This is a genomic window from Paenibacillus sp. 3LSP (assembly GCF_032465655.1).
Lineage (GTDB): Bacteria > Bacillota > Bacilli > Paenibacillales > Paenibacillaceae > Fontibacillus > Fontibacillus barengoltzii.
On sequence record NZ_JAWDJI010000244.1, the window covers coordinates 1 to 57,671 of the forward strand.

The 57,671-nt window shown below is 52.3% G+C and carries 51 protein-coding genes, 2 pseudogenes and 1 riboswitch (1 of these 54 running past the window's edge); of the genes and pseudogenes, 14 read left to right on the forward strand and 39 right to left on the reverse strand.

Annotated features, from left to right (window positions below; translation table 11 throughout):
• Positions 1-260: 260 nt before the first annotated feature.
• A complete protein-coding gene (locus RW092_RS21450) occupies positions 261-530 on the reverse strand; it encodes a hypothetical protein (RefSeq protein ID WP_016312223.1) in 270 nt (89 codons plus the stop codon).
• Positions 531-727: 197 nt separating this feature from the next.
• Between RW092_RS21450 and RW092_RS21455 the strand changes: the two genes are divergently transcribed.
• A complete protein-coding gene (locus tag RW092_RS21455) occupies positions 728-1,957 on the forward strand; it encodes an aminopeptidase (protein ID WP_316011238.1) in 1,230 nt (409 codons plus the stop codon).
• Between the two features lie 87 nt (positions 1,958-2,044).
• Here RW092_RS21455 and RW092_RS21460 read toward each other — a convergent pair whose 3' ends face one another.
• From RW092_RS21460 to RW092_RS21525, 14 genes are all read right to left on the reverse strand, one after another.
• Positions 2,045-3,289, reverse strand: coding sequence for an MFS transporter (locus RW092_RS21460; protein ID WP_016312225.1), 1,245 nt, complete (start codon positions 3,287-3,289; stop codon positions 2,045-2,047).
• Between the two features lie 68 nt (positions 3,290-3,357).
• Entirely contained in the window at positions 3,358-3,636 is a 279-nt protein-coding gene (locus RW092_RS21465) for an ArsR/SmtB family transcription factor (RefSeq protein ID WP_016312226.1), read from the reverse strand.
• Positions 3,637-3,815: 179 nt separating this feature from the next.
• Positions 3,816-4,580, reverse strand: a complete 765-nt coding sequence (locus RW092_RS21470; RefSeq protein ID WP_316011239.1) for a MerR family transcriptional regulator — start codon at positions 4,578-4,580, stop codon at positions 3,816-3,818.
• Between the two features lie 73 nt (positions 4,581-4,653).
• The gene (locus tag RW092_RS21475; protein WP_316011240.1) at positions 4,654-5,727 is read right to left on the reverse strand and encodes a Gfo/Idh/MocA family protein; all 1,074 of its coding nucleotides are present in this window, start codon (positions 5,725-5,727) and stop codon (positions 4,654-4,656) included.
• A gap of 28 nt (positions 5,728-5,755) precedes the next feature.
• Positions 5,756-6,862, reverse strand: a complete 1,107-nt coding sequence (locus RW092_RS21480; protein ID WP_316011241.1) for a Gfo/Idh/MocA family protein — start codon at positions 6,860-6,862, stop codon at positions 5,756-5,758.
• 22 nt (positions 6,863-6,884) lie between these two features.
• Positions 6,885-8,504, reverse strand: a complete 1,620-nt coding sequence (locus RW092_RS21485) for a response regulator transcription factor (RefSeq protein ID WP_085279665.1) — start codon at positions 8,502-8,504, stop codon at positions 6,885-6,887.
• Between the two features lie 63 nt (positions 8,505-8,567).
• Complete coding sequence (locus tag RW092_RS21490) at positions 8,568-10,370, reverse strand: cache domain-containing sensor histidine kinase (RefSeq protein WP_028538865.1); 1,803 nt, start codon at positions 10,368-10,370, stop codon at positions 8,568-8,570.
• A gap of 96 nt (positions 10,371-10,466) precedes the next feature.
• The gene (locus RW092_RS21495) at positions 10,467-11,309 is read right to left on the reverse strand and encodes a carbohydrate ABC transporter permease (protein ID WP_028538864.1); all 843 of its coding nucleotides are present in this window, start codon (positions 11,307-11,309) and stop codon (positions 10,467-10,469) included.
• Positions 11,306-12,268 carry a carbohydrate ABC transporter permease gene (locus RW092_RS21500; protein ID WP_028538863.1) on the reverse strand — a complete coding sequence of 321 codons (963 nt, stop codon included), beginning with the start codon at positions 12,266-12,268 and terminating at the stop codon, positions 11,306-11,308. Before RW092_RS21500 ends, RW092_RS21495 begins: the two co-directional genes overlap by 4 nt.
• Before the next feature lie 117 nt (positions 12,269-12,385).
• Positions 12,386-14,461 carry an alpha-glucuronidase family glycosyl hydrolase gene (locus RW092_RS21505; RefSeq protein WP_316011242.1) on the reverse strand — a complete coding sequence of 692 codons (2,076 nt, stop codon included), beginning with the start codon at positions 14,459-14,461 and terminating at the stop codon, positions 12,386-12,388.
• A 14-nt stretch (positions 14,462-14,475) separates the two neighbouring features.
• Positions 14,476-15,252, reverse strand: coding sequence for a Nif3-like dinuclear metal center hexameric protein (locus RW092_RS21510; protein WP_316011243.1), 777 nt, complete (start codon positions 15,250-15,252; stop codon positions 14,476-14,478).
• 76 nt (positions 15,253-15,328) lie between these two features.
• A complete protein-coding gene (locus RW092_RS21515) occupies positions 15,329-16,645 on the reverse strand; it encodes an ABC transporter substrate-binding protein (protein ID WP_028538860.1) in 1,317 nt (438 codons plus the stop codon).
• A 142-nt stretch (positions 16,646-16,787) separates the two neighbouring features.
• The gene (gene glsA / locus RW092_RS21520) at positions 16,788-17,729 is read right to left on the reverse strand and encodes a glutaminase A (RefSeq protein ID WP_127575437.1); all 942 of its coding nucleotides are present in this window, start codon (positions 17,727-17,729) and stop codon (positions 16,788-16,790) included.
• 58 nt (positions 17,730-17,787) lie between these two features.
• Complete coding sequence (locus tag RW092_RS21525; RefSeq protein ID WP_316011244.1) at positions 17,788-18,078, reverse strand: alpha/beta-type small acid-soluble spore protein; 291 nt, start codon at positions 18,076-18,078, stop codon at positions 17,788-17,790.
• 148 nt (positions 18,079-18,226) lie between these two features.
• Here RW092_RS21525 and RW092_RS21530 point away from each other — a divergent pair, with 148 nt between their 5' ends.
• Complete coding sequence (locus RW092_RS21530; RefSeq protein ID WP_016312239.1) at positions 18,227-19,099, forward strand: YitT family protein; 873 nt, start codon at positions 18,227-18,229, stop codon at positions 19,097-19,099.
• Positions 19,100-19,102: 3 nt separating this feature from the next.
• On the opposite strand, the gene RW092_RS21535 is transcribed toward RW092_RS21530, so the two are convergent.
• Positions 19,103-20,149 carry an ABC transporter substrate-binding protein gene (locus tag RW092_RS21535; protein WP_316011245.1) on the reverse strand — a complete coding sequence of 349 codons (1,047 nt, stop codon included), beginning with the start codon at positions 20,147-20,149 and terminating at the stop codon, positions 19,103-19,105.
• A 202-nt stretch (positions 20,150-20,351) separates the two neighbouring features.
• On the opposite strand from RW092_RS21535, the gene RW092_RS21540 reads away from it, so the two are divergent.
• On the forward strand, positions 20,352-21,332 hold the full coding sequence (locus tag RW092_RS21540) for a FecCD family ABC transporter permease (RefSeq protein WP_085170185.1): 981 nt from the start codon (positions 20,352-20,354) through the stop codon (positions 21,330-21,332).
• Complete coding sequence (locus RW092_RS21545) at positions 21,332-22,381, forward strand: FecCD family ABC transporter permease (protein ID WP_316011246.1); 1,050 nt, start codon at positions 21,332-21,334, stop codon at positions 22,379-22,381. Before RW092_RS21540 ends, RW092_RS21545 begins: the two co-directional genes overlap by 1 nt.
• A gap of 300 nt (positions 22,382-22,681) precedes the next feature.
• On the opposite strand, the gene RW092_RS21550 is transcribed toward RW092_RS21545, so the two are convergent.
• From RW092_RS21550 to RW092_RS21580, 7 genes and pseudogenes are all read right to left on the reverse strand, one after another.
• A complete protein-coding gene (locus RW092_RS21550) occupies positions 22,682-23,467 on the reverse strand; it encodes an ABC transporter permease (protein ID WP_016312243.1) in 786 nt (261 codons plus the stop codon).
• Between the two features lie 7 nt (positions 23,468-23,474).
• The gene (locus RW092_RS21555; protein WP_016312244.1) at positions 23,475-24,278 is read right to left on the reverse strand and encodes an ABC transporter permease; all 804 of its coding nucleotides are present in this window, start codon (positions 24,276-24,278) and stop codon (positions 23,475-23,477) included.
• Positions 24,271-25,329 (reverse strand): ABC transporter ATP-binding protein, encoded by a 1,059-nt coding sequence (locus tag RW092_RS21560; protein WP_316011247.1) that lies wholly within the window; start codon positions 25,327-25,329, stop codon positions 24,271-24,273. Before RW092_RS21560 ends, RW092_RS21555 begins: the two co-directional genes overlap by 8 nt.
• Positions 25,330-25,564: 235 nt before the next feature.
• Positions 25,565-25,935: pseudogene (locus RW092_RS21565) on the reverse strand (DNA-binding response regulator); the annotation flags it as partial.
• Entirely contained in the window at positions 25,898-26,332 is a 435-nt protein-coding gene (locus tag RW092_RS21570; RefSeq protein ID WP_316011248.1) for a hypothetical protein, read from the reverse strand. The gene RW092_RS21570 and the pseudogene RW092_RS21565, both read right to left, overlap by 38 nt.
• Positions 26,333-26,570: 238 nt before the next feature.
• Complete coding sequence (locus tag RW092_RS21575; RefSeq protein ID WP_316011249.1) at positions 26,571-27,572, reverse strand: glycerophosphodiester phosphodiesterase family protein; 1,002 nt, start codon at positions 27,570-27,572, stop codon at positions 26,571-26,573.
• 31 nt (positions 27,573-27,603) lie between these two features.
• Complete coding sequence (locus RW092_RS21580) at positions 27,604-28,290, reverse strand: FHA domain-containing protein (protein WP_028538845.1); 687 nt, start codon at positions 28,288-28,290, stop codon at positions 27,604-27,606.
• Positions 28,291-28,491: 201 nt separating this feature from the next.
• Here RW092_RS21580 and RW092_RS21585 point away from each other — a divergent pair, with 201 nt between their 5' ends.
• Positions 28,492-31,821, forward strand: a complete 3,330-nt coding sequence (locus RW092_RS21585) for a DEAD/DEAH box helicase (RefSeq protein ID WP_316011250.1) — start codon at positions 28,492-28,494, stop codon at positions 31,819-31,821.
• A gap of 65 nt (positions 31,822-31,886) precedes the next feature.
• Here RW092_RS21585 and RW092_RS21590 read toward each other — a convergent pair whose 3' ends face one another.
• Entirely contained in the window at positions 31,887-32,279 is a 393-nt protein-coding gene (locus RW092_RS21590) for a discoidin domain-containing protein (protein WP_410055564.1), read from the reverse strand.
• A gap of 30 nt (positions 32,280-32,309) precedes the next feature.
• Positions 32,310-33,464: pseudogene (locus RW092_RS21595) on the reverse strand (family 8 glycosyl hydrolase); the annotation flags it as partial.
• Between the two features lie 309 nt (positions 33,465-33,773).
• Here RW092_RS21595 and RW092_RS21600 point away from each other — a divergent pair.
• Positions 33,774-33,950, forward strand: a complete 177-nt coding sequence (locus RW092_RS21600) for a hypothetical protein (protein WP_016312251.1) — start codon at positions 33,774-33,776, stop codon at positions 33,948-33,950.
• 153 nt (positions 33,951-34,103) lie between these two features.
• Positions 34,104-34,961 carry an SDR family oxidoreductase gene (locus tag RW092_RS21605; RefSeq protein ID WP_316011251.1) on the forward strand — a complete coding sequence of 286 codons (858 nt, stop codon included), beginning with the start codon at positions 34,104-34,106 and terminating at the stop codon, positions 34,959-34,961.
• Positions 34,962-34,968: 7 nt separating this feature from the next.
• Here RW092_RS21605 and RW092_RS21610 read toward each other — a convergent pair whose 3' ends face one another.
• Positions 34,969-36,234, reverse strand: coding sequence for an MFS transporter (locus RW092_RS21610; protein WP_316011252.1), 1,266 nt, complete (start codon positions 36,232-36,234; stop codon positions 34,969-34,971).
• 26 nt (positions 36,235-36,260) lie between these two features.
• Complete coding sequence (locus RW092_RS21615; protein ID WP_316011253.1) at positions 36,261-36,716, reverse strand: MarR family winged helix-turn-helix transcriptional regulator; 456 nt, start codon at positions 36,714-36,716, stop codon at positions 36,261-36,263.
• A gap of 166 nt (positions 36,717-36,882) precedes the next feature.
• Between RW092_RS21615 and RW092_RS21620 the strand changes: the two genes are divergently transcribed.
• Positions 36,883-37,659, forward strand: a complete 777-nt coding sequence (locus RW092_RS21620; RefSeq protein ID WP_085279027.1) for a YheC/YheD family protein — start codon at positions 36,883-36,885, stop codon at positions 37,657-37,659.
• A 63-nt stretch (positions 37,660-37,722) separates the two neighbouring features.
• On the opposite strand, the gene RW092_RS21625 is transcribed toward RW092_RS21620, so the two are convergent.
• From RW092_RS21625 to RW092_RS21655, 7 genes are all read right to left on the reverse strand, one after another.
• A complete protein-coding gene (locus tag RW092_RS21625; protein ID WP_316011254.1) occupies positions 37,723-38,796 on the reverse strand; it encodes a glycosyltransferase family 4 protein in 1,074 nt (357 codons plus the stop codon).
• An 82-nt stretch (positions 38,797-38,878) separates the two neighbouring features.
• Positions 38,879-39,295 (reverse strand): PaaI family thioesterase, encoded by a 417-nt coding sequence (locus RW092_RS21630; RefSeq protein WP_316011255.1) that lies wholly within the window; start codon positions 39,293-39,295, stop codon positions 38,879-38,881.
• A 74-nt stretch (positions 39,296-39,369) separates the two neighbouring features.
• Positions 39,370-41,064 carry a long-chain-fatty-acid--CoA ligase gene (locus tag RW092_RS21635; RefSeq protein WP_127575447.1) on the reverse strand — a complete coding sequence of 565 codons (1,695 nt, stop codon included), beginning with the start codon at positions 41,062-41,064 and terminating at the stop codon, positions 39,370-39,372.
• A gap of 26 nt (positions 41,065-41,090) precedes the next feature.
• Positions 41,091-42,875 carry an acyl-CoA dehydrogenase family protein gene (locus RW092_RS21640; protein ID WP_316011256.1) on the reverse strand — a complete coding sequence of 595 codons (1,785 nt, stop codon included), beginning with the start codon at positions 42,873-42,875 and terminating at the stop codon, positions 41,091-41,093.
• A 27-nt stretch (positions 42,876-42,902) separates the two neighbouring features.
• Positions 42,903-44,084, reverse strand: a complete 1,182-nt coding sequence (locus RW092_RS21645) for an acetyl-CoA C-acyltransferase (protein ID WP_316011257.1) — start codon at positions 44,082-44,084, stop codon at positions 42,903-42,905.
• A 22-nt stretch (positions 44,085-44,106) separates the two neighbouring features.
• Positions 44,107-46,503, reverse strand: coding sequence for a 3-hydroxyacyl-CoA dehydrogenase/enoyl-CoA hydratase family protein (locus RW092_RS21650; RefSeq protein ID WP_016312261.1), 2,397 nt, complete (start codon positions 46,501-46,503; stop codon positions 44,107-44,109).
• Positions 46,504-46,540: 37 nt separating this feature from the next.
• Entirely contained in the window at positions 46,541-48,718 is a 2,178-nt protein-coding gene (locus tag RW092_RS21655; RefSeq protein WP_316011258.1) for a (Fe-S)-binding protein, read from the reverse strand.
• Positions 48,719-49,047: 329 nt separating this feature from the next.
• Here RW092_RS21655 and fadR point away from each other — a divergent pair, with 329 nt between their 5' ends.
• The 3 genes from fadR (at position 49,048) to RW092_RS21670 (ending at position 51,684) form a co-directional block, all read left to right on the forward strand.
• A complete protein-coding gene (gene fadR / locus RW092_RS21660) occupies positions 49,048-49,632 on the forward strand; it encodes a fatty acid metabolism transcriptional regulator FadR (RefSeq protein ID WP_028538832.1) in 585 nt (194 codons plus the stop codon).
• 272 nt (positions 49,633-49,904) lie between these two features.
• Complete coding sequence (locus RW092_RS21665; RefSeq protein ID WP_316011259.1) at positions 49,905-50,672, forward strand: electron transfer flavoprotein subunit beta/FixA family protein; 768 nt, start codon at positions 49,905-49,907, stop codon at positions 50,670-50,672.
• A 19-nt stretch (positions 50,673-50,691) separates the two neighbouring features.
• Positions 50,692-51,684: an electron transfer flavoprotein subunit alpha/FixB family protein gene (locus tag RW092_RS21670; RefSeq protein WP_316011260.1), complete on the forward strand. Its 993-nt coding sequence runs from the start codon at positions 50,692-50,694 to the stop codon at positions 51,682-51,684.
• 53 nt (positions 51,685-51,737) lie between these two features.
• Here RW092_RS21670 and RW092_RS21675 read toward each other — a convergent pair whose 3' ends face one another.
• Positions 51,738-51,920, reverse strand: coding sequence for a hypothetical protein (locus tag RW092_RS21675; protein WP_127575448.1), 183 nt, complete (start codon positions 51,918-51,920; stop codon positions 51,738-51,740).
• Between the two features lie 140 nt (positions 51,921-52,060).
• Here RW092_RS21675 and RW092_RS21680 point away from each other — a divergent pair, with 140 nt between their 5' ends.
• Complete coding sequence (locus RW092_RS21680; protein ID WP_232228327.1) at positions 52,061-53,887, forward strand: ABC transporter substrate-binding protein; 1,827 nt, start codon at positions 52,061-52,063, stop codon at positions 53,885-53,887.
• Positions 53,888-53,936: 49 nt separating this feature from the next.
• On the opposite strand, the gene RW092_RS21685 is transcribed toward RW092_RS21680, so the two are convergent.
• From RW092_RS21685 to RW092_RS21695, 3 genes are all read right to left on the reverse strand, one after another.
• Positions 53,937-54,533, reverse strand: coding sequence for a nitroreductase family protein (locus RW092_RS21685; protein ID WP_085279018.1), 597 nt, complete (start codon positions 54,531-54,533; stop codon positions 53,937-53,939).
• Positions 54,534-54,635: 102 nt separating this feature from the next.
• Complete coding sequence (locus RW092_RS21690) at positions 54,636-54,953, reverse strand: DMT family transporter (protein ID WP_028538826.1); 318 nt, start codon at positions 54,951-54,953, stop codon at positions 54,636-54,638.
• 3 nt (positions 54,954-54,956) lie between these two features.
• Positions 54,957-55,298 carry a DMT family transporter gene (locus RW092_RS21695; RefSeq protein WP_016312270.1) on the reverse strand — a complete coding sequence of 114 codons (342 nt, stop codon included), beginning with the start codon at positions 55,296-55,298 and terminating at the stop codon, positions 54,957-54,959.
• Positions 55,299-55,355: 57 nt separating this feature from the next.
• Positions 55,356-55,464, reverse strand: a riboswitch (guanidine-I (ykkC/yxkD leader).
• A gap of 178 nt (positions 55,465-55,642) precedes the next feature.
• Between RW092_RS21695 and namA the strand changes: the two genes are divergently transcribed.
• Complete coding sequence (gene namA / locus RW092_RS21700; protein ID WP_316011261.1) at positions 55,643-56,653, forward strand: NADPH dehydrogenase NamA; 1,011 nt, start codon at positions 55,643-55,645, stop codon at positions 56,651-56,653.
• A 187-nt stretch (positions 56,654-56,840) separates the two neighbouring features.
• Positions 56,841-57,038, forward strand: coding sequence for a hypothetical protein (locus RW092_RS21705; protein ID WP_316011262.1), 198 nt, complete (start codon positions 56,841-56,843; stop codon positions 57,036-57,038).
• A 208-nt stretch (positions 57,039-57,246) separates the two neighbouring features.
• Here the strand turns inward: RW092_RS21705 and fba are convergent, their stop codons facing one another.
• Positions 57,247-57,671, reverse strand: the final stretch of a protein-coding gene (gene fba / locus RW092_RS21710) for a class II fructose-1,6-bisphosphate aldolase (RefSeq protein WP_009226822.1). It continues 430 nt past the right edge of the window; only the last 425 of its 855 coding nucleotides appear in the window; its start codon lies off the right edge, out of view; it ends in the stop codon at positions 57,247-57,249.

Here is a 57,671-nt window from a genome sequence, read left to right on the forward strand (position 1 = left end):
CCGGTGGCCATCTCCAGGAGAGTATAATCTGATTTTGAATCCGTCACATTAGAACGATTTAGCAAATATCACGGATTCAGGCTGTCTCCAATATAAAAGTCATCTATCGTGGCGTGTCATATTCCCCAATACAAATAAAGGCCCTTCTACAAGGGCCATGGATCGTGAACTTAACAACACGGAAAAAATGTTAATTCATCTTGTGAAGGATGGCAGAATCAACCTCATTTTAAATGAATCACACCCCCTTCAAACTTCATTTATGATTCAAGTTGGTTTTCCACTTCTGCCAGTGCGGCTTGATCCTCGGCCAAGTCCTCTTTGGCCCGCTCGATCGGCTCCGGGTTCATTCGGCCTTCGGCTTGGGCAATGGCGTTTTCTGCTTTTTCAATCGCGTTGCGGGCACCCTCCACCGTCTCTTCACGGGGATGCGATTGCGCTTGGGTTACCGCACGATGCGCTTTTTTGACCGACTGCTGTGCCAGTGAAATCGGATTTTGCGATTGCATGCTGGAAAATGGATTTTCCATGTTCAGTTCCTCCTCAAGCAATGATGAGGTTAGGATGTGAAACTCAAGCTCAAAACATGCACATTCCAGAATATCCACCCGCCGTATGAACCTCTGCACGTTTCGGTGTTTATTTTTTCACTCCCCATCAGTTCGTGCTACAATAAGTCTGGTTTGAAAATTTATCGGAAATACGAACATATTGGAGGAATACAGTGATGGAAGCTTTCAAGGCTCTTCTCGAAAAATACGCCGAATTGGTCATCCGCGTTGGCGTCAACATCCAACCCGGTCAAAACCTGATGCTGACTGCACCGCTGGAAACGGTGGATTTCACCCGCCTGCTGGTGGCTAAAGCCTACGATGCCGGAGCCAGATACGTCCACGTCGATTGGGAGGACGAGCAAATTACCCGCATTCGTTATGAGCATGCAACGGACGAATCCTTGGCCTACTACCCGCAGTGGCTCGCTGATATGGCGGAACAGTTCGGTGAGGAAGGCGGCGCGATCCTTCGCATTAAGGTGCCGGATCCGGAGCTGTTCCGTGGCATCCCTTCCTCCAGAGTGTCTACCGCAGTTAAAGCAGCGGCGAAAGCGCGGGAGAAGCATTCCGCCCAAACCCGCAACAACCGAATCACCTGGTCGCTGATCAAAGCCCCTACGAGGGCATGGGCCGATAAAGTGTTTGCCGATCTGCCTGAAGAACTGCGAATCCCGGCGATGTGGGAAGCCGTGTTCCAAATGAATCGCGTTGACCGTGAGGATCCGATCGCGGCTTGGCGCGAGCATATCCAACACTTAAAAGAACGGCAAGAGCATATGAATGCCAAACGATATAAAAAGCTGCATTACCGCGCGCCGGGCACCGATCTCCACGTCGAGTTGCCGGAAGGCCATCTATGGCTGGGCGGAGGAGACTACAATGCAGCCGGAAACTATTTTGTCGCCAATATGCCAACGGAGGAAATCTACTCGATGCCGCACCGTACTGGTGTCAACGGGACCGTCGCCAGCACGATGCCGCTGAACCTGAACGGCCAGCTTGTCGAAGGCTTAACCTTGACGTTCAAGGAGGGCAAAGTCGTAAGTTTCGACGCCAAATCCGGTCGTGAGCATATGGAGAACCTGCTTCAAACTGACGAGGGGGCCAATTACTTAGGTGAAGTCGCCCTGGTACCGTATGATTCGCCGATCTCGAAGCTAAACCGCATCTTTTATAACACCGGAATTGACGAGAACGCTTCTTGCCATTTCGCATTGGGCAGCGCCTATCCCGTGAATATCGAGAACGGTGCTAATTTAAGCAAAGAAGAACTGCTCGCTAGAGGTGCCAACGTCAGCCTAACCCATGTTGACTTTATGATCGGCTCCGCGGAGCTGAACATTGACGGCGAGCTGGCCGACGGAACGATCGAACCTATATTCCGCAACGGGAACTGGGTATAATCCTTCCCTCAAGGCAAAAACACGCTCCAAAACTTATCAGCGGCCCCAAGCGGCCTGGCCCAATTGGGTCAGGCCATGCGGGGGACGTTACGCCTGTCCGCTTACCTGCGGGCAACCGCCTTCCTTCGCTGCCACTTTGACCTCTTGGATATGCACTTCTGACGAATAACGTTGTACAGATTTTGGATTGCTCCGCAGACGTGCCAACCCCCAAACTCCAATCAGCGCTACCGCCACACCAATCGCTCCAAACCAGGTGATCGATGTCAAAGAAACTTGACCTACAGTCACACCGCCAATTGCTGCACCAACCGCCATCGCCAACTGATTCATCGAAGAATTCAGACTTAGCATGACACCAGACGATTCTGGAGCCAACGTAACGAGGTTGTATTGCTGGGTTGGCCCTGTGCTCCAGGCAGAGAACGACCACAAGATCAACACGACAAACACAGCAAAGATGGAATGTGCCGCAAACGGCAGCAAGATTAACGAAGTGATATGAATGATCATACCGGCTGCTAGCGTAAAGTTGATGCCTTTTTTGTCCGCGCTGTATCCTCCTGCCTTAGAGCCGATCAGACTGGCGATCCCAAAAGCCAGCAAAGCTGTGCTCAGGAGCGCTTCGCCCATCCCGGCAACCTGTAAAAGATACGGCGAAATATAGGTATAAGCGATGGAATATCCACCGAGCCAAAAGAAAGTAATCGCCAGCGCAAGCGCGATTTTCGGATTCTTCAGCATGGCAAGCTGCCCGGTCAGCGGTACGGGTTTGTCACCTTGAATCCGGGGAATCGTAAAGCGAATGACCGCGATCGCAACAATCCCAACAAAAGCGATCCCCATAAATACAGCTTTCCACCCAAAACTAGAAGCGATGATCCGCCCCAACGGAACACCAACGATTAAGGAAGCCGTAAATCCCATGATGACCGAAGCAATCGAGCTTGCTTGTCTGCCTTCAGGAGCAATTTTCGCCGCGATGCTAAGCGCTGTAACGACGACCATCCCCGCCCCCAAAGCCATGATCACCCTGGCGGCAATAAACCAGCCAAAACCGGGCAGAATAAACGATAAGACATTCCCAACCACAAAAATGCCCAGCGAAATTAACATGAGCTTCCGGCGATCCATAGCAGCGGTGAAGGCCATCAAGATCGGCGTTCCAATCGCATAAACCAGCGAAAAGACCGTAATCAATTGACCAGCCGCCCCAATCGAAATGTGAAGGTCATCAGCAATTTGATCCAGAATTCCGGAAATGATGTATTCCGATGTGCCTACCAAGAAGCTGATTAAAGCTAAAATATAGATTTTCCACACATTTGACATAACTCTTCACTCACTCCCGATCACTTATATTATATTTCTAGAAACATAGAAATATAATTCAAAAAAAATTACTTCAACAAGTAAGGCGCGTATTTCTCTGCCACACTGCGGTTTAAGCTGTAGTAAATAAATGTGCCTTCTTTCCGTGAATCCAACAATCCGCACTCCGATAACTGTTTTAAATGATGCGACAGCGTCGAGTTGGCCACAGTCTTCAGCTTCTCTCCCAACGATACGCAGCACTGATCCGGCTCGATCGCCAGCAGCTTGACGATGTTCAACCGCGTCGGCTCTCCGAGCGCCTTATAGACTTTGACGGCCTCCCGCATCTCCGGGCTGATCTCCATATATAGGCCCCCCTTTGTCTTCATGAACGTATATTTCTATGTTTATAGAAATATAATACCGTATTTCACACCCCTTGTAAATCCCCCTAATTTCTTTCGTTATCTTCACTAATTACAGCCCGCCGCAAAAAAAGAACCCCGCGACGCGACATCCCGTCACGGAGTTCTGGACCGCCCTGTTATTTCTTCATCCCGGTATAGATTTGAATCGCATCCCGCAGGAACTCGGCCGCACCAGGCTGATCCTTGTCGTAATAAGCTTTAAAGCGCTCATCGTCGACGTACATCTGCGCCAGCCCGGCATGGGCTTCCTTGCTGTACTCGTTCCAGTAGAACGTCAACCACTGCTTGTGCAAATCCGCAGCCTTTTGAGCAAGTTCACCGGCAGGATCGCCCGTTTTCATGGCCTCGGCTAATGCGACCTTAACTTCGTTCTCGAGCTGCGTAACCTTCTCATATTCCTCCTGGGTCATGTTCATCAGCTTCTGATTGGATTTCTCTACCTTGTCTTCCCCGTATTTTTCTCGGGTTTCCGAGCCATATTTACGCTCGTTCTCCTCGATCAACTGCTTCTTAAAGCCTTCAAATTTCTCTTGATCTTGCATCGAGATTCTCCCTTCATGTGACGCGATCGTTTTTTCCACATTCGCAATTAACGCGTCGAGTTGCTTGCGTTTGTCAAGGAGCTGATTCCGATGTTCTCTCAGTGCGCGGGTACCGTCGAATCCGGGATCGGTGACGATGGACCGGATATCTTCCAGACTCAGGCCAAGTTCACGATAGAACAAGATCTGCTGCAGCAGATCGACTTCCCGACGGCCATAGATGCGATATCCCGACGAGTTCGTTCTTGCCGGCTTCAGAAGTCCGATCTCATCGTAATAACGCAGCGTCCGGGTACTGACCCCGGCCAGATTCCCCAGCTTCTGAATGGTGTATTCCACAAGCTCACCTCCTGACAACACTCATGATAAACGTTGACGTTACGTGAAGGTCAAATCTTTTTTTGAGAAAATTTCAGGCCCAGCTCGGACGAGCTGCAACCACCGTCTCACCGGTACTCGCTGCCCGTTCGATCATCATCCCGAGATAATGATCCTGTGCGGCCTCCCACAAACCGTAAAATTCCGGCCCGCCCTGAACATATTCGCCCATCTTTAACAGGCAGGTCGCAATCGCCAATTCATCATCGTATAATCTAGCCGGGGCAAACGGATTGGTATACAGCCACTGTTCCCCGCAGAGAATCCCCTGTAGAAAATAACCCTCCTGATTCTCTAACTCACCTTTATTTACACGCTTCAGCTCCAGTTGCAGCGGGGTAGTATCCTCCTGTTGAATTAATACTCGCGAATCAAAAATTTCACCGCGTTCACCGCGAACACAGCAATGATTGGAACGAATCCAAGAACGATGCTGATCGCGGGTAAAATCATAAATCCCCAACCGATCACCGAAATCAAGCCATGCCAGTTCTCGTAAGGAAGGGACGAGCCGATCGTCCGTTGGCGGACCACTGCGCGTTGGTCCCTGCACCCAACTTGATTCGAACCGCATGGCACGAATCCGTACTTCTTCAAAAGCAACTCCCAGCAATCTGCGAATCAGGCTGACACCATGGTATAAATGGGAGATCGAAACGGTTGCTTCCGTGATCCGTCCCAGCCGTCCCGTTTCAATCAACTGGAGTCTCGCTTGCTGAATCGGATGCAGATGATACTGCTCTGCCACCTGGATTTTCGCCCCGCTTTGGCCGAGCCGTGCATACAGCAACTCCAGTCCTGCGAGGTCCGCCGCCGGTGGAGTTTCCGAGAGGACGGGAATCCCCGTTTCGGCCAGTTTTAGCAAGTAAGGCAGCATCTCTGAGCCGCTCACCGACAGCACAACGAAATCCTGCTGCTCTTGCTGGAGCAGAGCTTCCACCGAGCGGTACGTTCGGACGCCCCACTGACGCTCCATCGCGAGTGCCTTCGTTTCGTCGCGGACAACCAGACCCCCGATTTGGAACCGATCCGGCATCGCCTCGGCAATCCGTAAATAATATTGGGCACGAAAGCCCGCTCCGCCGATAATGCTAAATGTGATGGCCATGCCTGATTCCTCCTCCATAATCATCGTCTTAAGCCTGTTGGTGAAACCTAGGGGCTCGACCGATAATCCTCTCCCGTGAATAAAAGATTGAATCTTTAGCCAATGGCAGCGTAACCACTTTCCCCGTTGCGGCTGATTCATAAATCGCCATGATCAGCTCGATCGTGTTTCGCCCCTCATTCCCGTCGATCAGCACCTGCCGAGAGCCCGTTTCAATGGCGGTAAGCACATCGTCAATTTGCCCGGCATGTCCGGTGTATTGAAGCGGCACGACCTCCTCCGCTGCTGCTCGTTGGATCTCCACTTCCAGATCCGGATTCCGCTTCGGAAATCCGCCTTCACCTTCTTCCGAGGCATACAGTTGCCAAGGAATTCCCACCTTCGCGCGCTCCCCCTGAAAAACAAGCCGTTGTTCTTCACCATGATGAACAACGGAACTGGTCACTTGCGCAAGACCTCCGTCGGGATACTCCAAGACCGCGATAGACAAATCCTCGACCTGGGAATTCCTGTGCGACGTATTGGCGGTAACTGCGTGGACTCTAGAAGGCATCCCCCGAAGCCATAGCAGCAGGTCCAGATGATGCACCGCGTGGTTCATCACACAACCACCACCTTCATTTTCCCACGTCCCCCGCCATTCCACATCGTAATAGCTGCTGCCGCGCCACCAATAGGAATTCACCTCGGTATGGACAATGCGGCCAGCCAAGCCGGCATCAATCACCCGCTTCACCCGGCGAATCGGATCATAGAAGCGGTTCTGCCCCACAACGGACAACAGCGCTTGACCTTGGGCAGCTGCCTCCAGCATCCGATCACATTCGGACAATGATGGAGCCATCGGCTTTTCCACCAGTACATGCTTGCCCGCAAGCAGAAAATCCGAAGCAATGTCGGCGTGAGTTGACGGCGGTGTACAGATCGATACTAAATCCACCGATTCTAAGCTCAACACTTCCTTGTAATCCGAGTAGATCGTGCAGTCCAATCCAAAACGCTCTTTGAGCTTGGCCGCCTTCCCTCCGCTTCGATCGACCAGCGCCATAATCCGGCAACGGTCACGAAAGCGGGCAAACGCCTCCAGATGGGTACTTGCAATCGAGCCAGTGCCAATAATGGCGATGTTTATCATGATATCTCTCTCCCCAGTTTCTTTATTTGATTAAATCGGTTGGGCTCATACCGGTGATTTTTTTGAACAGTGTACTGAAATAAGGCACATTCTTGTAGCCGACCTGTTCGGCGACCTCATAAACAAGCCGATTGCGCTCAAGCAACAACTCGCGGGCTTTTTCGATCCGAACACGCGTTAAGTAGTTGTTGAACGTTTCGCCGGTCATGTTTTTGAATATGATCGACAAGTGGTTGCGGGAAATGTACAGCTTTTCCGACAACTCCGCTAGCGTAATATCCTCGGCATAATGCTCATGGATATAGCCGGTCATATAATCCACTACCTGCCGGTGCTTACTGTTCCCTCGCCACTGGCGGCTGCTGCAGATCAGCGTAATTTTATCCGACAACCATTCGGTCAGCTGCTCTGGCCCCGTTAAGCCTACCAACTCTTTGGTGATCTGCCCTTCGGGGACCAGATCATTCAGCAGCACCCCAGTTTCATAGAGGCAATACGTAAATACCCCCCATAGCTCACAAGCTAAAATTTGCACCGTTTCCGGAGTCATCGCTTTCTGCAGCTCCAGCCGGTTCATGTAATCAGCCACCAGCTTCTTAGCTTCCGCTTCCTGGGACGCCTTCAACGCCGAAGCCAATTCCACGTAAAATTTCACCGAAAATAAATTCGCCGCTGCCGTGTTTCCGTCTTCTTCGTCCTGATAATGATATAACGCGTATGTGGAATCTCGCCGTCCCAACCTCATGTCGATCGCGCGGAACGCTTCTTCCGTTGAATCCGGAATGTGCTGCCACTGCGCTTTCACGCCTCCAATCCCGACGCGGACAACCAGTTTCAGATAGCTTTTGATCGCATCGATCAGCTTCACACCCAGTTCATACAGCTTCTGCTCCAGCAATTCCTTGGGCTCCTCTGGACGCGGGTGGACGATTAAAACAGCCCTCGTGCTGTGCAACTCGGTATATTCCACAGTACCGAACCTTTTGCGGGCCACCTCGCAAACAATATTGCTGATCGCAAAACGGAACAGATTCCAATCCGTCAAGGAAAATTGGCCAACGCGCGCATCCCGGACAAGATCGATCCCGATCGTCACATGGCGAAAATCCGTCCAATGCCGATAAGGCTCCGGCAATCGCCCAGCCTCGCGGTAAGAGCTGTCCAGCGTTCCGACAACCGCCGAGCGAACCCATTCCTTTTCAATGAACGGCTCATACAGGCTCAGCTTTCGCTCCAGCTCGCCCTGTTTACGACGGTTTTCTTCCTCCTCGGCCAACTCATCGATCACCTTGCCCAGAATTGACTTCAGCGTGGGCATACTGATCGGCTTGGAGACGTAATCGCTGACATTAAAGCGCAGCGCTTGCCGCGCATGCTCGAAATCGGAGTAGCCGCTAAAAATAATGACTTTCCCGTCATACCCTTCCTTCCGCAGCTGCTCAATCATATCAATGCCGTTCATCGCAGGCATATAAATATCCGTGATGACGATATCCGGATTGGTTTGCCGGACCACCTCCAGCCCGTCCTTCCCGTTCTGGGCTTCCCCAACCCAGGTCGCCCCAAGCTGTTCCCACGGAATCGCCCGTTTCATCCCCTGCAGCACTTGGCGTTCATCATCAATGATGGCGATTTTCCACACCCTCAACTACCTCCTTGACAGTTCTCTCCAAGATGTTTTAGATGTTTCGGCACGACCTACGGTTTATGCAGCCGGTCCGGGTTCAAGCGGTTCGATCAGTTGAGGCACCGGGGGCTCCAACAGCTTCGGCAACGTAATCACCACACGGGTTCCCCCTTCCTCCCGTTGAGATAACTCTACGCCGTAAGCGCCTTCAAAGTAACCCGCGATACGCTCCTTCACATTGCGGATGCCGTAGCCTCCCGTTCTCCGCTTCCGCTCACGAGGCACGGCCTGCTGCAGTCCAGCGCCGTCGTCATCGATCGTAATCACAAGCCGGTTCGACTGTTCCTCCAGCGTGATCCACAACTTCCCGCAAGTACGTCCGTTAAATCCGTGGACGATGGCATTCTCAACGAACGGTTGCAGTGTCAGCTTGGGAATAAACAACTCCTGAACGGAGAACGGAGCATCGATCGTGTAGTCCAGTTCACCGCCGCCTCCGGCTTGCCAACGAAGTTGCTGAATTTCCAAGTAACAATGGATATGCTCCAGCTCCTCGCCAATGGTAATAAAGCTGTTGCCGTTGGATAAGCCAATCCGAAACATCCTGCCCATCAGCTCGAGAATCCGGCTAAGCTCGTCCTGTCCAGCTTCGATGGCCATCCAGTTTAATTGATCCAGCATGTTGTACAAAAAATGCGGGTTGATATTGGCCTGCAGCGCTTCGATTTCCGCTTTACGTTGCTGCTCGTATCTTAGTCGCAGTGATCGGTACAACTCTTCAATCTGCTCCATCTGCTTGCGATATCCATCAAACAGATACCCAAACTCGTTCTCGTAATCGTTGGGCAGATCAACGGGATGCTCGCCGCTGCCTGCTTCGTCCCGGCCGCCTACGAAATATTGCCGCATGGCGGTCACCAGCTGTTTGATCGGTTTGGTAAATTGGCGGCTTAAGTAAAGCGTAAGCAACAAGACAAGCAAAATGGCGATCACGCCAATCACGCCGATGACCAGTGCCAGACGGAAACTGCCGCTCGTAATTTCACTCCAAGGCGTGACTTCCACGAGCATCCAATGGGAATCCTGCATCTTGGAATATACCAGCAGGGAATCCCCCAGCTCCTTGTTCCCCCGGATATGAACGTATCCCGATTGATCCGTTTTTACATTGATCCATTGGGATAACTCGGTATGCTCAGGCACCAGGCCGGTTTTTAGTGTCAGCTGGCCCAACGTGTCAATCATTATCCGATTCGCCGGCGCAGAATGTCCAGCTAAGAGTTGTTCAATCTCTTTGGCTTTGACGTGGACGACGAGCACGCCGAGGTATTTGTTCTCCTCGACGATTTTGCGGGCGAAGCTGAGCACCCGCACATTCCCTTGGAAACTTGGGACTTCATGCTCGCTAACCCAGGCAAAATCATTCTTGTCGAGCGCCTCCACCCAATCTTGCTTAGCCAGATCGCCTAGACTACGGAACTGGATATAGCTGTTGGCGTCCCCACGTAACGGACGCTCCATATATAAGTCGATTCCTTGGATGATCGGAATCGAATAGGTCAAATTCGCTAAAGCGCGCTCCACACTCACAGAGCGGCGATGCCGATCGTATTCATCCTGCCGATCGCGCAGGAACGTAATCAGTTCATTATCGCGTGACGTCGACAACGAAATTTGCTCAATCGTCACCAACCGAGTGGTAATTTCGTTATTTAGCTCATCCAGCAACAACTGCTGGTAATGGGAACTGGTCTTGGCCAGTTCATTCGATGAAATAAGATAGCTGGCCCAGGCAATACAAGCCAAGACGGCCACCATAAAGATAGAAAAACTGCGAAAAAACAAACTGTCAATTCTGAATTTCTTAAACGGATTCGTCATGCGCAAGGCTGCACTCCCTTCAGGTGTAAGGAAAAAACGGTAAAGCTGCGAAGGTCGTTCACGCTTTACCGTTATATAATTGGCTATCCGCCACCCTTATCCCTTTATTCCGGTTGTGGCAATCCCTTCAACGAAGTATTTTTGCAAGAACATAAAGATCAAGGTAGCCGGAATGATGGAGACGAGCGACATCGCCAGCAGTTGTCCCCATTCTTGAGCCGACTGGGAATCGTTAATCATCCGCAGCGCCAGGCTAACCGTATATTTGTCTACCGAATTGAGATACAACAGATGTCCAAGGAAGTCGTCCCAGTTCCACAAGAAGCAGAAGATGGTGACGGTCACGATCGCCGGAACCATCAGCGGCATGACAATCCGGAAGTAGATCCCGAACCACGAGCAGCCGTCGATTTTGGCCGACTCGTCCAGCTCCTTCGGAATGCCGCGCACGAACTGGATCAGCAGGAAGACGAAGAACGTCCCGCCCGCACCGCCCGCAAGCATATGCGGCACGATAAACGGCAAATACGTATTCACCCATCCGAGCTGGTGGAACAAAGCGTATTGCGGAATGATCAGCACCTGCCCCGGCATCATTAAGGTGAGCATAAACAAGGAGAACCAGAGGTTTTTCAAAGGGAAATTCAATCTTCCGAACCCAAACGCTACGAGCGTGCTGGATACCAGCGTCGCAGCAATAACCGCGGCCTCTAAGGCGAAAGTGTTCAGATAGAAATCGGTGAATGTGTGACCCGGCACCGCATTCCAGCCCTTCACAAAGTTGCTCCATTGAGGAACCGAAGGGAAAATATTTGGCGAAGCCAGCTCGCCGTTCGTCTTCAGCGACGCGCCGATCCACCACAGCACGGGGTAGATCATGACCAAGCTAAACAGAATCATAAAGAAGTGCCGAACCAGCGGCTTCCATTTAAAGGTCATTTGCCATTTCTCCCTTCCGGTTCCGTCTCGTAGAACACCCAATATTTTGAAGTTCCGGCAATGATTAACGTAGCAATCACGATCATCACCAACATGATCCAGGCGAGTGCCGACGAATAACCCAGCTGATACCGGCTAAACGCCCGCTCGTACAAATATAGCGCATACACAAACGTCGAGTTCATTGGTCCGCCGTTTGTGATGACAAACGCTGACGTAAACATTTGGAACGCGTTGATCACGCCCATCACCAGGTTGAAGTACAATACCGGCGAGAGCATCGGCAGCGTGATGTTGAAGAACTGACGGAACCTACCGGCGCCGTCCACGGCGGATGCCTCATACAGTTCAGCCGGGATTTGCTTAAGTCCGGCCAGGAAGATTACCATCGATGAACCGAACTGCCAGACCGTCAGCAACACCAGCGTACTTAACGCCGTATCTGGGCTGGTGATCCAACCTTTCCCCTCAAAGCCAAACGCTCCGATAATTTTGTTAAAGATCCCGTCTACACCAAAAATATTCCGCCAAAGCAGCGATACCGCGATACTGCCGCCGATCAACGACGGGAAGTAAATCGCCGTACGGTACAATCCGATCCCCCGCACCGCCCGGTTCAACACCATGGCGACAAGCAACGCTGCGATCAGCTTGAGAGGGACCGAGGCTAAGACGTACAGGAACGTAACCTTAACCGAGGTGACAAATTTGGAGTCTGCCGTAAAGATCAGCTCGTAGTTTTTGGTCCCTACCCAATGAATCGGTTCCAACAACGTGTAGTCCGTAAACGAGTAGTACAACGATAAAATCAGCGGGTATGCGGTCAGCCCGAGAAAACCGAGCAGCCACGGTGAAATAAATAAATAGCCGGCCACCGGAGCATTCCATCGTTTGTGGAAGGTCCGGCGTTTGTTGCTGACTGGCGCGTCTTCTAAGCTCAAGGCCGCGGAACTTTTCATGCTTGATTCACCTCTGCAGTTTCAGAATGCCTTATAGTTCAAGTATAGGGCGGGCCCACGGCCGGTTGTAGAAGAGGAATCCTCGAAATCTTTTAAAATATCACGAAAAAAATAATCTTAATAAATCCGACGTCCTTGCTGATCGTTAATGCCGCTTTTGCGATAGAAGTACGTATTGATTTGGTCACGCCACTCCTTGGCATGCTCCGCTTGCTCCGCCAATCGCTCGGCAACCTGCTGATGCAGCGAATCTTCCATCAAGCCGGATAGACCAGCCCACAATTCCACCAACTCCTCGGCTCGCTCAACCCCTTCAAAATGAGTATCGTAAATATGCTGAATGACCGTCTTGCCGGATTGGAGCACATGGGTGTACGGCACGTGATGGAAGAAGAGCAACAGCTCGTCGGGACACGTCTCCAGCTTTTCGTATAAACTTTGATTCGGCTCTGCATATTGTGAGGTATATCCCGTTCCCGTAGCTTTCGTGCGGTCCACACCGATCCCGTGGCAATCCGCAAAATGATACGTCCCCCACATCGAGTATTCATAACCATCGACATTCGGGCCATAATGATGGTTTGGATTCACCATAAAGCCGATGCCCAGCGGAGCGGTGTAGCTTTCATAAATGCTCCAGGAATCCATCAAAATACGAAGGATCACTTGGTTGACCTGCTCGTCGCTTCCAAATACGAGCTTAATCCATTCCTCCGCAATCGCTTCAGCGCTAAGGTCCGGATTCCAGGCCAGCCGCCCATAGCCATAAAAGTTCGCCTGTGCCAGCAAATGACCGGTCCAGTTAGCATCGTTCCCGATATTGGAAACCGCGGCAAACCCGCTGTAACGGGAACTATGCAGCGTACCGTCCACAATCCGTTTGATGGTCGAGCCCTCGCCCTTCAGATGGGTATCGAAGTCCAGCACTTCCTTCCACTGAGGTACGAGGTAGCAGACATGACGTTGCTGCCCGGTATATTCTTGGGTGATTTGGAACTCGATCATTTGATTTGTCGCAGGCATCGCACCTAGCAGCGGCGATACGGGCTCGCGCACTTGAAAGTCGATTGGGCCGTTTTTGACCTGCAAAATCACGTTCTCTTTAAACCGTCCATCGAGCGGAACGAAATGATCATAGGCAGCCCGTGCCCGATCTGTTTTGCGATCCCGCCAGTCCTGCTTACAGTTGTAAACGAAGCAGCGCCAGATCACTAGTCCGCCGTAAGGTTCCAATGCCTCGGCCAGCATATTGGCACCGTCTGCATGATCCCGTCCATACGTAAATGGTCCCGGTCGGTTCTCCGAATCTGCCTTTACCAGGAAGCCGCCAAAGTCCGGGATCGCCTGGTAAATCTCATCTGCGCGCTCCCGCCACCATGCTGCAACCTCTGGAACCAGCGGATCGGCAGTAGATAATCCGCCGATTTCAAGCGGCGCTGCGTAATTAATGCTGAGGAACAGCTTAATGCCATAGCTGCGGAAGATTTCAGCCACCTTGGCGACATCCGGCAGAAATTCCTTCGTAATCAGCCCGGTCTCGACCCGATGCACATTGACATTGTTAATGGAAATCGCGTTGATTCCTGTCGATGCCAGCAGCCGCGCATAGTCGGTAATGCGTTCCAGGTTCTGTGTGAACCGATGATTTTCGTAAAAAATCGAAGCTCCTGCGTAACCGCGCTCAATGCTGCCGTCCATGTTGTCCCATTGATTCACCATCCGCAGTACGTTCACCGGTCGCTCCGAAATATTCAATCCTTGCAGCGACTGTCCAGTCCCCAAGCGGCGCAGCAAGTCAAACACCCCGTACAATAAACCGGAGGCATTCTCCGCACCGATGGCGAACCGAGCGGAATCCGGTTTATACCGCAGAGCATAGCCTTCCGCCCCCAATTGCAAGGAAGCCTTCCCTTCCGAAAATACCTCATCTAGGATAGGACTATGCCCCAACAGCCCCAGCACAAAACAAGGACGGTCCCCTGCACTTTCCATAATAGAAATCTCACGCCCCAGCATTTGGGATAAACCTCTCGACAGCTCCTGAGCAGCAGTGTGCGCTGCCGGTTCATCCGGGCCATCGATAACGATGCCGTCAAATTGATCTAACTCCGTCCGTCTCTCTCCCGGTTCAATCCTCCGGTATCGAAGCCAGGCATCATAACCAACTTCCGTCATAGTAGTTGTTTTGCTCATGGAATCTCCCCCTGTCATATCCATTGAAATAATGTTTCATTTTCGATCACATGCACCGGAAGGGTTGGGAAAGCCAAACGAAGCTTGCCGGCTAACCGCCTCATTCCAGGCGCTTCGCTGGGACCGTGGCCAAGGAACATCATCGCCTTCTCCCGCCCTTGATAGACGGCATCCCGCACATACTCAGGCGCTTCCCATTCCGGGCCTTCACCGGCAATGATGAGATCGACCTCTCTAAGCAGCGGGATCGCCAGATCGCCGCCGCCCCGGTAACCAACCAGCACTCCAATTTTCCGACATATCAGTTTCGGATTCCCTGTAAACCGGATAAACGGTAGATTCAGCTTCCGCTTTAACAAGCTGGCCAGCTCCTGCAGAGTCATGCCCGAATGCTCTAAAACTGCGGACGCAGGGCGATATTCCCGCACCGCATCCTGCCAACCGAGCTCCTCAATCAACCCGGCGGTAATGCCGTCCGGAGTCTCCCGGTGAATACCGTCATGGTAGCGATAGATCGCAAGGTCCAGCTCCTTTAATCGCTGCAGCTTATAACGGGCAACAGGATCCTCTTCCAGAAGCTTTGTCGTGTCCATCTGATGCCTGTAAAGTACCCCTTCATGCGATATCAACAAGTTAGCTCCCAGCGAAGCTGCCTGCTCGATCGCCGCTTGCGTGGCCATAAACGTCACCGCGATTCCGCGCACTTGGGATTCCGCCTTACCGCTGACTAAACCATCTACCGTAGGCTGGACCCGTGTTAACTGGTCGAGAACATCTTGAATGCGCAGCATGCATGACCTCCCCCTTCCCTGGTAAAAATCAACCCGGAACGAGAAACCTGTTCCGGGCTGAAGTCGAATGTAAATCTTATTCGTAAGCCATAGCTGCTTCTTTCAATTGCTTATAGGCTTCTTCTGGTGTAATCTTGCCGAAGCTCAGCTGATCATGGACCAGAGGGAAGTCTTTATCGATATAGTTCGTCCAGCCGCCTGGACCAGCTGTCCAGGTTTGGCCGTCTTTCTCAGTAGCGCGGAGCAGCTCCATGCCTACTTTATCCACTTCGCTCATGCTGGATTCCAACGCAGTTGCATTATCCTTGTTAACTGGCAAGCCCCGCGAGGTTTTCAGGATTTTGGAAGCTTCCGGATCATTGACGAACCAGTTGATAAACTCTACGGCCTCTGCCTTATGCTCGGAGTTCTCGGACACGGACAGGTACATCGAAGGTTTCAACCAACCCCCGGCTTCCTCAGCTCGCGGCATCGTAACGAGCGCGTAAGCGCCTGGCTTGATGCTGTCCCATGCCCCGTAGTTGTTGGAGAAGCTGTAACGGAACAAGATTTTACCGGCTACCATCAGGTCCATTTGCGGATCGAACTCTTTGTCAGAGGAGTTGACGTCCGCCGGCGGCACTAACCCTTCGTTGCGCAGTTCCTCAAAATGCTTGGTCCATTCCATGAAGGAAGCTTCATCGATGTTAAACTTCCCATCATCCGTAATGACCGTGCCTTTACCTTTACTATATTGATATGCCGAGTACATGAAGTAGTTAGCTGCATAATCTTTGGTAAAATACTGACCGCTTGGCAGCTTGCCTTTCAGTTCCTTCGCCAGAGCGAAGAAATCATCCCAGGTCCAGCCGTTTTCCGGATTTTTGACGCCCAGCTTGTCCAATGCGGCCTTGTCATAAATCATCCCAAACGCCACAGAACCGAGCGGAATCGCGTATTGCGTTCCATCCAGTTGACCGCCGGCCAAGAGCTTCGGATCGATCTTCGACACATCAACCCCATCCAGAGGTGCTAATTGCTTGCGGCTAGACCAGTCTGGCGTCCAGCCCGGATCAAGTTGAATGATGTCCGGTGCATTTTTCGCCGCCGCTTGAGTTGACAGCTTGTCCAAATAACCGTCCATCCCAGAGTATTCCGGTTCAAAAGTGATGTTCGGATGGTTTTTCGTGTACAAATCAAGAGCTGCCAAGGTGGCTTCATGCCGTTCCTGAGCCCCCCACCACATAATCCGCAGTTTCACCGGCTCATTGCCCGAACTCGTTGAAGCATTGCTTTCTCCAGCAGCTCCAGCCGGTTTGGCTGCATTGCCGTTTGTACCGCCGCCGCAGGCAGCCAGTGCACCAACCATGGTTACCGCTACCAGCGTCGTCAGTAAACGCTTCCATTTAAACATTGATAACCCTCCCATTTGAATCGTAAATATCTGTTTACATCTTTATAGTAACGACTTCAAACGGAAGTGAATATGAGAGCAATGCACAATTTGTTTTAAAATTGCCCGAAAATTTTGATACACCTAAGTAAGCCCTTTCCTATTAAAATAGGCTCCAATCCAACGTTTGCGATAGCCGTTCTATTAACTGGACGCCTGCGATACTATTACCTTTGGAATTGAGTGCAGGCCCCACCACGCCAATTCCGTAACGTCCAGGCACTAGCGTCAAGATCCCGCCGGATACGCCGCTTTTTGCCGGAAGCCCTGCTTCGATGGCAAATTCTCCGGACCCGTTGTACATTCCACAAGTCACCATAAATGTTTTCGCGATTTGCACATACCGTCGAGGAATCAGCGTCTTGCCCGTCAAGGGGTCCTTCCCGTCAAAGGCCAGAACCAGCGCCATCCGCGCTAAATCCTCACAGCAGACCTTAATTGCACAATGCCGGAAGTAAATGTCCAGCACTTCTTCAACGCCGCAGCCCAATACCCCTTTATCCAACAAAAAATAAGCGATCGATCGATTCAAATGCGCCGTCTTCGATTCGGAAAGATAGACTTCCCTATCGTATTCGAGGTTGGGGTTGCCGGCCAATTCGCGAAAGAATGACAAGATCCGCGCCGATTTCGCCTCCGCATTTTCCCCTTTGATCATGGAAGACACCACGATAGCGCCAGCATTAATTAGCGGATTAAAGGGAATCGCCGGCTGCATCAACTCCAGCTTCATGATGGAGTTAAAGTGATCACCGGTTGGTTCCATGCCGACCTTAGAGAAAACAGCGGATTCCCCATGGTCCATGAGGGCCAGGATCAACGTGAAAACTTTCGAAATGCTCTGCATCGTAAAACTGTCCTGAGCTTCCCCCGCAGAGATCGATCGCCCCTGAGCATCCAGAATATGAATCCCAAGCAAATCTGGCTTCGCCTTGGACAGCTCCGGGATGTACTCCGCAACCTTGCCTGCTGCGCTTGTTTCTCGGCACTCTTCCACCCACTCCTGAAGGTGGAGCTTCAGTTGATCCCATTCACTCACAGCCATGGTGAACCCTCCTGCACGTTCTCTCGTATGAATCGCATCTAGATTTCCGTATCCAACTTTACTGCTGATTGTTTAAGCGTTCTTTCGCCAAGCGAATCATTTCCTTGACCATCGCTCCGCCGATGACACCGCCAACCTTGCCGGCCTTCGCGGTCGTTAAATCACCGTTATCCCCTTCGCGCAGCGGAACGCCTAACGATTGGGCCACTTCATATTTCACATCATCGGGCCGCTCTGGAGGGGCATTGTATTCCTCACGCATCATGACTTCCGCCTTAAACCGGGCCAGGTGTAGTGCCGGGTCCGTCTCTTGACGACCTTTCCCGTTATTCCCTTTTGGTTGTACCATGGATATCCCTCGCTTTCAAGTGAGAATTCTCCAATAAGATTCCCCATCAGCGGTGATATAAGTCATTGTCGATCGTTGTGATAAAAAAGATAATTTTAGCCGATAATCATATCTTAAAAAAACCGTTATCTTTAAGGAAGGCGCAGATATGAATTTGGACCAGTATCGTCCGATGATCGAAAAACCGTTACGAGCATGTTTAAAACCTACGCAGGAGATCGCTGTCATCCTGCTCTCTGCCGTACTCGTAGCTGCAGGGCTCAATTTGTTCCTGATTCCGCATAGACTGCTGTCTGGGGGCGTCACGGGCCTTGCATCCATTATCGTGTATTTAACGGGATGGAATATCTCACTTGTCTACTTTCTACTGAATGTCCCCTTGATTCTATGGGGCTGGAAAGCTGTTGGACGTCGTTATATCGTGCTTAGCTGTATCTCTGTCGTCAGCACCACCTGGTTTATCTCTATCATCCCCGAGGTGCAAGTCACCCGAGATCCAATTCTGGCCGCGGTATTCGGCGGAATCATCTCTGCAGCAGGCATCGGATTTTCACTGCGGGTCGGAGGCTCGACCGGCGGGTTCGATATTCTTGGATCCATCGTCACACGAAAAAAGGACGTCCCCATGGGGAACATCCTCTTTCTGCTTAACGGGCTTGTTATTTTAGTGCTTGGCTTTTTTCAAAGCTGGGATCTCGCCCTATATTCGATGTTGTCGACCTTTGTCAAAGGGAAAGTCGTTGATATGATTCACGTCGGTCATATCAAAGTGACCTGCTTCATCATTACGAAGCGTAAAGATGAAATGCTCTGCCAACTGCGCAAGCTGCATCATGGCATTACCTGCCTCAGTTCTGAGGGCGGATATCACGAAGAGAAAAACTATACCTTGATGACCGTGACAACTAGATACGAGCTCGCTGCCGTCCGTAAAGCGGTCGTGAGTACAGACCCGCACGCGTTCATGAATGTAGTCGAATCCACAGAGATTGTTGGACGTTTTTCAAGGCCGGTTCAATAGTGACTACTTTTCAATCTCATAAAATTTGTACAAGTCGTCCAGCATCAAGTTGGCTGCTTTGATCCCACCAGCGGTATTCCAGATGGCGTCGTCCACTTTGTAGGCTTGGCCGTTCTTGACGGCGCTCAGATTGTTCCATAACGGATCGTTAGTCCAATCCTTCTCGGTTTGGCTGGCATTGCCGTTGCCGGTTTCGTACGTGAAGTAGAAAATTCGATCGGCGTCTACTTCAGGCAGCCGTTCCTTGGTGATTTCATCAACAAACGTATCCTTCGCATTTAGAGTCATGGCATTTCGGGCAATACCCAGCTGTTCAAAAATAATCCCCGAGAACGTATTCGTGTGGTACACACGGGTCTTCCCGTCCATAAAGCGAACGACGGATACCGTTTCGTTCAACTTGTCTCCGGCTTTAGCTTTAAAATCAGCAATTCGTGCGTCGAAGTCAGCCAGCAACTCATCCCCTTTATCGGTGAGTCCCAAGGCTTCGGCGTACAATTTAAAGTTGTTCATCCAGTTGCCGCGCAAGTCCTCGGACATCACGGTAGGGGCAATCGCCTGCAGTTGCTCATATACTTTCTCCTGACGCATCTTGTTCCCTATAATTAGATCAGGCTTCAGGCCAGCGATCAGCTCAAGGTTCGGCTGGCTTTCCTCACCAACTACCGTTACGCCCTCCATCTCGTCCTGAATATGTGGATACCACGGATCCCCGAGCCAGGAGCGCACGGCTCCGACCGGCTTAATTCCCAGTGCTAATAGCGCTTCCGTACCTTCGTTTGTCAAGACCACAACTTTTTGCGGGGTACCTGTAATTTCCGTTTCCCCCATCGCATGCTTCACAACCCGTTTGCCATCTGCCGCGGCGTTCGTGCTGTTGTCTGCCGTCTGGTTCTCGGTTGCCGCGCTTCCGTTGGTATCGGTATTGTTGGACGATCCTTGCGTATTGCTATTCCCACATCCCGCAACAACGAGTGCCAGCGCCATAACCGCGAAAGCCCATAAGACTAAGCGCCTGCGGTTTGTTTTTTGGGTATGAGTATGGTTCATGATCCTTCTCCCCTTTTGTCATTTTAATGTTCTCTTTGAGTGATAATGATTATCATCTTCATGAATATAGGACATCCCCCTTTAGTTTGTCAATACAATTACAATTAAGAATGATTATCAGCCTCATTGACAGACTCTTCCCTATCTTCTAAGATTTAAAGGTCATTATTATTTTGATCTAGAAAGTGGGTAATCTAGTCCGATGAAAGGTTTAGGCTTGTTGATTTGTGCGCTGGTATTAGCCGCAGCCGTCGTATGCAGTATCAGCTTTGGCGTGACGGACATCCCATTTTCTACCGTCTGGGAATCCTTTGTCCATCCGAACGGAAGCAATGAACACCTGCTCATTCAGACGGCCCGTGTACCGCGTGCTTTGATCGCTGCCTCCGTCGGTGCCTGCCTCGCCGTTGCGGGCGCATTGATGCAAGTCATCACCCGCAACCCCATCGCTTCGCCCAGCACGTTGGGCGTAAATTCTGGGGCTGCTTTCTTTATTATCTTGGCCTCGGGTTGGCTTGGCTTATCGGGGATTCAAGCCTTAACCTGGGTCGCCTTGATCGGAGCTGCGCTTAGTGGAGCGGTCGTATTTCTTCTCGGCAGCCTGGGTCGAGACGGCATGACGCCGATCAAGATCACGTTGGCAGGGGCTTCGATGGCAGCGTTTTTTTATTCGTTGACTCAAGGGCTTATGCTCTCCGACGGGAAGATGTTCGATCAGGTGCTCGTCTGGCTCGTAGGATCTGTGACCGGGCGCGGGACGGAGCAGTTGCTGAACGTCCTTCCTTATATGGGAATCGGCTTGGTTCTTGCTCTCATGCTCGCTAGACAACTTAACGTATTGGCGATGGGCGAAACCGTTGCGCAAGGACTGGGCCAACGTACGGGCTTAATTAAAGCGTTAGCCGCTGCAGCCGTCATCCTGCTCGCCGGCGGCTCTGTTGCTGTTGCTGGACCTATCGCCTTCGTTGGCATTATCATCCCGCATATCATTCGGCATTTTGTCGGGACAGATCATCGTTGGATATTACCCTATTGTGCCTTGACGGGGGCCATCCTGCTCGTATCGGCCGACATCGGCTCCAGATACATCGCCATGCCTAAGGAAATTCCGGTAGGCGTGATGACAGCAATCTTGGGGGTTCCGTTCTTCGTATACATCGCAAGAAGAGGGGTGAAGAACTGATGGCTAAATCCAACAAAGCTGCATCGCTCCCGGTCCCTTCGTCGCATCGGGCCAGAAGAAGCAGAACCCTCTGGATCTGCCTGCTCCTCGCTATCCTATGTATCGTCATGATGATTATCAGCGTAGGGGTCAGCAGCCAATATCTCCCGCCGATGACCGTCTTGAAGGCCTTGTTTGGCATGGCCGAGCCGGGAGAACAAGTCATCGTCGTGAATCTCCGTCTGCCGAGAATTCTCATTGCTGTGCTGGTTGGCGCTTCCTTGGCCGTGGCCGGGGCGATCCTGCAAGGCGTAATCCGAAATCCGCTTGCTTCCCCCGATGTCGCGGGAATTACGGAAGGAGCTTCGCTCGGCGCGATTTTGTTTATCTATGTGTTTCAAGGCACGATTTCAATCCATTGGATGCCGCTGGCATCCATCCTTGGCGCTTTCTTCATTACCGCGCTCTTATATGTACTTGCTTGGAAAAAAGGAGCCTCCCCGCTGCGGATCATCCTCATCGGGATCGGGGTATCTGCCGCGATCAAGTCGTTCTCGTATATGCTGATCATCTCCGGACCGATGCAGCTGGCGAATCAGTCACTCACGTTTATGACCGGCAGCATTTACGGCGTCTCCTGGGATAACGATGTGCTGACGCTGCTGCCTTGGACGACCGTGCTGCTCGTTCTCACTTGGCTGCAAGCCCGCCAAGTCAACATTCAAGCACTGGGTGACGACATCGCCGCCAGCGTGGGCTCCCGCGTTCAGCTGCAGCGTTTGCTTCTGATCGTGCTCAGCGTTTCGCTGGCAGGATCTGCGGTAGCCATCGGTGGAGCCATCTCCTTTATCGGGCTGATGGCGCCGCATATGGCTCGCAGGCTGACCGGGCCGTCCTTCTCCGGCGTGCTCCCGGTCAGCGCGCTGCTCGGCGCATTGATCCTGCTCGTGGCAGATCTGATTGCGCGCACGGCTTTTTTGCCGCGGGACGTGCCGGCAGGCGTGTTGACCGCTGCGATTGGCGCGCCGTTCTTTATGGTTCTGCTGTATAAGAACCGGAACCGGTTCTGATTCGCGAGCAGGCTGCTTGTTCTGCCGGCGCCCCCTGTCTTTGCGGCCAACTGCAAAAGTACATTTGAAACAGCCCTAAACCCACGGTTTAGGACGATAAAATGTAAAAGTGCAGTTAGAAACGAAGATTTCTCGTAAATCGACTCCAAATGCCGGAAAGGAACTGTACTTTTACATCTAAATCACGAAAATAGCCTGTTTCTGCAAAAATGAACTGCACTTTTGCAGTTGAAGCAGCTGACGAGAACGAACATAAGCCGGTGCCCCATGAAGGGACGCCGGCTTTATTCATACTAATGTTTACGATCCAGCCCCGCGATATCGCTTAACCCCATAATTCCATGCGGTCAGGCCAATCGCTAAGAATACGATGCCAACCAGCGGGGTGAGCCACGCCATCCGCCACATCTCCTCGCGCTCCAGGAACAATGAAGCCGGATAGACGCCAACAAAGGCAAACGGCAGGATCCAGGTCAGCAGCACTTGAATCGCCCGGTTGTAAATCGTCACTGGATAGCGCCCGTACCCCTGCACGTTGTACATCAGCGGCAAGATCCCGGTTGGCGCATCCGAATAAAACGACAAGGACGTCAACGTCGTGTAGATGCCCGTGTATATCGCTACAGCGCTAATCGTAAACAATAGCAGCACAGGAATCGTCCACCACTCGAAGCTAAGCCCCAACTGCCCGCCGCTGATCAGCATAATGATGCCCCCAATGATCGAGCCGACGAGAGCTGGCGGATCTACGTTTTCCAGGAAGATCTGGAACAGATTATACGCCGGACGCGTCATAATCCGGTCCATCTCCCCCTTCACAATGTACCGCTCACTGAAGTTCCACAGGTTGACGAAGCAGCTAAACACACCAAACGGCACCATAAAGAAACCGTAAACGAACACCACTTCGCTTTCACTCCAACCGCCCAAGCTGTTGGTGTGCATAAAGATCACAAAGATAAAGATCAGGTTGGTTGCCTGAAACAACAGATCGGAAATGACCTCCACCCAAAAGTCGGCGCGGTAGGTCATGCGGGTTTTCATGTAATTTTTCAAGTATTCGCCCATGAGGCCTAAGTAGTACATGCTTCCCTTAACCTCCTTGCACGAACAGGCGTTTCCGCGAAGCACGGTACAGCCCAATCATCGGAATGAGCAGAATCAAGAACCAGATCACCTGAATGCCAAGCACGTTCCAGATCGAAGCGCCTTGAATTCGGCCGGTAAAGACCGAACCCGGCAAATAGGTAATCGCCTGAAAAGGCAGGAACGACATGATGCCGCCCAGCCAGGCCGGGAATAAGCTGATCGGGATAATCAGGCCGGAGAACAAATCCACAACCACCCGTTTCATACGCATAAACCCTTCGTTATTTTCCACGAAAAAAGACATCAATCCCGTAATCACGTTCAGCTGCGAATTGATCAAGAAGCTGAAGAACAACATCACCAGGAACCCTGCCCAAGCGCTTAATTCAGTTGGCAATTTGACCGGAAAGAGCACCATCGCAATCGCCATGCCCGGGATCATCAGCATCATGAAGCGGAACATCCCTTCGCCAAGTCCTTGCATCATTTTGACGATCAGGTAGTTATAAGGGCGGATAAATTGAATTGCAATGCTTCCATCTCGAATATCCGTGGAGATTTCACGATCCAGATTATTAAAATAAAACGCCCGAGCCATCCAGGATACGGCCAGGTAGGTCGTCATCTGTGAAGCGGTGAAACCGCCAAGCTCGCCGCCGTCGCCGTAAATCGCCTTCCACGTAAAATAATAAACCCCGATGTTCAAGGAATAGATCAGAATGCCCGAATAATAGTTCACCCGATACGCCAGCATTGTCAAAAAACGGATGCGGATAAAATCGAGATAGGCCCCCCACTGGTTAGACATGGATGACTGCACCTTCTTTGCTCTCCACTTCCGCTTCAGAGTTCGCCGGTTTGTCCGCCGAGCCGGATTGGTAAATGCTGCGGACGATTTCGTCGGTGTTGGTTTCGATAATTTTGATATCGGTGATGTCCGCTTGGCCGACCACTTGACCCAATACCTCGGAGACACCGATATCCCGCGGAATCCAGACCTTGGCGTTCAGGTCATTCTCAGCCGTCCAGATGACGGGAAGCGTGCCCGTCCAGCTCCGCAATTGATCGAGCTTGGTGGCTGTTCCGAACTGGAATAAGACTTCCTTGCCCGTCCCCCAGCGGTCCTTCAACTCCTCTAAGCCGCCGTCGTAAATGATCCGCCCGTCGTCGAGCATGATGACGCGGGAGCAAAGTGCCTCGATATCCTGCAGGTCATGGGTTGTCAGCAAGATCGTTGTTCCGTGGTCGCGGTTCATATCTTTAAGAAAATCGCGAATTTCCGATTTGACTACGATGTCGAGACCAATCGTCGGCTCGTCCAGGAAGACGATCGACGGGTTGTGCAGCAGCGCCGCGACCAGCTCACAGCGCATCCGTTGGCCTAGACTGAGCTTACGTACCGGACGGTTCAGCAAATCCTGCAGCTGAAGGCGCTCCACCAGCTCGTCTAGGCGTTTCTTATAATCGGCTTGCGGCACGCGATATACCTTACGCAGCAGTTCAAACGACTCGATGACGCCGATATCCCACCAAAGCTGGCTGCGCTGGCCAAAGACGACGCCAATATGCTGCACGAACTTATCGCGCTCAGCGTATGGCACGAAGCCGCCAACCTTCAAATGTCCCGACGTCGGCACCAAAATACCAGTCAGCATTTTGATGGTGGTCGATTTTCCGGCTCCGTTTTCCCCGATATATCCGCAGATCTCTCCCTCTGGAATCTGAAAAGAAATATCTTTCACGGCGGCCACTTCGTTGTATTCCCGCTTAAATAAATCAAGAAAGGCCCCTTTGAGGCCTTCGCGGTTTTTCTGCACCTTAAAAGTCTTGCGCAAATCGCGCACTTCAATGGCAGCCATGCTGTATCCCTCGCTTTTTTGAATCAATTTATGAGTCCGCTAAAGATTATATAGTAACTTCCAACAAAGCACCACCCCCAAGGGACGAGGGTTTATAGATCCATACGTCATCATTATCCCTTTGGGTCAGAGAGCAAGAAGAAACACCAACTCTCCGCAAACTCACAGAGGTTTTTGCTCCCTTAACGAAAGGGATAATCCTGTAAAAGAAGCAGCAAAACGGTCATAGGCATATCTACAAATTAAAGCGGTAGCCAACGCCCCAAATCGTCTCGATATATTGCGGCTGCGAAGGGTCCTGCTCAATTTTTCCCGAAGCTTGCTGATGTAGACGGTGACGGTGGCCAGATCGCCCAGCGAATCCATCCCCCAGATCTTCTCAAACAGATCATCCTTGGAAAATACCCGGTTTGGATGCAACGCCAAAAAGAGCAGCATTTGTCAATGCGCAAGCCACGGATCTGCAGCTCGTCCTTCCTTGTTCGCAGAGACCATGAGAATTGGAATATCCCTGGCTTCACGAACTTGCTTGCAGATCTCAAAACCGTCCACGCCCGGCAGCATCAGATCAAGTACAAGCAAATCGTAAGGCTCCGCAAGTGCAAGTATTGTTGTCCCCACGCCAAGCTGACTGTCCGCCGTTATTGGCAATATTCATCAGCACTCGCTTCAGCGTCAAGCCCGTCATCTCCAGCACCTCATCGATTCGTGAAAGTGGTAACTCCAGATAGCAACGTGCGGCTTGGCGAAGGTTCTGCCTTCCGGTCATATAGTCGTACGCATCCGCCGCCTCAATGACGCAGCCTACTTGGGCCATAGCCTGCTCATCGGTCACCACGAGGCTACCTTGGTTCGTTAAGCTGGATGCAGCATGCGTATGCTTGATAGCGGCTTTATACGTTTCATACCCGTTCGTTCCAGCCATAGCGGACAACCCGCTGCCGAGCAGTAAGGCTGCTCCAATCCCGAATACCGCTCCGCGCTTGATCCATTTTGAGTTCATCTTCAACTTCCTTTCCCTTTGTTTTGTCTCACCTTCCTAAGCTTAGCCCCCGGGTCTAAATTGCTTCTAAACGAAATCTAAAAAAAGTGTAAAAAAGCCGGCTCAATGTCTATGGAAAGACATCAAGCCGGCCATGAAGTCAGTAATTATAGAGATTTTAAGATATTTCGTATGACTCAAGTGTAAAGAGGAAGATCACTGACAGATGTATTTCTTCCTCTTAAAGGTTGTTTCGTCCTCAATTGTCCATCCTAGTTCCAGTTTGAACCGCCTTAGCGATTCGGTCGACTCGGTTCGTCCAGATCCAGCCGCTGTATCCGGCGGGCAGGCGCTTCACGTCTTCCAATGTATCGAAGCCGCTGGAGAAATCACTGCCGTCCCCTCCGACGATAACAACGCGGGTGTTCGCTCGCTCCATACGGCTTAGGAATTTATCCGGCCAGCCCCACAGCCAAGGCGCGATTTTCTCAGGGATGTGCAGCTCGGTGTTTCGGCAAGCATCAGGGATGTACCCTGTCCAGCCGGAAGCCTCATACGAGAGCAGACATTGCTTTAACGTTGCCTTGGACATGACCCGCAGGTCCGGCAGGCGCTCCTTCAAGACCGCAATGGGCAGATCGCCGCCATAAACGGTTATCCCGTCCCGCTCCTCCTTCTTTAACGTAGACAGGTATGCCGCAAGCTGCTTCCCTTCCTCGGGGTCATCACTTTTGATGTGCAGTAGCAGCGCCTTGCCGGGAAAATGCTCCACCACTTCAGGTAACGATGGCATCAGCCCAACCCCTTTGCCGCGAAACGGATACGTCTTGCCTTGATCGGCGGTATATCCGTACCCGATATCCAACATTTTCAGCTCCGCCATCGTATAGTCTTTCGTTGTGCCTTCCGCATTGGTCCGGCAATCCAACGTCCAATCATGGAACACGGCAAACTGCCCGTCCTTGGTTGGCTTCAGATCCAATTCCACCATATCAGCCCCGGCTGCAAAAGCGGCTTCCATAGATGGCAAGGTGTTCTCCAGAAACTCGTGCTCCGGTTCATATATCCGTTCCGCTGTGCACGTATCGTTCTCGATCCCCTCCATCGGGAAGGTTTGCGCCAGACCACGATGCGCCAGCAGCTTAGGTTCCCCGCCCTGAGCTGCGGTCAGATGAGGCGTATTGTTCAAGTAAACAAAAGCAATAAGGGCAAGCAATATCCATAGCGTTCTGCTTCTATATATCTTCCTGATCTTGCTCAAGCCAGTCTCCCCCGATCCTTCCTAACCCGTCCTATTCTGTCTCTAAAATATATCCGCTCCCCCGGATCGCATTGATCTGGAACGTATCGCGTCCATATTTCTTGCGAATCCGATAAATTAATGTCGTTAATTCATCGATCGTCACATCCGGTAACCCGTCAGGACCAGGATTACGGTCATACCACACCGTCTGCTTAATCTCACGGATCGTCACCAGACGGTTCGCGTGATCATGAAGCAGCTGCAGCAGCAAATATTCTTTTTCCGACATCGAAATTTTGACGCCGTTCACAATGCATTCCCGTTTCTCCCAATGGATCGTCACCGCTCCCTCAGTCGTCTCCGAATGCGTTGATTCATGTACGGGCTCAAACTCCAGCGTTTGTTCTCCAGGCGAATAAGAGAAATGCAGTACACAGGTGCCACGCGCCAATTTCAGGATATCATTCGTTTCAAGCACATAAGGGGCATGCGGGATCATCCGGACCCCGTTCAGTTCCGTCCCATGACGGCTCCCCAGATCGTAGGCGACAGCACGGTCCCCTTCTTTCCGAATCATTAGATGTTTACGAGAAATAAAGATATTCGTAAAGGCCATATCCGGAAAACTCTCGGAAGACGTCCGACCGATTTCCGTCGTCTCTTGATCCAGGTAGATGCAGGTTCCCGGACGAAACGGGTCCCCGCGAAGAATATAAATACAGGCAAAGGTATCCATACCTAAGCTCCCTCCATTTTCTATACCATCATCATCTTATCTTAAGGGACGTCTTAAGAATATAGCAACCGCAGTGATATTATCCTCACAGCAGGCTGATTTCAACGCTCGTTTTTCAATAGTCGATTTTCTGTTATCATAGGGGGAGAACAAAAGGCGAACACCTGACGAACGGAAATTATACGAGAAAGGAATCCGTGCATGAGTTTTCAGTTAACGGAGCGCGTCATTAAATTGCTATGCGGCCGAATCGCTTACGAGCGTGGAGAAGCATATTACCGGACCGGGAAAGTGGCCTTTCTCCGGATGGACCACGGCTCCCGTGTCTATGAAGCGGCAGTGTCTGGAACCGGACACTATCATGTGTCGCTGCAAATCGATGAACACGGCGACGTGCATGCGGAATGCAACTGTCCCGCCTTCTATTCCTATAACAACTATTGCAAGCATATTGCCGCCGTCTTGCTGGGGGTTCATGACATGCTGCAAGGCGGTAAGGCGCCGGTTCGTCCGTTTCCGTCTCTGCTGCGGCAGCAGGATGACCTTCTAGATTCAATGGACGACGATCGCAATGGATCCTACGGCCTGATCCAGCGTAAACAACCTGGGGACATCCCTTCCCGCGATATCTGGATCGCCCGTGATATGATGCGCTTGTTTGAAGAGACTGCCCCGCCGCCGCTGCGGACTGGACTAAGGTTTGATCAGCGGACGCCGCTGGAGGTGGAATTTACACTCCATCCGGTGCCGTACGGCTACCGTAAGTACTTGTTCGGTCTGGAGCTGAAGATCGGCGAGAAGCGTCTGTATATCGTCAAGAACATTCGGGATTTTCTCGATAAAATCTCACGCGGCGAGCCATACAGCTTCACCAAACATTTCAACTACGACCCGGAACGTTACGCCTTTCGGCCGGAGGATGAAGCGATCCTGCAGAAGCTGGCGGAAATCCAACGCAATGAGCAGATGTTTCACGAGAGCCTCGGAGGATACTCCCTTAAATCGAATGGGGTTTCCGATCGACTGTTACCGGTGCCGCCTGTCTTTTGGGACGATCTGCTGCCGCTGCTCACCCAAGCTCCGCTCGTGCAATTGGAGCAAGATGGCCGCATCTGGCCGGGGCTTGAAGTGGCAGACGGGCCGCTGCCACTTAGCTTTCAACTCGGCCAAGCCGGGGACGAGAGCTATCAGTTTTCCGCCCAGGGCCTGGATGATGTTCTGGTCATGGACGTCTATGGCATCATTTTATCGGAAGGTAAGCTGATCCGCCTCTCGCCCGCGCAAACTCGCCGGCTCGCTGAATTAAAACATATGATGATTACTGCGCGGAAACCGTATATCCTGATCTCTCCAGACCAGATCGAGCCCTTTGTTGAACGGGTGCTGCCCGGGTTGACAAAGTTCGGAACTATCCACGTCGAGGAAAAGGTCGCCAGCCGTATGGTACGGACCCAGCTGAAAGCCCGGCTGTACCTTGATCGGGTTAAGGACCGGCTCCTGGCGGGCTTGGAATTCCAATACGGTGATATCGTGTTTAACCCCTTGGATGATCATGGTCCCAAGCGAGGTACGGATTTAATCTTGCTGCGCGATACTGAGAAGGAACGGGAGATTATAAATCTGTTGGATTCCGGCTACATGACCCGAACCGAAAGCGCCTATTTCCTCGATGATGAGGAGGCGGAATACGAATTTCTGTATCATGTCGTGCCAGAACTGGAGAAGCTCGTGGACATATATGCTACCTCGGCAGTCAAGACCCGGCTCATCACCGACCTTCGACCGCCGAAAATATCCGTGGAGCTCGACGAGCGTACGGATTGGCTGGAGTTTCGCTTCAGCATGACCGGGATCGGTGATTCGGAAATCCGCGGATTGCTTCAGGCACTGGAGGAGAAGCGCAAATACTACCGGTTGCCAAACGGTGCATTAATGCCGCTTGAAAGCGAGGAGTTTCAGGAGATCGTCAAGTTCCTGAACGAATTTGGCTTGCGCCAAAGCGATATCCGCGGGCCGGAATTCCGTGTACCAGTGATCCGCGGATTGCATATCCAGGAAGACCGTGGACAAGGCCCAGTGAAGCTGGGCAAATCGTACCGCGATCTGCTGCATAACCTGCAGCATCCTAACCATCTGGACTTTCCGGTGCCGCCACAGCTCTCCGATGTACTTCGCGACTACCAGGTTTACGGTTATCAGTGGCTTAAGACACTGGCCTACTATCGCTTCGGCGGCATTCTTGCCGATGATATGGGGCTTGGAAAGACGCTGCAAAGCGTCGCTTTTCTCATATCGGTGCTGCCGGAGATTGCGGAGACTGGACAGCCGGCGTTGATCGTCTGCCCTGCTTCCCTGGTGTACAACTGGCGGAACGAGCTGACGAAATTCGCACCAAACATTAAGGCGGTAATCGCCGACGGAAGTAAAGCTGAACGGGTGCGAACCTTGCGCGAGGCGTCGCAAGCGGATGTAGTGATCACCTCCTATCCACTGCTGCGCCGCGATATTGAGCAGTTCGCTGAACTGGCGTTCCATACACTGATTTTGGACGAGGCTCAAAGCTTCAAAAATCACGCCAGCCAAACGGCCCAAGCCGTGAAGAGCTTGCAAGCCAAGTACCGGTTCGCCTTAACCGGCACTCCGGTAGAGAACTCGCTGGAAGAGTTATGGTCGATTTTTAGCGCCGTCTTTCCAGAGTTATTCCCTAGTCGCCAGGCGTTTAACGATTTGTCCCGGGAGACGGTAGCCAAACGCATCCGCCCTTTCGTCCTGCGCCGGCTGAAAACCGACGTGCTGAAGGAGCTGCCGAAAAAAATCGAGTCCCTTCAACCTTCTGAGCTGCTGCCGGAACAGAAGAAGCTGTACCTGGCCTACTTGGCCAAGCTGCAGCAGGAGACGCTTAAGCATTTGGATGACGACACGTTCGGGCAGAACCGTATTCGCATTTTGGCTGGCTTAACCCGGCTGCGCCAGCTATGCTGCCATCCGGCCTTATTCGTTGACGGCTATGACGGCGGTTCAGCGAAGTTTGACCAACTGATGGAAATGATCGAAGAATGCCAAAGCGCCGGCAAACGCATACTGATCTTCTCCCAATTTACGGAGATGCTCGGATTGATTGGCCGAGAGCTGGGCTACCGAGGGATGCCTTTCTTTTATCTCGATGGGAAGACGCCAGCTGCCGAACGGGTAGAGTTATGCGATCGCTTTAACGACGGGGAACGCGATTTGTTTCTCATCTCGCTGAAGGCCGGAGGCACTGGCCTGAACTTAACCGGTGCGGATACCGTCATTCTTTATGATCTATGGTGGAATCCTGCGGTCGAACAACAGGCGGCAGATCGGGCCTATCGGATCGGGCAGAAGAATATCGTACATGTCATTCGCATGGTTGCCCAAGGCACCGTGGAAGACAAAATGTACGAGCTGCAGCAGAAGAAAAAGCACCTCGTCGAAGAGGTGCTGAAGCCTGGACAAGAGGCCATTTCCGCGCTGACCGAGCAAGAAATTCGCGAAATCTTGATGATCTAATCTGTAACTTAAAAAAGGGATCGGAAGCTCCGAATCATTTCGGCAGTTCCTGTCCCTTCTTCATTTCACTGACCTGTCACTTCAAACTCGTAAAGGGAATACCCGTAAGGTGTCCCCCGCTCGATGCCATACATGCGGACATATCTTGCCGGCTGCGGCGAAAGCGGGATTTCATCAAGTCCTCCATCTCCGCTTGAAGTCGAATATACTTCCTGCCAATGCTCTGGCGCTCCGCTGTCCGTGGAGATTTCAATCTTGTACCGCTTGGCGTATGCCACCTCCCACCGCAGCTTGACGCCGGTGATTTGATGTACGGCACCCAGATCAACGTAAATCCATTCCGGATCGGTCCCCTCGCGACTGGCCCAGCGCGTCATCTGGTTGCCGTCTACCGCCTTGTCCGGTACAAACCCCACGCCTTCCATTGTGCTGGATACCGCTGTTTTATTCAGGGCCAGATTCGGAGCTTCCGGTACAGTTGCCCCGCCGGGCTTCCACCAATTCCCCGATAGGAACAGCAAGTTCAGCAAATTGTAGGTATCGCTGAAGTAATCCTCTTTCTTATTCTTCATCCAGTCCCAGCCCGCATTCACCCAAGCTTGATGATTGGAATTCGCCGTTCCCGCCGAGATGAACGGAGCGACAAATACCGCTGTGGCATAATTTCCTATGGCTGTGCCGTCCAGCTTGTAGCCATTTTTGATATTTGCAGGTGCACCGCCGGTTTTCGTTTTGATCCAGCTCACCATTTTGTCGGCGAGCGCTTTCGCTCTGGTATCGCCGTATAACGCATAATCCATAACGATGCGCAGCGGTACACGGCTTGCATTATAGTAATATTGATTCGTTTCTTTGAACTCATCCAGATACCACTCTGGCGCAGGTCTTGGCGGGTTACCCACCACAAAGTCAGAGATCAGTCCGGTATTCGGAGAATATGTTGCGCTAAACTGTTGATACACGTCGTACAAATGATCTATCACATGAATCCAAGTCTCATCCCCTGTGACCTCATAAAAAGCGCGCAAATGACTGAGCATCCAGTCCGACGGCCGCGTATTCAGCGCATCCTTACCGTCCCAATCTCCAAGATTAAGCCGATAACCAGATGTAACATAGCTTGCTTTAATGCCGTTGGTAATCATTTTTTTCGCTTCTTGCAAATAGTTGATCGCCCCGCCCGAGCCCCACTGGTTGTGAGCTAAAATCAACGAATAAGCGATGTCCAAATCACCGTCGGTAGCTGAGCCAAAATGGCCTTGAGCGGCTTTGCTGTCCGCTACTACCCAGCCCATCAAATTCGGGTTTCCGCTGCTCTTATATGTACGTGCCGTCTTAAACAATCCGTCATAAATCGTCTTGGCGTTCGGATCATAACCTGCCATCAGCACGGTGATGATCATGCCATAGCCCTGACCTTCGGAGGAACCAAGCGCGGTAAACCCGTCGGGATCTCCCGTAATGTTGCCCTTCACATAGTAACCGCCGGGCAAAGAAGACAAATTGTTGCGAAGATAAGTCGCTTTCCAATAATCGTAATATGACGCCACAGCCTGATTCATCGCGGCTTGGGTGACGTGGCTTGGCTTGATGATTCCCGGATAGCTGATCTGCTGCGGGAACGGCTTCATTTCCCCTGCGGCGTTGGCGGGAGCAGCCGGTGCAACGGCCCCAAACGTGGTGGCTATAAAGAAACACAGTAAAACCAGACAAACCTTTTGAAGCTTCATCATCATTCCTCCTCAAAGCGAAAGTGGAAAGCCTGTCTTTCGTTAAGCGACTTCGGAGTTGCAACGAATGAAACGCAAGGATGTCCCAATTCCTATTTTATTCCAGCTTTTTATAAATATAAACTAATTTCTACAGGTCTGAAACATGAAATCACCGTGATCGGGATACCCTATGGAAGGTAATGACTACTACCGAGAGAATCACTTTTAAGGAGGATCAGCATGGAGCATCAAAATCAACAAGCCCGCGATGAGGCTGAGCTGCGTAACAAATTAAATGAGCAAGGGGATTCATTAGCGGAGAAGAAGAAGATTGAAAACGGCGTGGACATCGAGCCAGAAGCCGATGAATGGGTGGCCAAGCCGGTGCCGTTCACCGATACAGATTCCGCGAAATAACCTTCCTCTTCCGTTGATCATCCGCAGGGTTCCTTGATGGAGCCGCTGCGGATATTTTATTATCCACCAACGGTTCCCAGACGACAGGATAATGAACCTTTAGCGCGAATATCATGGTAAAGAGGTTGATTTGAAATCTGGGAGCGTGAAGAAATGGAAGCGTTCGCACAAGATTTATTGAAGGATAAGGTGATTCTGATCACCGGAGGCGGTACGGGATTGGGACGGGCGATGGCTGGTCGGTTCTTGCAACTCGGCGCGAAGGTCGCCATCTGCGGACGACGTGAAGAGGTATTGGAGCAAACCGCTGAAGAACTATCCTCTGCTTATGGCGGTGAGGTATACCGGCAGCGCTGTGATGTTCGCGATCCCGGACAAGTCCACAATTGCGTGGATGCCGTGTGGCAACATTTCGGCCGGATCGATGTGCTTGTCAACAACGCTGCCGGCAATTTTATCAGTCCGACGGAACGCTTGTCGCCCAATGCTGTCAACGCAGTACTGGGTATCGTATTGCACGGTACGTTTTACATGACATTAGAGGTTGGAAAACGGTGGATTGAACAGCAGCTGCCCGGAACGATGTTGAACATTGTCACGACCTACGCTTCGACCGGATCGGGATACGTCGTGCCCTCCGCCGCTGCCAAAGCTGGCGTACTTGCGCTGACCCGCTCCCTCGCCGTCGAGTGGGCACCTCACGGGATCCGTCAGGTGGCGATCGCACCCGGACCGTTTCCGACGGAAGGCGCCTGGTCTCGCCTCTCCCCTACTCCGGAGCTGGAGGCGAAAATGCTGGGACGCGTACCGCTTGGAAGAACCGGCCGCCCCGAAGAGCTGGCGGACCTAGCCGCTTTCCTCGTCTCGGATGCCGCCGGATACATCAACGGCGAGGTGGTCACGATTGACGGCGGGGAATGGCTGCGCGGGGCCGGACAGTTTAACGACCTTGCCGAGGTGACAGAAGAACAGTGGGATCGCTTGTCCGAGTTAACGCGCAAAGGGAAATAGCTGCGCCTTAGCTCGTGCTGCTTACCTTCACTTCAGCGCGGTCTGCCGGATCATTTTTCGTGGATAACCGCTTGTTCCCCAACAAATGTGACACAACGTAAAAGATCAGGAACAATCCCATAACCCCGGCGGAATAACGGTACATCACCGCATAATTCGTGGCGGAAGCGATGGCTCCCAGAATGATTGCACCAATGGCAACACCAAAATCTGTGGTATTAAAAAACATGCTGTTCGCCATTCCGTATTGCTCCGGTGTGCTGGATCGCAGCATCCAAGCCTGCAGCGTAGGCTGGGTCGCCCCGAAGCCAAGTCCATACAGTAACGCCGAAACGATCAGCATTGGCAGCGACTGGGTGAAGGACAAAACAACCATGCTCGCAACTACCAAAAGCGCCGCAGGAATCAGGACGGCCCCAGGGCCCTTCGCATCAAAGATTCTGCCGGAGATCGGACGAATGATGACCACCGTGGCCGCATTAAACAAGAAAAATAACCCCACTTGTTCCAAGTGGATAAATTCGCCGAAGAGAGCGATAAAGCTTAACAGACCGCTGTAGGTGATCGATAATAACATATTTAGAAATGCTGGCAACAAAAATTTACGGTTAAACGACGTACGACGTTCCAGGGCCGGGGCGCTGGCTCTCGGCGTCGTTTTCTTCTCGCTTGCTTTCATCTCTTGATTATGGTTTCTTGGCAATGCTCGGGTAATTAGCAACAACGGGATCACCACCAGAACAGCCCATGCCCCCGTCAAGGTCAATGTGCCAAAACCGTACTTCTGCAGCATATTTAAACCGATCATTGGGCCGATCGACATCGCCAAGCTGCTGGACAACCCATAATACCCAATGCCTTCCCCCATTCGAGTTGGCGGAATGATCCGTGATGCCAACGTTGGCAAAATGGTGCTGCCAATCCCAAAACCAACACCGTAACCGGCCCGTAACAGCATCAATCCTCCAACCGATCCAGCCCAATGATTGAATTCAGTCATAAGTGCTGCGATGATTAAGCCAGTGAACAGCAGAACGTTAGGTGAAAACTTCCGCAGCATCGCTGCTGTGAGGAAACGAGCCAAAATTGCGGATACCGCAAAAACGCTGGTCACGAGACTGACCTCTAAATCACTGGCGGCAAGGTCATTTTTGACATAAGATGAAAGTGAAGACAACAACATTTGCAAATTCAGAAATAACAAAAAAGCAGAGATCGTTAATGATATAAACGATCTCGTCCATAATCGGTCTGATTCCTTGTGTAAATTCATTTCTTCGCCTCTAATCTACTTAGTTGTCAACCTTTGTTTTGCGATTCTTCACCGAGCTGAAGATGGATGCGCTGGAGCAGCTCCACGAGCTTCTCGTATTCCTCCGCATCCATGAGCTGCTTCACCTCTTCATTTACGCCCCGTTCGATCGGCAACGTTTCACAGATCAGTTCTCTTCCCCGCTCGGTTGCAAATACGACAAACGATCTTCGATCCCGCTCCCCCGCTTGCTTGCGAACGAGTCCTTTGCTTTCCAGCAAGTCGATAATTCGAGTAATCGTTGGCTTGTCCTTTCCGGTTCGATCCGCAATCTCTTTCTGGATCATGCCATCTGAATTATAGATCTTATGAAGTACGGACCATTGCTCGGTGGTAATGTCATAATCCTTCAATCGATGCTGCAGTAATGCTGTGATTTTGCGGTAAGCCATCCCCATGATATATCCGATGGCCAGCTCGTGCTGAGAGTGGTCCCTTCTCACCATATGTCACACCTTGCTTTAATAGTTGTCTTGACAATTATATGCCAACGAACTAATTCAGGTCAATCATCTGTCTATTTTCAGGGCGGGTAGGTGATCATCTTTCCCTTTTCCAGTACGGACGAATACATTACCATAAAAAACATCTCGAAGGGGAACCGCGATCATGAAAACTGCTCGTCACCCGCGTCATATCACAAGCAAGCTGAAAAAAAATGAAGCGTTGATGAAAAGCAAGACGCTGCGGAGCTATCTCCCTGAAACCCGCCGATTTACTAAAGAGAATTTGCATAGTATGCTGCTGAGATACCATATGGTCTACGTTAAGCCAGTGAACGGCACATGGGGAAAAGGCGTCATGCGGGTCGAATATAAACCTTATTCCAGACACGGGATCTACCAACACCAGCTTGACAAAAAGGTGTCGACCCATCATTCAGTGGATGAACTCTATCACTCGATTCGAAAACATAAGCTGAAAGGTCGTTATCTCGTTCAGCAAGGCATTGAGCTGCTCAAATATGATCAGCGGCGCTTCGACCTGCGTGTCATGGTGCAACGTACCCCGCAGAAGGTTTGGAAGACAACCGGCATAATTGGCAGACTGGCCCACCCGAAGAAGATTGTCACCAACTATCATAATGATGGGAAGCTTATGCCGGTAGAGAAGCTGCTTTCCCCCTATTTGAAGGGATCGCGGCTCAAGTCTTATACCAATATACTGGAGGGCTTTGGGGAGGACATTGCCAATCACTTAAAGAAGAGCTTCCCCGGGCTGCGCGAAATCGGTGTCGATGTGGCGCTTGACCAGAAGATGCGGCCTTGGATTCTTGAAGTGAACACTTCGCCGGATCCGTTCATCTTCCGGAAACTGAAGGATAAGAGTATCTTCCGCACCATCATGAAATATGCTCGTGCTTATGGCAAATACAAGCGGAAATAAATAAAAAGCGGACGAAGGCCATGCCACAGGGCATCCTATCGTCCGTTTTTGGTAGGATAAGGTTTATGAACCAAACTGCCGATAGATTCCCATCAGCTTCTTGGCCGTTTGCTTCCATCCGAACTTCTCTACAGCGTCCTTCCGCGCTTGTCTGGACATTCGAGCGGTCAGCTCCCGATCCCGTGCCAGCTTCAGAATCCACTTCGCATGCTCTTCAGAGTTGCGGTAGGCATCGACGAGGTAACCATTCGAACCGTGTTTGACGATCTCCCCAATCCCGCCAATATTGGATGCGACGACGGGAAGACCCGATGCCATCGCTTCCACATTCACCAGACCAAACGCTTCATGCTCCTGTGACGGACACGCAAACAGATCGGCCTGCTGGAACTTGCGGTGAATGGAACGATGCGGAACTTTGCCGGTAAATATGACAGGCACTCCCTTCGCCCTGGCTAAACGCTTGAGTTCTCTTAAATATCCGGGTTTACCGCCGCCAACTACGGTTAAGCTAACCGGCCCATATTCCTTGCGCACACGGCTGATCGCCCGGATCAGAACCGGAACCCCTTTGCGTGGAATGACCCGCCCCGCGAACAAGACGCGGAATGTTCCAGAGTGCCCTGCTCCGCTTGCCGGGCTAAACCGAGCGGTGTCTACACCAAGATGCACCTTGCGCAGTTTCCCCGCATGCCGTGGGAAGCGCGCGGCTAAATTCGCTTTCAGCGAATCGCTGTTGGCAATAATCAGGTCGGCTCGGCTCAGACTTTCGTTCACTTTGGTGGTGGGTTTCACAAACGTCAGCGAATGCAGGAACAACGTGACGGGAGTATGGGGAAACGCCGCCTTGATTTTGGCCATATAATGCGGACGATTATCGACTTGAATCAGGTCATACCGTCTCCCTTTCAAGTAATGCAAAACGGAGGCGATATACTTACTGGAGCTTCCACTGCTCACCCGGACGATCGTTAAGTTCCCCATCCGGCTGACGCTGGGCAAGTTACGGGCCTTTCTGCTGATCAGCGTAACGCGATGATTCACGGCCAATTGCTTGGCGATGGCTAGCATGCTGATCTCCACGGAGCCGTTCCCGGGAACCGGGATCTGCTCGGGCGCCACCATCAAAATATTCATAGGCTCCTCCTAACACATATGTCCTTGCGTTTATTCACCATATGCGTTAGGAGGACTTCCTGCGTAGGTATCCACCTAAACGTCAGGTCACGCGGAACGTTCCTGTTCCAAATGCGCAGATTTCACCTTGATCCAGCCGTGCATACGCCATCGTGGTCACCGATTTACGCGATATGTGAACCAGTTCAGCAGTCACAGTGATCGATCCCTTCACGGCTTTGGTGACGTAATTTAAGTTTAAGTTCGTTGTCACCACACTGGCTTCCGGTTTGGCAATCATCGCCAGCAGTCCCATTGCCGAATCGATCAACGTCGCATGAACCCCCCCGTGGACGATGCCGATCAAGTTCAAGTGATGCGGCTGAATTTGAAGGCACATCACAACCCGCTGCTCATTCGCTTCAACCACTTCACAGCCGAGATAATCCACAAACGAGCCAATCGCCGCTTGATTCCACAACGCTAAACGTTGTTGCAGCTCTTCTGAATCCGCTTTCATTTCAGATAACCTCCGTTCATCCCGTTCGCTGCCAAAAAGCCCTGATTCTGCCTCGGATTTAAGCACACCAACGGTTACTTCTCTTTCGTTTGAGCCGGATTCTGACGCTCCGCTTCTTCTTCCACGAGCTTGCGGCGCAGCACTTTACCGGCCAACGTTTTCGGAAGACTATCCCGAAATTCGTAAACCTTCGGCACCTTATAAGCAGCGAGCTTCTCCTTGCACCAGCGTTTGATGCCCTCCTCGTCCGGTACTGCCCCTTCTTTCAGAACGATATAAGCTTTGACCGTCTCGCCGCGATATCGGTCGAAGATACCGGCCACAATTGCCTCTTCCACGTCCGGATGCTCGAACAACACCTCTTCGACCTCCCGCGGATAAATGTTATATCCTCCGGCAATGATCAAATCTTTGCGCCGATCTAAAATGTAGAAGAATCCGTCTTCATCCATCCGCCCCAAATCTCCGGTGAGCAGCCACCCGTCACGCAGCGTCTTGTACGTTTCTTCCGGGCGGTTCCAGTATCCCCGCATCACTTGAGGGCCCCGTACGGCCAGCTCGCCGACTTCACCAACCGGCACCTCCTCGAGCGTATCGGGCTGTACGATCATCGCATCAGTATCGGGAAATGGGATGCCTATTGATCCGGTTTTCCGCATCCCCCAGATGTTGTTGGCATGCGTGACCGGGGAGGCTTCGGTTAATCCATAGCCCTCGATCAGCTTGCCGCCGGTGATTTCCTCAAACCGGGTTTGGACCTCAAGCGGCAACGGAGCCGCACCGCTGACGCAGACATTAATCGAAGATAAATCATACCCGCCAACGTCCTTATGATTAATGATTGCAACATACATCGTGGGTGCGCCAGGAAATACCGATGGTTTCTTGAGATGGATCGTCTGCAGCACCTGATTAATTTCAAAACGAGGCATCAGCAGCAGAGTTCCACCTAAAGAAACAGATTGATTTAACAGCACCGTCATACCAAACACATGAAAAAAGGGGAGAGCCGCCAAATACTTCTCCTTTGCCGGCCTAGCCCGGTAGAACCAAAGCTGGTTTTGAATCGTATTGGCTACCAGATTCATGTGCGTCAGCATGACCCCTTTGGCAAAGCCCGTGGTCCCGCCGGTGTATTGCAATAACGCTAAATCCTGCTCGGGATCCACTTCCACATGGCAGGGTTCGGGGCTGCCGCTGGCAAGAAAGGTTGGAAAAGCGATTAAGCGATCATTGTAGTTTAAATGAACCAGCATGCCGTCTTTTTTGGCTTTGATCGGATACAGTAAATTTTTGGGGAAAGGTAAATAATCCTTAATCGAGGTTGCAATGATATATTCCATGGGATGTAACTTGGTCGCTGTTCTTACCCGCTCCACGAGCGGATCTAACGTCACGATCACGCGTGCGCCTGCATCCGTGAGCTGATGCTCCAGCTCCCTAGGCATATAAAGTGGATTCGTCATGACGGCGATCCCGCCCATGAGCAGTGTTCCGTAATAGGCGATCACCGTCTGCGGGCAATTCGGCAGCATGATGGCTACCCGGTCCCCCTTGCGAATGCCCAGCTTTCGCAGGGCATTCGCAAATTGGTACGACTGTTGCAGCAGGGTGCGGTAATTCATCTTTTTTCCCATAAACTCCAGAGCCGTAACTTCGGGGTAACGAGCAGCCGTAACTTCTAAAAAGTGGGCGAGATTTTGCTTCGGATAATCATAGGTCGGTGGTACTTCAGCAGGGTAGAACTTCAGCCAAGGTTTACTCGACATACGCCTTGCCTCCCAACCTCGCAATTTTACAGTACGTATTTCTCCGCCCGAATCACTTCGGCGGCAATTTGCCGTTTTAATGACAGCGTATTCACTGCCGAGCGCTTTGTCAATTTTTTCAGGATGGAGAGTTGTGTGCGCAGCATATCCCCTGTCTCCATATAACTTAACGTTTCCTTCGCCAAGGCTTCGATCTTGCCAAATTCTTCTTGAATAAACACCGTTGTCATGGCGATATACAGCGCGGCCTTGTCTTCACCCGCTTGTGCAATGCGCTTCTTCGTGCGAAGCAGCGCGCTTTCCATCGCATAGATGGCGATCATCATATCCGCTAAATGGTTGAGCACTTCCTGCTCCCGCTCCAGTTTGAGCTGATATTTTTGCACCGCTTGGGCGCCCGCCATCAGGAAGATCTTTTTGGCCATGGTCAGCAGATAAGCTTCCTCTTCCAACGTGCCTTCAAACGTGCGGCTTGGGATCGGCTCCATCAGTTCTGCCTGCAGCTTTTGCGCTGCCTGGAGCAGAGGAAGTTCCCCCTTCATTGCGCGTTTGACCAGCGCGCCGGGAATCAGGAGGCGGTTGATTTCATTGGTGCCTTCAAATATCCGGTTGATCCGCGAATCGCGGTAGATCCGCTCGATTCGATATTCCTGAGTAAACCCGTAGCCCCCATGAATTTGCACGCCTTCGTCCGCGACGAAATCCAGCACCTCCGAGCCAAACACCTTGTTGATGGAGCATTCCAGTTGATATTCCGCGATTTGCTTCGCCGATTGGTAGCCCACATCTGCGCTGCTGTAATCGACATCTGCTAATCCGACGTCAAACAAGCCCGCTGTGCGATAGACCATGCTTTCCAGCACGAACGTCCGCGTATTCATCTCCGCCAGCTTTTTGCCGATGAGCGGGAAGGACGAAATCTTTTGCCCGAATTGGGTACGTTCATTGGCGTATTTCGCTGCATATTCAATCGCATCCTTGGAGGAACCGAGACATCCCGCCGCCAATTTGAAGCGTCCGATATTCAGGATGTTAAAGGCGATCAAGTGGCCTTTGCCCACTTCCCACAGCAAGTTTTCAACCGGCACTTTCACGTCTTCCAGGATCAACGGGCATGTGGAGGAACCTTTAATGCCCATCTTCTTCTCCTCTGGACCGATGCTTACCCCTTCCATGCTCCGTTCAACGATAAACGTGCTGAAGTCGGTGCCGTTCACTTTGGCGTATACAATGAAAATATCCGCAAAACCCGCGTTTGTAATAAACTGTTTAGTTCCGTTGAGCACATAATGCGTCCCGTCCTCGGATAACACCGCAGTTGTCTTGGCCCCCAGCGCATCGGAGCCCGAGGAAGGTTCAGTTAGGCAATACGCCGCGAGCAGTTCCCCTGTCGCCAGCTTCGGCAAGTATTTGCGCTTCTGGGCATCGGTTCCGAAGAACACGATGGGCAGCGTCCCAATACCGACATGGGCTCCGGCGGAGAGGGCAAATGAGGAGGCTTTCGTCAGTTTTTCGCTGATTAACGTGGTGCTGACTTTGTCTAGCCCCATGCCGCCGTATGCCTCCGGCACGTCTGCGCCGAGCAGACCGACTTCACCCGCTTTCCGCAGCAGGTTGGCGGTCAGCTCATAATTCAAGTACTCAATCTCTTCGTCCCGCGGAAGGATTTCCGTGCGAACGAATTCCTCCGTCGTCTCGCCGATCATGCGATGCTCCTCGCTAAAATCCTCCGGGGTCACCACCTGACGGTAATCGACATCGGTAATGACAAAGCTGCCGCCTACGATTTTTTCCTTCGTTTCGTTGCTCATACGATCCTCTCCTTCATTCAAATGGATTCAAGGGTTAACTTCAAAAACGCCGGCCGCGCCCATACCGCCGCCAATACACATCGACACGACCCCGTATCTGCCGCCACGACGGCGCAGTTCATGAATCAGGGATATCGACAACTTCGTCCCGGTGCAGCCGAGCGGATGTCCGAGAGCAATGGCGCCGCCATTGACGTTCACTTTGTTCTCATCCAGACCCAGCTCGCGTATCACGTGGACGCATTGCGAGGCGAACGCTTCGTTGATTTCAAACAGATCCACATCGTCCAGCGTGATCCCTGCAGCTGCCAGCGCCTTCGGAATCGCCTTGACGGGTCCTACGCCCATCAATTCCGGCTCCACGCCCGCTACCGCAAACGAACGGAACGTTGCCAACGGTTGAAGCCCTAACGCATCTGCCTTCTCCCGGCTCATGACGACGACTGCGGCTGCCCCGTCGTTCATCGGCGAGGAGTTTCCTGCCGTCACGGTTCCACCTTGCTTGAAGCTGGGTTTCAGCTTCGCTAAAGCTTCAAGGGTCGTGTCGCTGCGGACGCTTTCGTCGGTGTCGAAGACAAAACGCTTCACTTTGACCTTCCCACGCTCATCCAAGCTGCGCAGCTCTGCCTCAAACGGGACGATCTCCTCCTTGAACTTGCCTTCGGCGATCGCTTGAGCAGCTTTCTGATGGGATACATAAGCGAACCGATCTTGATCTTCCCGGGAGATGCCAAAGCGTTCGGCAACGCGTTCCGCCGTATGGCCCATCGCGATGTAGACCTCCGGCATTTCCGCAACGATCCGCGGGTTGGGCGACACCTTGAACCCGGTCATGGGCACATGGCTCATGCTTTCCACGCCGCCGGCGATCAGCACGTCAGCCTGACCTAGCATAATCCGCTCCGCAGCAAAGGCTATCGCCTGCAAACCCGAAGAGCAAAAGCGATTGATGGTGATGGCAGGCACCGTGACCGGGAACCCGGCGTAGAGCGCCATGATCCGCGCAAAATTAAGTCCCTGCTCCCCCTCCGGCATGGCACAGCCGATGATGATGTCCTCGACATCTTCTTTGTTCAGACCAGGTGCGCGCTCAATGGCGGCTTCCAGCACGATTTTACCTAAGTCATCGGCGCGGGTTTGGACCAGGCTGCCTTTCTTGGCTCTGCCCACCGCCGTCCGGGCCATGGATACAATCACAGCTTCCTTCATCTAATTTCATCCTCCCCCTCGTTTAGTTCCGCAGCGGTTTGCCTTTGCTCAGCATGTGCTGCATGCGCTGCTGCGTCTTTGGTTCACCGCATAAGCTCAGGAATGCCTCGCGCTCTAGGTCAAGCATATATTGCTCGGTTACCAGCGTTCCGGCGGGCACGTCGCCTCCAGCAAGCACATGGGCGAGTTTGTTGGCGATCAGCAGATCGTGATCGCTGATATAACCGCCCTCGTACATGCCAAGCGCGCCTAGCTGCAGTACCGCTTTGCCTTCGGAGCCGACAACGCGGAACTTCGTCTCGGGAATGGGCTCATATCCGCTTCCCGCCAGCTTTAATACGGCCTGCTTCGCTTCGTAAATCAAATGGTCGGGATTTAGCACCACCCGGTCGGTAGATTTCATGAGCCCAAGCCGTTTGGCGTCATGACCGCTGCTGGACACTGTGGCAGTCCCTACCGTTTGGAAGTAATGGTTGATGTAGGGCTGTAAATCAGCCTCTGCCAACATCGCCTGTTGGCTGGCCCGTAGCGCCAGCTCCTTACAGCCGCCGCCCGCCGGAATCAGGCCGACGCCCACTTCAACGAGCCCGTAATACGTTTCAGCAGCGGCGATAACCTGATCTGCCGGCATACATGCCTCCACGCCGCCGCCCAGTGTCATGCGGTGCGGTGCCGCTATCACCGGCTTTTCAAACCGTTTCAGCCGGTACATCGTGTTCTGGAATAGACGAATAATGTCATCGATTTCGTCCCATTCCTCGTCCTGCGCTTCCATCAGCAGCAGCATCAGGTTGGCGCCAACGCAGAAGTTACGTCCCTGGTTTGCAATGACCAGCCCTTCAAAGTTAGCCCGCACCTCATCCATGCTCTGCGAGATCATCTGTAAAATATCTGCCCCAATCGCGTTGTTCGGCGAATGGAACTCCAAGCATGCCACGCCGTCGCCAAGATCGATCAGGCTGGCGCCGCTGTTGCTGCGCACCACTCGATTCTGCGCCTTCAAGTCGCGAAGCGAGATCTGTTCCGGCGGCAGCTTGACTGGTGCGTAACCTCGGGCGGCGGCTTGGAAGAGGGAGCCCCCTTCTTTTTTGTAGAACGAAGTGTTGCCCTGTGCGATCCAGTCCTTCACCCAGGCCGGTACCGTCAGCCCTTCCGCCTCCATCTTCTCAACGGTACGCACTAAGCCGATGGCATCCCATGTTTCAAACGGGCCCAACTCCCAGTTAAAGCCCCATTTCATCGCTTCGTCGATATCACGGATGTTATCCGCTATTTCCCCCAGTTTGGCGGCGGAATAGATCAGCACTTGTTTCAGCACATCCCAGGCGAGCTGCGAGTAGCGGTCTTGCGTGCCAAGCAGGGCCTTCGTCTTGGCAGCTGCCCCTTTCGCCAGCTTGGCGGCCTCCAAGGAAGCGGAGTTCACCTTGCGCTGCGGTGCGTACTCCATCGTCTGCAGGTTCAAGGACAGAATTTCGCTGCCCTTCTCCCCTTTGATTTTGCGGTAAAAGCCTTGCCCGCTCTTCTCACCGAGCCAGCCCCGCGATACCATATCCTTCAGGGAAGCTGGAGCAGCAAACACCTGTTTCTCCGCTTCGTCCGAGACGTTCGCATACACGTTGTCGGCCACATGCAGGAAGGTGTCCAAGCCGACCAGATCCAAGGTGCGGAAGGTGGCGCTTTTCGGACGGCCCATGGCAGGTCCCGTCACGGCGTCCACCTCTTCAACGGTGTACCCCTTCTCGGCCATCTCGCGCAGCGTCACGAGCAGGCCATATGTGCCGATGCGGTTAGCGATAAAGTTCGGTGTATCTTTGGCCAGCACGACCGTTTTTCCCAGCTTCTGCTCGCAGAAACGGCTTAAGCTTTGAACCAACTCCGGATCGGTCGTCTGACCCGGAATGATCTCCAGCAGCTTCATATAACGCGGCGGATTAAAGAAATGGGTTCCAAGAAAAGACTTGCGGAATTCCTCGGACCGTCCTTCAACCATCGCGTTGATCGAGATCCCCGACGTATTGGAGCTGACGATGATCCCCGGCTTCCAATGGCGCTCGACCTGAGCGAGCAGTTGCTGCTTAATGGCGAGGTTTTCGACTACGACCTCGATCACCCAATCCACATCCGCAATCTGGTGCAGATGATCCTCCAAATTGCCCGGCGTGATTCGCTCCGCGAAAGCGTTGTCATATAACGGTGCGGGTTTTGTCTTGGAGAGGCCGGCGATCGCCGACATTGCTAAGCGATTGCGTACGGACGGATGGTCAAGCGTCAACCCTGCGGCCATCTCCTCGTCGCTCAATCGCTGCGGAACAATGTCAAGCAACAGGCAGGAGATGCCCGCATTCGCCAGTTGGGCAGCGATGCCGGAGCCCATGATACCGGAGCCGATAACGGCTGCTTTTCGGATCGGTTTGTTCATTTGATCTACCTCCTAGGTCCTTCAAAATTCATTGAGATCATGCGGGGACCGGATCCGCCGCCTGTTCACCAAACACAGATAACGCTAAAATCTCAGCAATGTCCCGCGCCTTCACCTGGCTTTCCACTTCCTTAAGCTTGGTGCCGTCTTCCAGCATCGTCAGGCAATACGGACAAGCGCTGCTGATCATGCTCGGACCCACCTCCAATGCCTGCTCCGTGCGGGCCAAGTTAATTCGTTTGCCGTCGGTTTCCTCCATCCACATCAGCCCGCCGCCTGCTCCGCAGCACATCCCGTTCTCTCGGGACCGGTTCATCTCCACCAGCTCCACCCCGGGCACGGCCCGCAGCACCTCACGCGGCGCATCATAAACCCCGTTATACCGCCCAAGATAACAGGAATCGTGATAAGTCACTCGTTCGTTGACCTGGTGAGTCGGCTTTAATCGTCCTTCGCGGATCAACTGCTCCAGCAACTGTGTATGGTGCAGCACTTCCACTCCCTCCAAGCCAAATTCGGGATATTCGTTTTTCAATGTATTAAAGGTATGCGGGCAAGCCGTAACGATTTTACGTACGCCGTACCGTTGGAACGTTGCAATGTTTTCATGGCACAGTTGTTGGAACAAGAACTCATTGCCCATTCGGCGCGGCGTATCTCCGGAGTTGCGTTCCTCGTTGCCAAGAATGGCGAAGTTAACGCCCGCTTCGTGGAGCAGCCGGACAAACGCCCGCGTCACTTTACGGCTGCGCAGATCATAAGAACCCATCGAGCCGACGAAATACAGATACTCAAATGACGGATTATCCTTCACTGTTGGCACAGGGATGCCCTCCAGCTCGCCCGTCCAGGCTGCGCGGTCGCTGCGGCTGATGCCCCAAGGATTGCCTTGGCGCTCGATGTTTTGCATCGCCCGTTGGCCTTCTGCAGGTACGCTGCCTTGCATGAGGACCAGGTGACGGCGCAGGTCCACGATTTTGTCAACATGCTCATTCCCCACTGGGCATTGATCCTCGCAGTTCCGGCAGGTCGTGCAGGCCCAAATTTCATCTTCGGTCATGACATCCCCAATCAGCTCAAGCTCGGTGACTGCTTTACCTTGAGCGGCTGGCTGCCAAGCCGCCTTCTGCCAGTCCAGCGTCGGGCGAATGTCGGTGATGCCCGAGGCGCGCCCCCAGTCCGGTGCGGCAGATGCCACGCCTGCCGCCACCGCATGGACGCCGTCCGAGCCAAATACATTCGCCGGTACCCACGGCGATTTGCCCGTAACGGCGGCGCCCTTCTCGGTGAGATGATCGCGCAGCTTCGTGATCAGATGCATCGGCGACAACGTTTTACCGGTGCTCGCCGCCGGGCAGACGCTGGTACAGCGCCCGCATTCCACGCAGGCGTAGAAGTCGAGCATTTGCTTTTGCGTGAAATCCTCGATGCAGCCCACTCCGAAGCTTTCGGCTTCTTCGTCTTCAAGATCCAGGCTCTGCAGCTTGCCATGCGGTTCCCGGCGGCGCAGCCAGATGTTAATAGGTGCAGTGATGAGATGGAAGTGCTTCGATTGAGGGATGTATACGAGAAAAGAAAGCAAGATCAATAAGTGCAGCCACCAGAATACGTAAAATACAGCTTCTGCAACAGCTTCAGGCAACCAAGTGAATACTGCAGCAATGGCTGACGAGACCGGGGCGTAACATGAAAACTCCAGCCCCATCCATACACGTTCGAACCCTAATGACAGCAGAACGGATACCATCAACGCATAGATGAAAATTACAACGATTCCGGGTTTCCAACCCTTTTTGAGTCGCGGCAGCTTTTCAATATAACGGCGATAGGCGGCGTACCCCATCGCAATGAGGATAGCCAGTGCGGTAAACTCCTGGAACCAGCCGAACAGCTCGTAAGCCGGTAGTGGCAGATGCCCGCCGCGCGATACCCCTTTGACGATCAGATCAATCGCTCCAAATTGCAACACGATAAATCCGTAAAACACAACGATGTGCATCAAACCGCTTTTTCGATCCTTGAGCAGCTTCTTCTGCCCAAATACCTGTGACCAGAATTCCCCCTGGTCTCCCCCTCGCCTAGCACGGAAGTTGGTGGGTCGGCCTAGCCGCAGGTAAAGGTAACGACGGAACACGGCCTGATAGAACACATAAATGGCGTATCCCGTAACGGCGGCAAACAGCAGAGCGTTTAGCGTAAGCCAGAACGTAACCATGAGAAGGCGTCCCTCCTTCGAATATTTTCTTATGAGAAAAAGAGATCGCTGGTGGTTCAAGTGCGTCAATGTGTGCGGGAAAAGTTGCTACGTACATGAAGAGAGATTATTGAAATGCTGAGGTTCGTGTGCTTCAGTATTGCGATGTGTTCCTGACACGATGGAAGATGGCTCTCGTACAAGTGAACAGGGGTAAACGGTTACAACATGGAGTGAAATGAAAAATCTTAAGGAACGTCCCTTGACAACCGGTAAGTTTTTCCCCTAAGATTAAGAAAATGAATGACGGTTCATTCAGTTGTTTTAAATTTTAGCATTGAGGTGGCTCGATGACAAGTAGGAAACAGGAAAAATTTGAAATGATCTTGGATGCAGCGGAAAAAGTCATTGCAGAGAACGGGTTCCACGGCTCCCAAGTCTCTAAAATCGCCAAAGAAGCTGGAGTCGCGGACGGCACAATTTATCTATATTTCAAAAATAAAGAAGATATCCTGATCTCCCTCTTCCAGGATCGACTGGGCAAGCTGGTTGAGCTGTTCCATCAGAACATCGCCGAGACGAGCACAGCCGAAGAAGCGTTGCGAAAGGTGTGTGAAATTCACTTCACTCATCTGGAGCAGAACGTAAATTTTGCGTACGTGACGCAAATCGAGCTGCGACAAAGCTCCCTCGAACTGCGCAAGGCGATCGGTCTGGCGGTAAAGCCCTATATCACGCTGATCGAGCATATCTTGAAGAGAGGGATCGAGGAAGGTTCGTTCCGCGACAACCTGGACACCAAGCTATCCCGTCAGCTGATCTTTGGAGCCTTGGACGAAGTCGTAACCTCTTGGCTGATCTCTGGCATGAAGTACTCCCTATCCGCTCAGGTGGAGAACACGGTGGACTTTTTCCTGCGTGCACTTAAGAAGTGAGCCGTTATTTTTGAGCAATACCCCACCTATCCAATCTGCTCTAACGCTTGTGATCAACCTTATTCGCAGCAAAATTAACATCTGCAACATATAACGCTTGACACGAAGCTGATTTGCTCGTTTTTGAGGCAAATCCCCCAAAATCATGCCAATAACGTTACGGGTCAGCGTTAGAATTGAAACTCACTTCATAACAACCCAATAAGTGCGCTGGCAAGCGTTAGCATGTACTTGAGGGGAAACATTCTTGAATTTGAAAGGAGTTGGCCCGCATGCATATCGTTGTCATCCTGAAACAAACCTTCGATACGGAGGAAAAAATCGTCCTCACCGACGGAAAAGTTGTTGAGGACGGCGTCAAGTTCGTCATTAACCCTTACGACGAATATGCGGTTGAGGAAGCGCTGCGTCTGAAGGAAGCCCACGGCGGTACGGTGACGGTCGTGTCGCAAGGCCCGGAAAGAGCGGCCGAAGCGCTGCGCACTGCGCTGGCGATGGGCGCCGATGAAGCCGTGCGAATCGCCACGGAAACGATCGATACGGATGAATATGGCATCTCCCGCCTGCTCGCCGCCTATTTGCAAACACTAAGCTATGACCTCATTTTGGGCGGCAACTTCTCCGTCGACAACGGCGCCGGTCAAGTCGCTGTGCGGCTTGCCAAGCTGCTCTCACTTCCCCACGTCTCATCGATTACGGAGTTGACCGTAGGCGGAGATCGGGCAACTGTCGTACGGGATGCGGAAGGTGACGCAGAAACGCTGGAAGTTGCATTACCCGCAGTATTCACTGCCCAGCAAGGCTTAAACGAACCACGATATCCATCGCTCCCCGGAATTATGAAAGCGAAGAAGAAACCGTTCCGTGAACTGACCCTCTCTGATCTTGGACTCAACGAAACCGACATCGCCCCTAAAACCCAACGGCTTGGCCTCACCCTTCCGCCGGCCCGCCAAGCTGGCAAACTGCTTGCCGGTTCACCTGCCGAACAGGCAGCGGAACTCGTGCGACTGCTGCGCTCTGAAGCAAAAGTCATTTAACCCGAAGGAGGCGTTAATCATGAGCAAAACGTACGTGGTGATCGTCGAAACGAAGGATGGTAAACTTCGTCAAGTCTCTTTGGAAGCGCTTCACGTTGCAAACACGCTGCGTGGCGAAAGCGACCGTCTTACAGCGGTACTGCTGGGTCATCAGCTGGATGATGCTGCTGCCGAGCTGAGCCGCCATGTGGAGGGCCAAGTGCTCATCCTGGATCATGCCGAACTCCATGCCTATCAGCCGGAGTTGGCCTTTGAAGCAGTGCTGCAAGCCCTAGCTGTACTGCCGGAAGAACCGAGACTGATCCTGCTTGGTCATACCGCCATCGGCCGCGATCTCTCACCTCAATTGGCGGCCCAGCTAAATTGCGGCCAAATTTCTGACGCGACCGCTCTCACCAAGAACGGCGACAGGGCTGTGTTCACGCGTCCCCTTTATGCCGGGAAAGCCTTCGAGCAAAAAGAACTGACAGATGGCACGGGTATCGTGACCATTCGGCCCAACAACTTCTCCCCTGCAGCCCCTGCCTCTGCCCCAGGGACGCTCGTACCGCTGGAGTTTACTCCGCCTGCAACCCTGCGCACGATCCTCAAGGATGTGGTGCGAAAAGTATCCGGCAAGGTCGATCTCACCGAAGCGAAGATCGTCGTATCCGGAGGACGCGGCGTGAAAAGCGCCGACGGCTTTAAAGTGCTGGAGGAACTCGCAGACACCCTCGGCGGCGCTGTCGGTGCTTCGCGCGGCGCATGTGATGCCGGCTACTGCGACTATGCGCTGCAAATCGGCCAAACGGGGAAAGTCGTCACACCAGAGATTTACATCGCCTGTGGGATCAGCGGTGCAATTCAGCATCTGGCTGGCATGAGCCAGTCGCGAGTGATCATTGCCATTAACAAAGACCCGGAAGCACCGATTTTCAAGGTAGCTGACTATGGCATCGTCGGCGATCTATTCGAAATCGTTCCACTGCTAACCGAGCAATTCAAAGAAGTTCTCGCTGAACGGACCTCTTGATAAACCAAATGCCTGCATCTCATGATGCAGGCATTTTCCTTGTCAGGTTGTGATCAATAAAACATATTCAAGATCGACCGCAGCACCTTCCCCATACCGCTCGCTTGTTTCCGCTTCTTGACCGGTCGCTTGGGCAGGGTCATCCCCTCCAAGCCGTTAGGGGTGCCCGGTCTTCTCAACGACTGATGGAACTCTTTAATCTCCCGCTCTCTTACATAAAAATCCAGATAATTCATGGGATAACCTCCTTGCTTCCAGGGTGGCCATGACCGACCCTTTTGTTATTTCCATTATCTTCTTCAAAAGCAGGAAGAAAAAGAGTATACTATTTCAAAGTCATTTCCCCTTTTGCCGTTTGCAAGGAGGACGGGGGGGTATGGAGGTGTGTATGGTCGTGTTAACCGCAGAACGTTATTTAGCGTTGCTGAATCATTATGCGGAGGGAATCGGCGATTCGGCAGAGCCTCGCGAAGTTGAGGTCGCGCTGGAGGATTTAACGAAGTTGTTTCACTGTACGGAGCGGAACGCTAAGCTGGTCATTCGTAAGCTGCAGGAGGAAGGTCTGATCGACTGGTCGCCGGGTCGAGGTCGCGGGCACCGCTCCCGTCTGGTGTTTCGGGTGAATCGGGAAAATTTCCTTATCGATCTGGCCCAAAGGCTGGCGGAAAAAGGGGAATACCGCTTGGCCTTCGAATTCCTTCATCAGCACGAAGGCGATATCCATGCGCGAGAGCGGTTTATTCAGTGGCTAAATGACCAGTTCGGCGCGGAACGACAGCTCGCCGCAGGCCAAAGCTGCCGTGACATCTTTCGACTGCCGGTATATAAAGCTCCGTTTACGCTGGATCCGGCCAAGCTGATTTACGACTTGGATTCCCACCTCGTTCGGCAAATCTTCGATCGGCTGGTGCAATACGACCAGACGATCGGTCAAGTGACCGGCATGATCGCCCATCACTGGGATCATGATGAGACTGGGACGGTATGGACGTTCCATTTGCGCAAAGGCGTGCGTTTTCATCATGGAAAAGAGCTCACCGCCGAGGACGTCGTTTTCACCTTTTCTCGGCTGAGGGAAGTCTCAACCAACCGCTGGCTGGTATCCAGCATTGATCAGATCGAAGCCTTGGATACGCGAACGGTTCTGTTTCGGCTGCATCAACCGAACTGGCTGCTCCCTCGCCTGTTTTGCTCCTCGTGCGCTTCGATACTACCTGCCGATTTACTCGGTAAGGACGAGACGGCGTTTTGGCAGTTTCCAAGCGGTACCGGCCCGTTCCGACTCACGCATTGGAGCTTGAACCGGATGGAGCTTGAGGTCCATGCGGGATATTTTCTCGGGCGGCCTTATTTGGACGGCGTCACCCTGGTCTTTCTGCCCGACGATATTCCGAATTCCTCCAAGTTGAGATGGGAGCAGCTAATCGTCAACGATTCACGGGTTCCCACCAAAGCCGGGGACGATTGGAATCGAATCCAGACCTTAAGACGGGGCTGCAGCCTAATTTCTTGGAATCGCAACCGACTGGGGCCGCAACAATCGCTGGCGTTTCGGCAGGCGATTAACCTGGCGATTGACCGCCCCGGGCTGATCCAAGCTACGGGCAAATCCGGTTATCCGGCACGTAGCTTCCAACCCACCGAAGACACCATCCTGGGGGTTCATCGGCACGATCCGGCCGCCGCAAGACAGCTGCTGGAGGCGCACGGTTATAATGGTGTGCCGATCCGCCTGGCAGCCCATCATCTCGATCGAGAAGAAGCTGAATGGATTCAAGCCCAATGCGAAACGATCGGAATTCCGGTTGAGATTGTGAAATATGAAAAAGGCGATATGGCAAGAACGGCTGCCCTTGAAGCCGATGCCGTCCTCTTATGCCTCGTCTTCGCTGAGGATGAAGTGTGCGAGTTGGAAAGCTTCTTGCAGGAAGACAGCTACATCCGTTTGCATATGCCGCCGGAATTAAGCCGTTGGGTGTTCAGCATGGTGGATGAAGTGTTTGCGTCCAGAAGTCCTGAGAAACGGCGGGTGTTGCTGCAGCAAATCGAATATCGCCTGCAAGATGAAGCGCAGGTCACTTTTCTGGTGCACAGCATGTTGAACACGTATGTCCACCCTTCCATTCGCGGTGTTGCGATCAACAATCTTGGCTGGATGGACTTTAAAGACATCTGGTTGACCTCTGCTTCCTCAGCGGGATGAATTGCCTAAGAAAAAAGCGTCTGGCCTTTGAGCCAAACGCTTTTTTGGATTAATTGAACACCTTCATTCGGTTGTCAATCGGCGCAAACTCTTTGTCGCCTGCCGGAGCCTCGATCTTGCCAAACGGCATTTGTGCAATCAGCCTCCAGCTTTCCGGTACGCCCCATTCCTTCCGCACTTCCTCATCGATTAAAGGATTGTAATGCTGGAGCGACGCGCCGACGCCTTCATCCGACAAGGCTGTCCAAACAACATATTGCAGCATGCCGTTGGATTGCTCTGACCACACCGGGAAGTTCTCAGCGTATAAGGCAAATTGCTTTTGCAGCCCTTCAATCACCGTCTGGTCCTCAAAGAACAATACGGTACCGCGGCCGCTCCGGAAGGAAGCCATCTTCTCTTCCGTTGGGCCAAAGTTGTCCGCCGGAACTATTTCGCGCAATGTTGCCTTGGTAATGTCCCAAAGCTTCTCGTGCTGCGCATTAAACAATACAACCACTCTAGCACTTTGCGAGTTAAATGAAGATGGCGTGTAGAGCACCGCGTTGCTTACAATCTCCTTTACCCGCTCTTCAGTAATGGGAATGTCCTTCCCGATGGCATAAATGCTTCGTCTCTTTTTGACGGCGTGCCAAAAATCGCCCATTCGTTCAGTTTCACTCCGTTTCTGCCTGGATTGATGTCAATGGAACCTTCCTTAATATATCCCAATCGACATCAATCCAACCGATCCTGAAGCTAGTTCCACCTACTCACTGATGAGCTTTAACCCCATTGCAGCCCCTAAAATAAAGGCAATAAACAGCAATCGCCGCCACTCGCGAGATTCACCATAAAGCAGCATCCCCGCGATAGCACTTCCCGCCGTACCGATACCTGTCCATACCGCATAGGCCGTCCCCATGGAAATGGTTCGCATCGCCAAGGTCAGAAACAGGAAGCTAAGCAAAAAACCGCCGGCCATCCAGACATACGCCCCTAGGCTCTTACGAGTGTTGATTTTGTTGATCCCAATCACGCCCAGCACCTCGCCAAATCCAGCGAGCACCAGCAGAATCCAATCCATCGCTTACGCTCCTCCTTCCGTCTGCTTCTCCCCATCGGTCACCAGCTTCAAGCCGATGACACCAACCATTAACAGCAAAATGAGCAGCAGCTTGGCCCAACGAAACGGTTCCCCAAACAACGCCATCTCCGCAATCACCGTCCCTGCCGTACCGATCCCCGTAAACACGGCATAGACCGTGCCAATCGGAAGCCGTCGTCCGGATAAGATCAACAAATACATGCTCATCCCGATACAGATTGCCGTCCCTACCCAGCTGAGCGCATCCCCGGCATGCTTCAGGCCGATGACCCAACCGATCTCAAATAAGCCGGCAACGCCGACCAAGCCCCAATCGCGTTTCATGCGTATGCCCCTCTCCTTTATACAAAAAATAAAACCCGAAAGATATCACCTTGCGATATCTCCCGGGCTTTTGTCCCTCCGTGTCCACGGCCTATGAAGCGCCGCGCGTTCCCTCTTGGACCAGTCCGGCCGGCAGATCCGCCGCGGAACCCTAGGGAACAATTCGTTAGCTATCTTAACCGATTCCTGCTTCAGGGTCAAGAAGTATGGATCGGATAACAGTATCAAAAACTATACTATAGAACAATTTAGTACGTACTTGTAAGTTATAATCCGATTGTCTAACATGGAAATGACATAGGTTTATTCTATTAACCCCCAATCCAAAAGGAGGAGTGGTCGAGATGAACGCCCAACTATTTAGCCCATATACGATCAAACAGGTTACGTTCAAAAACCGGATCGTCATGGCTCCCATGTGCCAATATTCTGCCCACGATCAGGACGGAAAAATCCAGGATTGGCACCGAGTTCACTACGCATCCCGTGCCGTCGGCGGCGTTGGCTTGATCATTATTGAAGCGACAGCCGTTCTGCCGGAAGGACGGATTTCGTATCGAGATCTTGGCATCTGGAGCGATGAACATGTATCCGGGTTAAAGGAGCTGGTTGATCTAGTGCACCGCAATGGTGCGAAAATCGGGATTCAGCTCGCCCATGCTGGGCGGAAAGCGGAGCTTGAGGAAACGATCATCGCTCCGTCGGCGATTCCGTTTCCAGACAAAAAAACGCCAAAAGCTGCTGAATCCGGGGATATTCGCAGGATTGTAGAAGGCTTCCGAGATGGGGCACGTCGCGCGAAGGAAGCCGGTTTTGACGTGATTGAGATCCATGCAGCCCATGGGTATTTGCTGAATGAATTCCTTTCGCCGGTGACCAACCATCGGGAAGATGAGTACGGCGGAAACGCCGATAACCGTTACCGGTTGCTGGGCGAAGTGATCGAGGCGGTCAATTCGGTTTGGTCCGGTCCGCTGTTTGTTCGGGTCTCGGCGAATGAATACGATCCGCAAGGTAATTCGCTGGAACAATATATCGATTATGCCCGCCGAATGAAAGCGCAGGGCGTGGATTTGATTGATTGCAGCTCTGGCGGATTGGTCCCGGCACAAATTCAAGCGTTTCCGGGCTATCAAGTGAACCTGGCGGAACAAATCCGCCGTCAAGCTGAGGTGGCCACGGGTGCGGTTGGCATGATCACCGATCCCTCCCATGCCGAAGAAGTACTTTGCAACGGGCGAGCTGATCTGGTGTTCTTAGGCCGCGAACTGCTGCGCCACCCATATTGGGCATATGATGCTGCTAAAGCTCTGAACACAACCTTAGAGCGCCCGGTTCAATACCAAAGAGCCTAAAACGGACATGTGTTGCAGACCCGTTTTCGTGATTAGCGAAGGCGGGTTTTTTTGCTTAGGTCAGTGCTCTTCACACTTGGCGCAGTCGGGTTTGGTGATGACGAATAACCTGACTTGGTTTTCCTGCAGCAGCGTTTTATAATTTGAAGAGTGAATTTGTCCACGGACTAAGGAGTTGTTCTTATCGATGCTAAATCGTTCACATTCCAAAATTCTGATCATGACGGCGGTGGATGCCGAACAGCAAGCCGTCCTGCGCGGACTCGATGGCTATGAAGGCGCTGATGTGCAGCTGGCTGGTGTTGGTCCGGCATCAGCGGCTGCTTCGACAGCTACCGCTGATCGAAACGCTTCCGCGCAGCGGACGTCCGCCACGAATCATTAATTTCTCCATAAGTCCAGGATCCCCCTACGTATTTGCGTCGGTACACAAGCCCATGATTTTTAGCGGCAGAAATGGAAAGACACCGTCTAGGCGGTGTGCTCTCCAAGTCACCTTATTCAGCTGAACGGTCCAATCCCTTGTCCGTCCTAAAGTTTGCGCCGCAACCCGCCTAAGACAGGAGTACGGCGCACACGCTTGATGTTGATTCTTAAGCTTTGTTGTTGGAGCCGAATTCACGGATTTTCCCAACAACCGTAGCTTTGATCGCGTCACGGCCAGGAACGATGTATTTACGAGGATCGTATACATCTGGTTTCGCAGCCAGTACTTCGCGAACAGCCTTCGTAAACGCGATTTGGTTCTCCGTGTTCACATTGATTTTGGAAGTACCGAGCGAGATCGCTTTAGCGATATCATGCGTTGGAATGCCTGTCCCACCGTGAAGAACGAGCGGGATTTTAACAGCATCGCGGATTTCTTCCATTTCTTTAAAGCCCAGGTTAGGTTCACCTTTGTAAGGACCATGAACGGAACCCAACGCAGGAGCCAGCGTATCGATGCCAGTTTCGTTAACGATACGGACGCACTCGTCCAGTTTAGCGTATTGAATACCGCCAACAACGTCATCTTCTT

What these genes read in the sequence shown, in the direction of transcription:
- RW092_RS21450 (WP_016312223.1), bottom strand. Translation starts at nt 530, where the DNA reads ATGGAAAATCCATTTTCCAGCATGCAATCGCAAAATCCGATTTCACTG.
- RW092_RS21455 (WP_316011238.1), top strand. Translation starts at nt 728, where the DNA reads ATGGAAGCTTTCAAGGCTCTTCTCGAAAAATACGCCGAATTGGTCATC.
- RW092_RS21460 (WP_016312225.1), bottom strand. Translation starts at nt 3,289, where the DNA reads ATGTCAAATGTGTGGAAAATCTATATTTTAGCTTTAATCAGCTTCTTG.
- RW092_RS21465 (WP_016312226.1), bottom strand. Translation starts at nt 3,636, where the DNA reads ATGGAGATCAGCCCGGAGATGCGGGAGGCCGTCAAAGTCTATAAGGCG.
- RW092_RS21475 (WP_316011240.1), bottom strand. Translation starts at nt 5,727, where the DNA reads ATGGCCATCACATTTAGCATTATCGGCGGAGCGGGCTTTCGTGCCCAA.
- RW092_RS21480 (WP_316011241.1), bottom strand. Translation starts at nt 6,862, where the DNA reads ATGATAAACATCGCCATTATTGGCACTGGCTCGATTGCAAGTACCCAT.
- RW092_RS21490 (WP_028538865.1), bottom strand. Translation starts at nt 10,370, where the DNA reads ATGACGAATCCGTTTAAGAAATTCAGAATTGACAGTTTGTTTTTTCGC.
- RW092_RS21495 (WP_028538864.1), bottom strand. Translation starts at nt 11,309, where the DNA reads ATGACCTTTAAATGGAAGCCGCTGGTTCGGCACTTCTTTATGATTCTG.
- RW092_RS21500 (WP_028538863.1), bottom strand. Translation starts at nt 12,268, where the DNA reads ATGAAAAGTTCCGCGGCCTTGAGCTTAGAAGACGCGCCAGTCAGCAAC.
- RW092_RS21505 (WP_316011242.1), bottom strand. Translation starts at nt 14,461, where the DNA reads ATGAGCAAAACAACTACTATGACGGAAGTTGGTTATGATGCCTGGCTT.
- RW092_RS21510 (WP_316011243.1), bottom strand. Translation starts at nt 15,252, where the DNA reads ATGCTGCGCATTCAAGATGTTCTCGACCAGTTAACACGGGTCCAGCCT.
- RW092_RS21515 (WP_028538860.1), bottom strand. Translation starts at nt 16,645, where the DNA reads ATGTTTAAATGGAAGCGTTTACTGACGACGCTGGTAGCGGTAACCATG.
- glsA (WP_127575437.1), bottom strand. Translation starts at nt 17,729, where the DNA reads ATGGCTGTGAGTGAATGGGATCAACTGAAGCTCCACCTTCAGGAGTGG.
- RW092_RS21525 (WP_316011244.1), bottom strand. Translation starts at nt 18,078, where the DNA reads ATGGTACAACCAAAAGGGAATAACGGGAAAGGTCGTCAAGAGACGGAC.
- RW092_RS21530 (WP_016312239.1), top strand. Translation starts at nt 18,227, where the DNA reads ATGAATTTGGACCAGTATCGTCCGATGATCGAAAAACCGTTACGAGCA.
- RW092_RS21535 (WP_316011245.1), bottom strand. Translation starts at nt 20,149, where the DNA reads ATGAACCATACTCATACCCAAAAAACAAACCGCAGGCGCTTAGTCTTA.
- RW092_RS21540 (WP_085170185.1), top strand. Translation starts at nt 20,352, where the DNA reads ATGAAAGGTTTAGGCTTGTTGATTTGTGCGCTGGTATTAGCCGCAGCC.
- RW092_RS21545 (WP_316011246.1), top strand. Translation starts at nt 21,332, where the DNA reads ATGGCTAAATCCAACAAAGCTGCATCGCTCCCGGTCCCTTCGTCGCAT.
- RW092_RS21550 (WP_016312243.1), bottom strand. Translation starts at nt 23,467, where the DNA reads ATGTACTACTTAGGCCTCATGGGCGAATACTTGAAAAATTACATGAAA.
- RW092_RS21555 (WP_016312244.1), bottom strand. Translation starts at nt 24,278, where the DNA reads ATGTCTAACCAGTGGGGGGCCTATCTCGATTTTATCCGCATCCGTTTT.
- RW092_RS21560 (WP_316011247.1), bottom strand. Translation starts at nt 25,329, where the DNA reads ATGGCTGCCATTGAAGTGCGCGATTTGCGCAAGACTTTTAAGGTGCAG.
- RW092_RS21570 (WP_316011248.1), bottom strand. Translation starts at nt 26,332, where the DNA reads ATGAACTCAAAATGGATCAAGCGCGGAGCGGTATTCGGGATTGGAGCA.
- RW092_RS21580 (WP_028538845.1), bottom strand. Translation starts at nt 28,290, where the DNA reads ATGGATACCTTTGCCTGTATTTATATTCTTCGCGGGGACCCGTTTCGT.
- RW092_RS21585 (WP_316011250.1), top strand. Translation starts at nt 28,492, where the DNA reads ATGAGTTTTCAGTTAACGGAGCGCGTCATTAAATTGCTATGCGGCCGA.
- RW092_RS21600 (WP_016312251.1), top strand. Translation starts at nt 33,774, where the DNA reads ATGGAGCATCAAAATCAACAAGCCCGCGATGAGGCTGAGCTGCGTAAC.
- RW092_RS21605 (WP_316011251.1), top strand. Translation starts at nt 34,104, where the DNA reads ATGGAAGCGTTCGCACAAGATTTATTGAAGGATAAGGTGATTCTGATC.
- RW092_RS21610 (WP_316011252.1), bottom strand. Translation starts at nt 36,234, where the DNA reads ATGAATTTACACAAGGAATCAGACCGATTATGGACGAGATCGTTTATA.
- RW092_RS21620 (WP_085279027.1), top strand. Translation starts at nt 36,883, where the DNA reads ATGAAAACTGCTCGTCACCCGCGTCATATCACAAGCAAGCTGAAAAAA.
- RW092_RS21625 (WP_316011254.1), bottom strand. Translation starts at nt 38,796, where the DNA reads ATGAATATTTTGATGGTGGCGCCCGAGCAGATCCCGGTTCCCGGGAAC.
- RW092_RS21630 (WP_316011255.1), bottom strand. Translation starts at nt 39,295, where the DNA reads ATGAAAGCGGATTCAGAAGAGCTGCAACAACGTTTAGCGTTGTGGAAT.
- RW092_RS21635 (WP_127575447.1), bottom strand. Translation starts at nt 41,064, where the DNA reads ATGTCGAGTAAACCTTGGCTGAAGTTCTACCCTGCTGAAGTACCACCG.
- RW092_RS21640 (WP_316011256.1), bottom strand. Translation starts at nt 42,875, where the DNA reads ATGAGCAACGAAACGAAGGAAAAAATCGTAGGCGGCAGCTTTGTCATT.
- RW092_RS21645 (WP_316011257.1), bottom strand. Translation starts at nt 44,084, where the DNA reads ATGAAGGAAGCTGTGATTGTATCCATGGCCCGGACGGCGGTGGGCAGA.
- RW092_RS21650 (WP_016312261.1), bottom strand. Translation starts at nt 46,503, where the DNA reads ATGAACAAACCGATCCGAAAAGCAGCCGTTATCGGCTCCGGTATCATG.
- RW092_RS21655 (WP_316011258.1), bottom strand. Translation starts at nt 48,718, where the DNA reads ATGGTTACGTTCTGGCTTACGCTAAACGCTCTGCTGTTTGCCGCCGTT.
- fadR (WP_028538832.1), top strand. Translation starts at nt 49,048, where the DNA reads ATGACAAGTAGGAAACAGGAAAAATTTGAAATGATCTTGGATGCAGCG.
- RW092_RS21665 (WP_316011259.1), top strand. Translation starts at nt 49,905, where the DNA reads ATGCATATCGTTGTCATCCTGAAACAAACCTTCGATACGGAGGAAAAA.
- RW092_RS21670 (WP_316011260.1), top strand. Translation starts at nt 50,692, where the DNA reads ATGAGCAAAACGTACGTGGTGATCGTCGAAACGAAGGATGGTAAACTT.
- RW092_RS21675 (WP_127575448.1), bottom strand. Translation starts at nt 51,920, where the DNA reads ATGAATTATCTGGATTTTTATGTAAGAGAGCGGGAGATTAAAGAGTTC.
- RW092_RS21680 (WP_232228327.1), top strand. Translation starts at nt 52,061, where the DNA reads ATGGAGGTGTGTATGGTCGTGTTAACCGCAGAACGTTATTTAGCGTTG.
- RW092_RS21685 (WP_085279018.1), bottom strand. Translation starts at nt 54,533, where the DNA reads ATGGGCGATTTTTGGCACGCCGTCAAAAAGAGACGAAGCATTTATGCC.
- RW092_RS21690 (WP_028538826.1), bottom strand. Translation starts at nt 54,953, where the DNA reads ATGGATTGGATTCTGCTGGTGCTCGCTGGATTTGGCGAGGTGCTGGGC.
- RW092_RS21695 (WP_016312270.1), bottom strand. Translation starts at nt 55,298, where the DNA reads ATGAAACGCGATTGGGGCTTGGTCGGCGTTGCCGGCTTATTTGAGATC.
- namA (WP_316011261.1), top strand. Translation starts at nt 55,643, where the DNA reads ATGAACGCCCAACTATTTAGCCCATATACGATCAAACAGGTTACGTTC.
- RW092_RS21705 (WP_316011262.1), top strand. Translation starts at nt 56,841, where the DNA reads ATGCTAAATCGTTCACATTCCAAAATTCTGATCATGACGGCGGTGGAT.